The following is a 42,587-nucleotide window of genomic DNA, read 5'->3' as shown; positions in this document are numbered from 1 at the left end:
AGCCCAAACTCCGCTGGCCCAGGTGGAACTGGGCCCTCCCGGCCCGGGAATGTCGAGTTCCATCTCGACAAAGGGGTTAACCCAGACTCCGTTTGCTCAGGTGGAAACCGACCTTCCCGGTCACTGCTCAGCCAGTAAACACAAACTCATCGTTTTCAACCTTGGCCTTGATGGTCACGCCCGGTTCGAAGTCACCGGCCAATATGCGCTGGGCCAGCGGGTTCTCGATCCAGCGTTGTATCGCCCGCTTGAGCGGCCGTGCGCCATAGACAGGGTCGTAGCCAACCGATATCAACTTTTCCAGGGCTTCGTCTGTCAGCTCCAGGCTCAACTCCCGCTCTGCCAGGCGGTCGCCAAGGCGTTGCATCTGGATGCCCGCAATACCTGCAATCTGATCCCTGCCCAGAGGCTCGAACACCACCACTTCATCAATCCGGTTGATGAACTCGGGGCGGAAATGCTGCCCGATCGCGTCCATCACTGCCGCGTGCTGTCCTTCGGGATCGCCGACCAGCTCCTGAATCTGCGCGGAGCCCAGGTTGGAGGTCATGACGATTACCGTATTGCGGAAATCCACAGTGCGGCCCTGGCTATCTGTCAGACGACCGTCCTCGAGCACCTGCAGCAATACGTTGAACACATCCGGGTGAGCTTTCTCGACCTCGTCCAGCAGGATCACGGAATACGGCTTGCGGCGCACTGCCTCGGTCAGGTAGCCCCCTTCCTCATAACCGACATAGCCCGGAGGCGCACCAATCAGTCGAGCCACGGAATGCTTCTCCATGAATTCGGACATGTCGATACGCACCATTGCCTCGTCGGTGTCGAACAAGAACTCGGCCAGCGCCTTGCACAGTTCGGTCTTGCCCACGCCGGTTGGCCCGAGGAACATGAAGGAGCCACTGGGCCGGTTCGGATCACTCAGACCGGCGCGGGAGCGACGTACCGCGTTGGATACGGCGACAACAGCTTCATGCTGGCCGATCACCCGCTTGTGCAGGCCCTCTTCCATGCGCAGCAACTTGTCGCGCTCGCCTTCGAGCATCTTCGAGACTGGAATACCGGTCCACTTGGAGACGACCTCGGCAATCTCCTCTTCGGTCACCTTGCTGCGCAGCAACTGATTCTCGGTGGGTCCGTGCTGCTCGGCCATCTGCTGGCTGCGCTCCAGATCGGGAATCACGCCGTATTGCAGTTCCGCCATGCGCGCCAGCTCACCCTTGCGCCGTGCAGCCTCGAGTTCCTGCCGGGCCTGCTCGATTTTTTCCTGGATCTGCGCGGTGCCCTGTACATCGGCTTTTTCCGACTTCCAGATCTCTTCCAGATCGGCGTATTCACGCTCCAGCCGGGCAATATCTTCCTTGAGTTTTTCCAGGCGCTTGAGTGCGGCTTCGTCGTCCTCCTTCTTCAAGGCTTCACGTTCGACCTTGAGCTGAATCAGGCGGCGCTCGAGACGATCGAGTACCTCCGGCTTGGAATCGATTTCCATACGGATACGACTGGCCGCTTCGTCGACCAGATCAATTGCCTTGTCCGGCAACTGCCGGTCGGTAATATAGCGATGGCTCAACTTGGCCGCGGCGATGATCGCACTGTCAGTGATAGCCACCTTGTGGTGCACCTCATAGCGCTCTTTCAGCCCTCGCAGGATCGCAATGGTGTCCTCTTCGCTCGGCTCGTCCACCTGCACTTTCTGGAAGCGGCGCTCCAGTGCGGCATCCTTTTCTATATATTTGCGATATTCATCCAGCGTGGTGGCGCCCACACAGTGCAGTTCACCGCGGGCCAGGGCGGGTTTGAGCATATTGCCCGCATCCATGGAGCCCTCGGCCTTACCGGCGCCGACCATGGTGTGCAGCTCATCGATAAACAGGATTACCCGACCTTCCTGCTTGGACAACTCGTTGAGCACAGACTTGAGCCGCTCCTCGAATTCGCCACGGAACTTGGCACCGGCAATCAGCGAACCCATATCCAGGGACAGCAAACGTTTGTCGCGCAGACCGTCAGGCACCTCGCCATTGATGATGCGCTGCGCCAGACCTTCAACAATCGCGGTCTTGCCCACGCCGGGCTCACCGATCAGCACCGGGTTATTCTTGGTCCGGCGCTGCAGTACCTGGATGGTCCGGCGGATTTCGTCATCACGACCGATCACCGGATCAAGCTTGCCTTCTTCGGCCTTGGCGGTCAGGTCGACGGTGTACTTGTCCAACGCCTGGCGCGACTCTTCGGCGTTCGGGTCATTGACCGACTCACCACCGCGCAGGTTGCTGATTGCCGTTTCAAGCGCCTTTTTGGAAACGCCCTGATCCAGCAGAATCTTGCCCAGCGTGGTATTGCTTTCCATCGCCGCGAGCAGTACCAGTTCACTGGATATGAACTGGTCGTTGCGCTGCTGCGCCAGACGGTCGGCCTGATTGAACAGACGCGCCATATCCTGGGAAAGATTGATGTCACCGGTGGGATTGCTGACTGTCGCAAGCTTGTCGAGAGCATCGTCCAGCGCCACACGCAGGGCGTTGGTATCAAAACCTACCTGGCGTAGCAAAGGTTTGATTGAGCCTTGCTGCTGATCAAGCAGGGCAAGCATCAGGTGCACCGGCTCGATCTGAGGATTATCACGGCCGACGGCCAGTGACTGGGCATCGGAGAGTGCCATCTGTAATTTGCTGGTAAATCGGTCGATTCGCATAGTATGTCCGTCCTTTACTTAAAGCGGCCGGCGATGCCTGGCAGCGTCATTTATTGAGTATGGACTTTTAATATGGACAGTAAGCGACGTTTCAAGGTGTAAAAGCTTGACCGGAGTCAATTTTTTGTCATTAAGCGCAAAAACTTGCCGCTATGACGCGTTTTCCAGCCAGATCATGGATACGAACCGCCCCGTCTGACCGTCGCGCCGGTAGGAAAAGAACTGGGTAGGATCATTAACGGTACAGTGCTCAGCGCCGTAAATACGCTCCACACCACAGGCTTCAAGGCGCTGACGGGCCAATGTGTAGATGTCAGCCAGATAGTGTTCAGAACGCTCGGAGGGCTCGAAGGCCTGTATCGCACTGGCATCAGCAGTGCGGAATGCCTCGAACACTTCCGGCCCGACCTCGAATGCCCGTGGACCAATCGCGGGTCCAAGCCAGGCCATAAGGTTATCTGGAGCTTCACCCATCGCGCCAACGGTGTTCTCCAGAACACCAGCTAGCAATCCGCGCCAGCCTGCGTGGGCTGCTGCCACGCGCGTACCAGCCTGATTGCACAGTAGCACTGGCAAACAATCGGCCGTCATTATGCTGCAGGCCACCCCCGGCTGCCCGGTCCAGCTTGCATCGGCTTCCATGACCCGCCCGGCATCAGCTTCCACCACAAGCGTACCGTGCACCTGCTTCAACCAGGCAGGCGCACAACCCAGCGATCGCTGCAATTCTGCCCGGTTGGCCGCTACGTGAGCCGGATCATCACCTACGTGATCACCCAGATTGAAGCCTTTCCATGGCCCCTGGCTGCAACCGCCCCGGCGGGTGGTGATGCAGGTTCTTACCTGCTCCGGGGCTGGCCATTGGGCCTGAAGCGCAGTAAAGCTCATTCGGCAAGCTCACCATCTTCGCGCAGCAGTGCGAGCAAGTTCAGCATGTCTGCGGGCAAAGGCACTTCCCAGCTCATGGTTCGTCCATCGTCGGGATGCTGCAGCTCCAGGCGCCGTGCATGCAACGCCTGACGAGGAAAGCCACGCAGGGTTTCAATCAGCTCCGGAGTCGCGCCAGCTGGAATGCGCATGCGCCCGCCATATGTCTGATCGCCAATCAGTGGGAAATGGATATAACTCATATGCACGCGGATTTGGTGAGTACGCCCGGTCTCCAGCTTCACCCGCACATGGGTATGCGCTCGAAAGCGCGTGATGACACGGTAATGACTCACTGCCTGCTTGCCACCCACCATCACCGCCATCTTCTGCCGGTTGGTGCCATGCCTGGCAATGGGCTCGTCGACCTTACCGCCGGCGGTCATCACGCCTACCACTACAGCCTCGTATTCGCGCGTCACCGATCGCGCTTGCAGTTGCGCTACCAGGTCGGTCTGCGCTTCCAGTGTCTTGGCAACCACCATCAAACCGGTAGTGTCCTTGTCCAGGCGATGCACAATACCCGCACGCGGCACCTTGGCCAGTTCCGGTGCATGGTGCAGCAATGCGTTCAACAGCGTACCGTCCTGGTGCCCTGCAGCGGGATGAACCACCAACCCGGCTGGCTTGTTAATCACCATCAGCGCCTGATCTTCATAGATGACGTCCAGCGCGATGGCTTCAGGTTGCCAGTCGCCCTGCACTTCACGTTCAGCATCCAGGACCAGTTTTTCGCCGCCGTAGACGGTATCTCTGGGGCGCACACTGCGGCCATCCATGGTCAGACATCCATCCTTGATCCACGCCTGCAGCCGTGAGCGGGAGAAATCGGGAAACAGCTGGGCAGCCACCTGGTCAAGGCGCTGGCCGCCACTTTCGGGGGCAACTGACGCGGTCATGCTGATACGATCGGACATTCGGGACTCACTGGAGGGCGCACTGGGCGCTTTGACGGCGACGCAATCCTATTTTGGAATCAGCGATGCGCTGTGGTTAAATACGGCTTCTTTACAGGTACCAACCGGCTTGGCCGGCTACCTGAATACAGGATTCAACTATAACAGGACGGCTGTCGAGGCAACAGCGCACGGTCGTCCATCCGGGTATCACATATGTCGATGAAACACTTTCTGCTGGTCGGTCTGCTCGCGCTCATTTCAGCATGCGCATCCAACCAGGTACTGGACGAATCTCTCAGCGAATCAGAGCTCTACCTGCTGGCCCAACAGGATCTGGACGCCAATAGCTATGGCGCGGCAGTGGAAAAACTGCGCGCACTCGAGTCACGCTATCCTTTCGGCCGCTTTGCCCAGCAGGCGCAGCTGGAATTGATATACGCCTATTACGAGAACATGGAGCCGGAGGCAGCCAAGTCATCGGCGGACCGTTTCATCCGCCTGCATCCCCAGCATCCGAATGTGGATTACGCCTATTACATGCGAGGAATGACCTCCTTTACCCGTGACCGGGGCATATTCGAGCGCTTTCTCCCGCTGGACATGACCCGTCGTGATCCTGGCGCGGCGCGTGACTCCTTCAATGAGTTCGCTCAGTTGGTAAGCCGCTATCCGGACAGCCGTTATGCTCCAGACGCGCGCTTGCGGATGGTCTATCTGCGTAACCTGCTGGCTGCCTACGACGTCAATGTGGCGCATTACTACCTCAAGCGTCAGGCTAACGTAGCCGCCGCAAATCGGGGTCGGTACGTGGTTGAGAATTTCCAGCAGACCCCAGCCGTAGCCGATGGCCTGGCAGTCATGGTCGAGGCCTATCAACGCCTTGCCATGCCGGATCTGGCAGAGACCTCACTGCAAGTGCTGCGGGCCAACTACCCGGAACACCCCAGCCTTGATGGAGACAGCTTCCGCCACCACGTGGAGCCTGCCAAGCGTGAACGCGGCATGTTCACCACCATGGCTGGAGATCTGATGGGCAAGGTCATGACTCCGCCCTCACGCAACGCCGGCACGCAAATGGAGCGCGAGATGCAGCAGCAGTATCTGCAGGCACTCGACGCCCTGCCCCGTGAAATACGCGCGCCCGCACAAAGCGAGGAAGAAAAGCAGGGTCGCTCGATCTGGAGCCGCATCACATTCGGTCTGTTCGATTAAATAGAATCCCCTCTCCGGCCAGAGTCTGCTGATGCGGACCTGGCCACGATTCGTTATTGACCTGCGCAAGTCTCCGCACATCCTTCATACCCGCCTGAAACTTGAACAACCGGCCCATACTTTGGCGCCGGACATGCATGAGCTACACTAGTCCCTCATTTTGCTGGGGGCATGATCATGGGGCTGTTCAAACTGCTGGTGCTCGCGATTGTCGTCTTTGCCGGGCTGACTCTGTGGCGTCGTTTGCAGGCCAGGAACGCCGGACGCAGTACCCGCACACCAGGCATTAACACACCCGAGCCAATGGTCAGGTGCAAAGAGTGTCGGGTGCACATCCCGGCAGATAAGGCGCTACGCAGCAAAGACGACTGGTATTGCTGCGCCGAGCATCGCGACACCCATACCCATGAGTGATCAGGCAGACTCCCAAAGACCCCGGATATTACGACTTTACAACCTTTACCGGGTCGTTCTGGGCTTCTGTCTGGCATTGCTGACCAATACAGCTGCCCGCGATGGGCTTCTGCAATTAAGTAATCCACAGCTCTACGAAATTGCCAGCTGGATCTATCTTCTGGTCAATGTGTTGATCGCAGTATTGCTCCATCGGGGCCGCCGCGATCTGCATCTGTTCCTGGTATCAGTGCTGGACATCTTCCTGCTGGGTATCATTTTTTATGCCGCGGGGGGGCCGGGAAGCGGCTTTGGCAACCTGCTGCTCATTCCAGTGGCGATCGGCAATATCCTGCTGCATGGGCGTATTGGCCTGCTGTTGGCCGCACTGGCAAGCCTGGCAATCATTTACCTGACGTTCTATCTGACGCTGTCCTACCCCGGTGTCAGCCAGGGCTATTTGCAGGTCGGCGTACTGGGCTGCATCTACTTTGCCGTGGCGATGTTCGTGCAACGCCTCAGCCGACGCCTGCGTCAATCCGAAAGCCTGGCACAGCAGCAGGCGGCGAGTCTGGCGAGCCTGGAAAAAGTCAATCAACTGATCATCCACCGTATGCGTACCGGGATCATAGTGGTGGGCACGCACAACAAGGTGCTGCAGGCCAATGAAGCGGCTGCGCAGATGCTGGGCAAGCCAATCATTCGTGGCATGAACATAGAGGAACTGGCTATCGGTCTGGCGCAACGGCTGCGCCAATGGGAGGAGACACCGTCAATCAGAGCCATGCCTTTTCATAACCACAGCGGTGGCACTGAGATAATGGCCAACTTCAAACCACTGGCAACCGACAGCGAAGAGACGGTGCTGATATTCCTGGATGACAACACCCAGATAGCACAGCAGGCTCAGCAGCTGAAGCTCGCCTCGCTGGGTCGTCTTACCGCCAGCATCGCCCATGAGATTCGTAACCCACTGGGGGCTATCAGTCACGCCGCGCAGCTGCTTGGCGAGTCCGGGGAGCTCCCAGCCGCCGACCACCGGCTGACTGAAATCATCCAGCAGCACTCAAAGCGTATGAACAAAGTTATCGAGACGGTCCTGGAGCTTTCCCGCAGGCGACCAAGCGAGCCCCAACTGGTTGATCTGGGGCTGTGGCTTGAACAGTTCGTTGCCGATTTTTCAGCCGGGAGTCCGCAAGAAGACCGGCTGGAGCTCGACATTGCCGGACCAGGTATCCAGACCCGCGTAGACCCCTATCAGCTTAGCCAGGTACTGGATAACCTTTGCCGTAACGCCCTGCGTTACACCGATACCGCGAGCCCGTACAAAACCATCTGGCTGCGGCTTTACCTGCAGGCAGACTCGGAACTGCCGACGCTGGAGGTAATAGATCACGGTCCGGGCATTGCCGAGGAACATGTTCCGCATATTTTCGAGCCGTTCTACACCACCCACGCCAGCGGCACCGGACTGGGCCTGTATATCTCCAGAGAACTGTGCGAGAGCAATCAGGCTCGCCTGGAGTTTGAACCCATGTTGCCGCGCGGCTGCTGCATGCGAATAACCTTTGCGCATCCGAAGCGCCTCTTATAATCGATCACAAGCCCCAGAAATCAGGATTCAAACAATGGTGCAGACATCAAGCCCCCTGGTCCTTATCATCGATGACGAGCCGGACATACTCGAGCTACTGGATTTGACGCTGCAACGCATGCAGCTCGAAACCCGCAGTGCCACCACTATGGCGCAGGCCATGCAGCTGCTGGCGAGTACAAACTTTGATTTGTGTCTGACCGACATGCGCTTGCCTGATGGGGACGGGCTGACGGTCGTGCGGCATATCCAGCAGAATCATCCCCAGACCCCGGTAGCCATGATTACTGCTTACGGCAGCCTGGATACCGCCATCAGTGCGCTCAAGGCGGGCGCGTTTGACTTTTTGACCAAGCCTGTGGACCTGCAGCGCCTGCGTGAGCTGGTCAACAGTGCGCTGCGCCTCAACCAGACCCAGGCCCCCGCGCTGTCCGATGAAGCACCAGATCCGATTCTGGGCTGTTCCCCACCGATCGAGCAACTGCGCAAACGTATCACCAAGCTGGCCCGTAGCCAGGCACCGCTATACATCAGTGGCGAATCAGGCAGCGGCAAAGAGCTGGTGGCCCGGCGCATCCATGCGCTGAGCTCCCGCTCACAGGCGCCCTTCGTTCCGGTCAATTGTGGCGCCATTCCCTCCGAGCTGATGGAGAGCGAGTTTTTCGGCCACCGCAAGGGCAGCTTCACTGGCGCAGTCGCAGACAAGCCAGGGCTTTTTCAGGCTGCAGGAGGTGGCACTCTGTTTCTTGACGAAGTGGCAGACCTGCCCATGGCCATGCAGGTCAAACTACTGCGCGCAATCCAGGAGAAATCGGTCAGGCCTGTAGGCACCCAGCAGGAAGAGTCAGTCGATGTACGTTTGCTCTGTGCCACCCACAAGGACCTGGCTGCAGAAGTAGCCGAGGGCCGCTTTCGCCAGGACCTGTTCTATCGCATAAACGTGATCGAACTCAGCGTACCCCCGTTGCGCGAGAGGCGTGAAGATATTCCCCTACTGACCCAGCACATACTTGCCCGGCTCGCCAAACGGAACCAGATGCCGATTCCGCATATCGGCGCACCGACGATGGAGCGGCTGACCAGCTATCGCTTCCCGGGTAACGTGCGAGAACTGGAGAACATTCTCGAGCGCGCATTCACGCTGAGCGAGGGAGCGGTTATCGAAACGGACGACATCCATATTTCCGCCTGCCCTACCGCCGCATCGTCACAGGCCACGCCTTCACTGGGGGATATCGGCTCGCTGGAAGACTACCTCGACAATATTGAACGCAATGCGATCACCCAGGCACTTGAAGAAACACGCTGGAACAAGACCGCAGCGGCAAAACGCCTGGGCCTGACATTCCGCTCGCTGCGTTACCGCCTGAAAAAACTGGGTCTGGACGACTGATCTCAGCGTATGCCGATACGTCCCTCGATGCGGTAAGGTTCCGCAGACATCTCCGGCGTTTTACCGGTCATCAGATCGACAAGCAAACGACAGGACGCGGGCGCCAATACCAGACCATTACGGAAATGCCCCGTATTGAGCCAGAGGCCTTCGATGCCGGGTACCTCGCCAATAAACGGAATACCGTCCGGCGAACCTGGCCGCAAACCCGCCCACTGGACAACCGGCTGCATCTCGGCCAGAGCCGGCAGCAAGCCATGGGCAGAAGCACGTAGCGATTCCAGCGCCTGCGCAGTAGTGCTGGTGTCATAACCCGCATATTCCAATGTACTGCCTATCAGAATATGGCCATCACGGCGTGGAATGGCATAACGGCTCTCGTTCAACACCATGCTTGGCAACCAGCCAGGCGCAGCCTTGTAAAGCAACATTTGACCTTTCACCGGCTCGACTGCCAGCTCCATGCCCAGATCTCCAAGCCAGTCACCACTCCAGGCCCCTGCCGCCACCACGACTGCATCTGCTGCCTGTTCTCCGCGGGAATGGGCAACGCCTTTCACCTTGCCACCCTCAACCTTCAGACCGGTAGCCAGAGTGTCTTCCAACAAGGTGAATTCCGGAAACTGCAATAAGCGTTTTTTCAACGCCGCCATTAGTCGCGGATTGCGCACGTTGGCCAACTGCGGATGCCAAATGCCTCGGGTAAAGCCCGGAGCCAGGTCCGAAACCTGCTGGTAGATAAAGTCGCTGTCGACAGCCGTGAGAGGGCTACGTTGTTCGGTGGCCCAAGCCAGGGCTGCGTCCTGCTCGGCATGGTCAAGCCAGATAAGACCGCATTCGGTGTATTCGGGGTCGACACCTGTCCGCTGGTGCAGTTGCTGGCACAACCGGGAGTAATGCGCCTGAGACCACTCGGCCAGCGCGCTAATAGCCTGACTGTACCGCCAGGGATAAAGCGGCGTCACTATGCCACCCCCCGCCCATGAGGCCTCCTGGCCTGTACTCCCGCGCTCGAGCAGACATACCTGCCTACCGTTATCCAGAAGCTCCAGCGCCGTCAGGCAGCCCATCACCCCGCCGCCAATCACAACCACCTGCTGCATAGACCACTCCCCCGGTTTGCCAATGGACAAGAAGCTGGCAGCTTAAACCAGTGGGTGACTCACAGTCTTGACCCGGGACAGGGAATCTTTGACTGCAAGGTGTTGCAGAACCTGGTTCTGAGACTTTTTGACTATGGCGGTCTTGTGTTACTCGCGTCGATAAAACGGTACTATGACCGCTGATTTTTTAGTATGAGGCGGCATGTTAATGACAGCAAAAAACGTAGACGTATTGCTGGTCGGCGGTGGCGTCATGAGCGCCACACTGGGAATGTTGCTCAAACAGCTGGACCCGGCAATGACCATTACCCTGGTCGAGCGCCTGGACCACGTAGCCCACGAAAGCACGGATGGCTGGAACAATGCGGGTACCGGCCATGCCGGATACTGTGAGCTGAACTACACCCCAGAAGATCAGGATGGCAGTATAAGTATCAACCGGGCCCTGGATATCAACGCGTCCTTCGAGGTGACTCTGCAGTTCTGGTCATACCTTGTCGAACAGGGGCTCTTGCCTGCGCCATCAAGCTTTATCAACACAACCGCGCATCAGAGCTTCGTCTGGGGCGACAAAGATGTCGAGTATCTGCGCAAGCGCCATAAACTTCTCAGCGCTCATCACCTGTTCGCCGAAATGCAGTTTAGCGATAAGGCCGAGGAAATCAGCCAGTGGATGCCCTTGGTGATGCAAGAACGTGAGTCCGGCCAGACTTTTGCCGCCACCCGCGTTGAGCACGGGTCGGATGTCGATTTCGGCTCCCTTACTCGCAGCATGATCAGCCATCTCAAAGATACCGAGAACTTCGATCTGCTGCTCAAGCACTCTGTACAGAGTCTGAAAAAGAGCAAGCGTGGTCACTGGCGGGTGGAGCTGGAAGACGAAAATACCGGTGAAGAAAAAACCCTCAATGCCAAGTTCGTTTTCCTTGGCGCAGGCGGTGGCTCTCTACCCCTGCTGCAGAAGTCTCACATCGACGAAAGCCAGGGTTACGGCGGTTTTCCAGTCAGCGGCCAATGGCTGGTGTGCAGAAAGCCGGAAATCGTCAAACAGCACAGCTCCAAGGTGTATGGCAAGGCTCCGGTTGGCGCACCGCCGATGTCGGTCCCGCATCTGGATACCCGGATCATCAACGGTGAACCAGCACTGCTATTTGGCCCCTTCGCCGGCTTTACCACCAAGTTCCTCAAGAAGGGCTCGGTCTTTGATCTGTTCTCCTCGGTCAAACGCTACAACGTGGCGCCGATGATGGCGGTAGGCCGGGACAATATGGATCTGACCCGCTACCTGATAGCAGAGTCATTCCAGTCTCATGAGGACAGGGTCGAATCACTCCGCAACTTCTTCCCCCAAGCAAGCCAGGCTGACTGGAAGCTGCAGGATGCAGGTATGCGTGTGCAGATTATCAAGAAAGACGCCAAAGGCCATGGCAAGCTGGAATTCGGTACCGAGATAGTTGCAGCCAAGGATGGCACGCTGGCCGCTTTGCTGGGTGCTTCTCCGGGAGCCTCCACGGCCGTTCAGGCAATGATCAACGTACTCGAGCGCTGCTTCAAGGACCGCCTTGTCAGTCCCGAATGGCAAGCGCGCATGAAAGAACTGGTGCCCTCATATGGTCAATCACTGATCAATGACGCGGACCTGCTCAAACAGGTGCGTAACCGCACCTTGAGTACGCTGCAGCTGAAACGCTAAGCCCCCTTGCGCCGTCGCCATATGGCAGCGGCGCAAAGGTATGCACACACCTGCTGACTATTGGCGCGTCACTTCAAGATCGACTCCCTGAAGCGCCAGCTCATCGTAGGCACGATCAAGGTCCGCTTTGAGTTCCGGCGCAAAGCCTGACTCTTGCGACAAAATGAAACGCATTGGCTGTTCAGCCATCTGCACCGACGGCAACGGCGCAATCCCCAACTGCCGTGTCGCCGCATCAACCTGTACCTGGTAATCCAGAAGATAATCGCCCCTACCCTTGAGCAGCATCTGCACCGCACCGATGTGGGAAATGCTGGTCACCTGTTCAAGGCCCAGCTCAGGGTCACGCAATGTGTCTAGCAACGAGGTCACGTAGGTATAGTTGGTAATCAGGATCACGCGTTTTCCGGCAAGCGCACCAGGCAACTCGGGCTCAGACTCGCCTGGTCGATAATACAGATCGATTCCTACCTGACCCAAATCCCTGTCGGTCATTAACGTGTGCTCTTTCAGAGCCGGTTTATTGAGAATGCCTGGCCACAGATGGACTCCGCCACTTTCCAGGCCCCGCCAGATACGCGCAGCGGGCATGATACGAATGTCCGCGCGGTAGCCGGCCTGCTCGAGCAGCATGCGTGTCAGGACCACCGTCTTGCCAACAGCTTCGCCCGCCTCGTTCAGCTCACTGAAGCCCGGGAAGGACATGATGCCGACCCGGACCACAGGTTTTTCTTGCAGCTCACCCATTTCGACCTGGGCTCGTGCGTCACCAATACCTGCTCCCAGGACAAAAATGACGGCCAGCATTAACTTCATTGACCTTACCCCACCGCCCCCAACAAACAGCCCAGTAACAATCGTTGACTTGTACTGGCATCTCTATCGAAATGGTAACAAAGTGTGCCGTAAAAACAACGCCATTAATTTGCTACCCAATCAATTCAGGTAGACAAGGCACGCAATAAAAAGCCCCCGAAGTCAGAGACCCGGGGGCTTTCTCGATCCGTCGGCAATCAGTCGCCGTAAACTGGCAGTCGCTTGCAGATGGCCTTGACCTGATCACTGACGCGTTCAATCACGTTTTCGTCAGCGATATTCTCCAGCACATCACAGATCCAGCCCGCGAGCTCACGGCAGTCCGCTTCCTGGAAGCCACGCGTTGTCACAGCCGGCGTACCAATCCGCAAGCCAGAGGTTACAAAGGGCGAACGAGGATCGTTAGGCACCGCGTTCTTGTTCACCGTAATATGCGCACGCCCCAGCGCCGCATCTGCATCCTTACCGGTGATGTCCTGCTTGATCAGCGACAACAGGAACAAGTGGTTTTCAGTGCCACCGGAAATAACATCAAAACCGCGCCCAATGAACACGTCAGCCATGGCCTTGGCGTTCTTGATTACCTGTTGCTGGTACGTCTTGAATTCCGGGCTCATGGCCTCCTTGAAGCAGATCGCCTTGGCGGCAATCACGTGCATCAGCGGGCCGCCCTGGCCACCGGGGAATACGGCGGAATTGAACTTCTTTTCCAGCGCTTCGTTGGCACGCGCCAGAATCAGTCCGCCGCGCGGACCGCGCAGTGTCTTGTGCGTAGTAGTAGTCACCACGTCAGCGAAGGGCACCGGGTTGGGGTAAACGCCCGCGGCCACAAGACCAGCAATGTGTGCCATGTCGACGAACAGATAGGCACCCACCTTGTCGGCGATTTCACGGAAGCGCGGGAAATCAAGCACCTGGGAATACGCCGAGAAGCCGGCAATGATCATCTTCGGTTTGTGTTCAACCGCCAGTGCTTCAACTTCATCATAATCAATCAGGCCCGTATCGGTATTGATACCGTATTGCACTGCATTGTAATGCTTGCCGGAGAAGTTGACAGAGGCTCCATGGGTCAGGTGGCCCCCGTGGGCAAGACTCATGCCCAGTACAGTGTCGCCCGGCGTCAGCAATGCCTGGAACACGGCGCTATTGGCCTGAGACCCGGCATGGGGTTGGACGTTCGCGTAATCCGCACCAAACAGCTCCTTGGCACGATCGATGGCCAGTTGCTCGGCGATGTCGACATACTCGCAACCACCGTAATAACGCTTGCCGGGGTAGCCCTCTGCGTACTTGTTGGTCAGCACAGAACCCTGTGCCTGCATCACCGCGGGGCTGGTGTAGTTTTCGGAAGCAATCAGTTCGATGTGGTCTTCCTGACGCACGACTTCCTGCTGCATGGCAGCCCAGAGCTCGGGATCGAAGGTAGCGATATCGGTGGAACGGCTAAACATGGCACAGCCCCCTACAAGGAAGATCAAATAAGGGCGGCATTTTAACTCAAGGAGACAGCCGTGGCACATGAAAAGCGCTCAAGCACACAACAAAATCGTTTCAAGAGCGTTGTGAACGCATTTGCCCTAAGGCGGCCCATGCAAATACTGCGACTCCAGGTCTTTGGCTGGCATGGGTCGCCCGAGCAGAAAGCCCTGCGCTTCGTCACACTGAAAGCCCACCAGCAGTGACAGCTGTTCACGGGTTTCGACACCCTCAGCAATCACTCGCAGCTGCAGACTGCGGCCCATCGCCACAATGGCCTGGGCCAGCAATGTATCACGGCTGTCATCATGCATGGCCTGAATAAAAGAGCGGTCAATCTTCAGCGTGTCGATCGGAAAATCCTTGAGATAATTCAGTGAAGAGTAGCCTGTACCAAAGTCGTCCACCGCAATCGCCACGCCGAGCGCTTTCAACGCAGCGAGCGTCTGCATGGTTTCCTCCACATCCTGCAGCAGCACACTTTCTGTCAGTTCCAGCTCGATCGAGGACGGTTCAAGCCGGTAGCGCTCCAAAACCTCTCCCACCTGAGTCGCCAGGTGGCCGTCGGTGAACTGACGGGCGGACAGGTTGATGGATAGCCGAGGCAGGGGGCAACCGGCATCCCGCCAGGCAGCCATCTGGCGACAGGCACGATCCATCACCCAGTCGCCCAGCGCACCTATCAAACCGATTTCCTCGGCTATAGGCACGAATACAGCGGGTGAAATGGCCCCCCGCTCGGCGTGTGTCCAGCGCAACAGCGCCTCCGCACCCGTCAGCCGACCGCTCACACAGTCGAACTGGGGCTGATAGTAAAGTTGCAGCAAGTCATCCTGTAATGCGTGGCGCAGGTCACTTTCCAGACTGACCCGCTCCAGGGCACGGGCGTTCATGTCTGCCTGATAGAACTGGAAGGTGTCCTTGCCGATGGATTTGGCATGGTACATGGCGGTGTCTGCGTTCTTTAGCAGCGCATTGGGCTCAACCCCATCCTGCGGGTAGAGCGCCAGACCGATACTGGCGCTGATGAAAAACTCGCGCTCCTGCAATACAAAGGCAGGTGCCAGCACAGCAAGCACTTTCTCTGCCACGTGGATGGCAGCCGCCATGGCTTTTTCCCGATTCTCCTGACCAACCAGCAAGATGGTAAATTCGTCCCCACCCATGCGAGCTACCGTGTCGCTATCACGCACACAGTCGCTGAGGCGACGCGCCACTTCCCTGAGCATCTGGTCACCGGCAGCATGCCCCAACGTATCGTTGATCGGCTTAAAGCGGTCCAGATCCAGAAACAGCACCACAACCCATTCATCACGGCGTTCAGCGAGCTGCAGTGCCGTTCCTATCCGATCCTGGAACAGGGTACGGTTGGGCAAACCGGTCAGCGCGTCATAATAGGCAAGGGTTTCAATCCGAGCTTCGTTGGCCTTGCGCTCGCTGATATCGACGAAGAAACACACATAGCTGACCAGGTCGCCTTCATTGTCCTGCACGGCAGTTATGCCAGCCCATGATGGGAATTTTTCACCGCTCTTGCGACGCATCCATATCTCACCCTCCCAGCGCCCCTGCTCTCGCAAAATACCGAGCACTTCGGGATAGAACAGCTCTTCCTGAACGCGCCAAGCGAGCATCTCGGGAGTGTGATCAATAATCTGCTCTGCTGCGAAACCGGTTATCTGAATGAAGTTTTCATTGACCTGCACAACGTAGCCGGCCGGATCCATTACAAGGATGGCGCCGGTGGTATTCTCGAAAACCGTCGCCGCCATCCGCAGCCGGTTTTCCGTGCGCCGCTGCTCGGTTATGTCGCGGGCAATACCCAGTATCCCCAGAAAACGGCCTTCCCCGTCCCACATCAGGGATAGACGCACTTCTGTCGGGCATTTATGACCATCTGCCTTTATGCAATCCACGGTTGTCTGGCGATGGTATCCCTCGGCCCTCAATCTCTGGGCCTTCTCGGGGCTATCCAGGCGGGGTGCCAGTTCGCGCAGGACCGAGCTGATGAAGCGGTTGTATGAGTGCCCCGCGACCACCTGACTGAAACCGGTTTCGATCAGCTCCTCGGGCTTGTAGCCAAGCATGCGGGTAACCGACGGGCTGATGTAGTCAAGTCGAAAGCTGGTATCGGTTGCCCAGATGACATCGCTGATATTCTCGGCCAGCAACCGGTAACGCTGCTCGCTGGTGCGAAGCTGCTGGGTAGCCATCGTCTGTTCGTGTATGTCACGCACTACCCCGATAATCTGACGGACCTTGCCATCGGGCAGCCGGGAGAGAACTTTCACCCGCAAACTGTGCCAGCGCCAGCTGCCATCAATATGCCGCCAGCGCAATCGAGTTTCATGCACCGTATCGTCTGCCAGCACCTGCTGCAGATTCCGACTGACCTGCATCTGCTCAATATCGTCGGGATGCAGTAAACGATCCCGGTAATCAGCATCAAGCACCCGTTCATCTGATTCGTCGTAGCCAAGCAGCTGCGCCAGTGACCGATTGCTGTAAACGAACTTCTGCCGCTGCATGTCCTTGATGAACACTACATCCGGCACCGCCTTCACTACCCCGGCCCAGTAGCGCTCGCGCTCTATCATGGACAACTCTACCCGCCGCCGTGTGCTGATATCGCTCAGACTAACGGTAACTGCATGATAATCCTCGGCGTTTTCCGGCAAGCGCATTATCACCCAGGCATGCCGTACCTTGCCTGAGGGCACCAATATGGGCGTTTCGAATTCAAGACGCGGAGTCCGGTTGACGACTGCCAGAATGACCTTGTACCGCGCCGACTCCAAGCGAACCTTTTCCTCGCGCTGAAGGACGCTTTCCACGCCCTCGACCGAGCTCTGACCAGTCAGATCCAACGCTACCTGGTTGGCATCAACCACTTTCAAGTTGCCGAAAATTTCCGAGTGACGCTGGGGATTGGCGTCCAGCCAGGCGTCCAGACTCGCCTGATTGTAGATCCCCTCGCGAAGCAGCCAGCCCCGCAGCGCTGACAGGTCGAGTTGGCACAGCGCCATGCCGACACCCTGGAAAATATCCTGATAACGCCGCTCGCTATCCTCAACGTGGGCAAAGGTGGCCTGGTTGTGCGCGAGCAGGGCCTGGTTGACCCGGCGCATTCTCGCCACCGTCCAGACGACCACAAGCAGAACCAGAATGAACCCGATTACCAGCAAGACCTTCAACCGCACAACCTGCCCCATTCTCTGCAGGTAATAACCAGGCTCGATCAGACCTCGCACTTGCCAGAGCGTGCCCGCTACCGGAGCACTGACAACAACTTGGCTGCGCTCAGCAGCAGTCATCGCCATGTTGTCCAGATAGACTAGATGATCGCCCTCCTGCCGGGCCAGAACACGGGCGTGTCCGGCGTCCTCAAGCAGCCAGGAATAACCTTGTGCAGGCTGTGCAGAAACCAGGGAGGATATGTCTCGATCCTCAACCTCGAGCAACCAGAACTGACCGGCGCTCTTGCTCACGATTGACCAGTAAAGCACTCCTCGATCCAGATCCGAATCGAGCGCAAAAGAATAGCCGCTCATATTCAGACCCCGTACCGAAGGCATCCAGGGCGGTATTATGTCGCCTGCGGGATTACCCGGTGTTACCCGGGTAATCCCGCGCAAACCCGGTAGCAGCCTTGCCGCAGAATCTACAGCCAGAGCTGGGCTGTCTGAGTACATATTGTCCAGCAACTCCGACAGCGCAAGCGACTTGACCTCCAGATTAAGGCCTATCTGGCTGGCTGTCAGCCAAACCGACTCCTCAACCTGAATCTGGTGCTGATGACGCAGCAGACGAAAGTCCTGCCAGGCTTGCCAAACCATGAGTATCGCCAGCAGGACGCCAGCCACCGCCACCAGCAGGATGCCGGCATTGACCGGCAAGCCTTGAGCTGGGCCCGCGGTAACTGCGGGCTTGGATCCTTCGACGATATTTTTGTGATTATTCAAAAGGCCCAACTTTGTGCAACAGTGTGTTCGTCAATTATGCTATCACAGGCAGCAGACCCAGATGCAGTGCAAAGCGGCGCGCACGAGCGAGGCAAATTTGCCCTGAAAGCCCAGTTGGGCTAGCCTTGCGGGCAATTTCGCAGCCCCGAGAGGCTACTGCGAACCAGCACCGATCCACTTCTCAAATTCAGGTTTTGCGCACCATGGCTCAATACGTATACAGCATGCATAGGGTCGGCAAGGTCGTCCCGCCGAAAAACCGCATCCTCAAGGACATTTCCCTGTCCTTTTTCCCCGGCGCCAAGATCGGCGTCCTGGGTCTGAACGGCTCCGGTAAATCTACTCTCCTGCGCATCATGGCGGGCGTAGATACCGAAATCGAGGGCGAAGCTCGCCCAATGCCCGGCATCAAGATCGGCTATTTACCCCAGGAGCCGGAAGTTGATCCAGCGAAAACCGTTCGTGAAATAGTCGAGGAAGCGGTCAGCGAAATCAAGGATGCCCAGGCACGCCTGGACGAAGTTTATGCTGCCTACGCCGAGCCGGATGCGGATTTCGATGCGCTAGCAGCCGAGCAGGCAAAGCTGGAAGCGGTACTCCAGGCGGGTGACGGCCACAACCTTGACCGTCAACTGGAAGTCGCCGCCGACGCACTGCGTCTGCCACCATGGGATGCGAAAATCGAGCATCTATCCGGTGGCGAGAAACGCCGTGTTGCCCTGTGCCGGTTGTTGCTCTCCGCCCCTGACATGCTGCTGCTCGACGAGCCAACCAACCATCTGGATGCCGACTCCGTCGCCTGGCTGGAGCAGTTTCTGCACAATTTCTCCGGCACCGTAGTGGCGGTCACCCACGATCGCTACTTCCTCGACAACGTGGCTGGCTGGATCCTGGAGCTCGACCGCGGCCATGGCATTCCCTTTGAAGGCAACTACTCACAGTGGCTCGAATCCAAGGCAACCCGCCTGGCCCAGGAATCCAAGCAGGAGTCTTCCCACGCCAAGGCCATGAAGGCCGAGCTGGAGTGGGTACGTCAGGGGGCCAAGGGCCGTCAGGCAAAATCCAAGGCGCGCATGCAGCGCTTCGAGGAGCTGCAGTCGCAGGAATTCCAGAAACGCAGCGAAACCAACGAGATCTACATTCCCGCCGGTCCCCGACTGGGCGACAAGGTCATTGAATTCAACAGCGTGAGCAAGGGGTACGGTGATCGCGTTTTGATCGACGACCTGAGTTTTGCAGTACCCAAGGGTGCGATTATCGGTGTGATCGGTGGTAACGGCGCCGGCAAGTCCACCCTGTTCCGGATGATCACTGGGAAGGAGCAACCTGACAGCGGCAACATCGATATCGGTGAAACGGTCGAGATTGCCAGCGTTGACCAGAGTCGAGACGAACTGGATGGCAAGAAGACTGTCTGGGAGCAGGTCTCCGACGGCTTCGACATGATCAAGGTGGGTAACTATGAAGTGCCCTCCAGGGGTTATGTAGGGCGTTTCAATTTCAAGGGCGCCGATCAACAGAAGTTCGTCAAGGATCTGTCCGGTGGTGAGCGTGGACGCCTGCACATGGCGCTGACACTCAAGAAAGGCGCCAACGTGTTGTTACTCGACGAACCTTCCAACGATCTTGACGTAGAAACCCTGCGTGCACTGGAAGAGGCTCTGCTCGACTTCCCCGGCTCTGCCATAGTTATCTCTCACGATCGCTGGTTCCTCGATCGTATCGCCACACATATCCTCTCCTACGAGGATGAAGGGAAGGTCACCTTCTTCGAGGGTAACTACACCGAGTTCGAAGCCGACCGCAAGAAGCGTCTTGGCGAAGCTGCCGCCCAACCTCATCGGGTACGCTACAAGAAGCTGGCCTGAGCTCAGGCAGGCTGCCGGCTTTCTGCCGGCAGCCCCCCTCCTTTTGTTGCCAGGTGTTTACTGCGGCCAATGGCCCCGATTGCTCTGCTAGAGTCTTGGCATTCATAAAATCCAAGAGGCCGGCATGAGTCAGACCCTGAGCGAGTACATAAAGGAAATGCAGCAACGCGATGAGGATCAGCCGGAGTTTCATCAGGCAGTGGAAGAGGTTCTCACCAGTCTCTGGCCCATGCTGGAAGAAAATCCCGAATATTTCGATAACGGCATTATCGATCGCCTCATAGAGCCCGAGCGCACCATCATCTTCCGCGTTCCCTGGGTAGACGATGCGGGGAAAGTGCGGGTCAACCGTGGCTATCGGGTGCAGATGAACAGCGCTATCGGCCCATACAAGGGAGGGCTGCGTTTTCATCCTTCGGTGGACCTGGGAGTGTTGAAGTTTCTCGCCTTCGAGCAGGTTTTCAAGAATGCGCTTACCACTCTGCCGCTTGGCGGCGGCAAGGGCGGTGCAGACTTCGACCCAAAGGGTAGAAGCAACGGCGAGATCATGCGTTTCTGCCAGTCGTTCATGACTGAGCTATCACGCCATATCGGCGAGGACCTTGATGTCCCAGCTGGCGATATCGGCGTCGGCCCACGGGAGATAGGCTATCTCTATGGTCAGTATCGTCGCCTGAGCAATCGCAACACCTCCGCACTCTCTGGCAAGGGCCTGAGCTACGGCGGTAGCCTGTTGCGCACCGAAGCGACCGGCTACGGGGTCGTGTATTTCACGCAAAGGATGCTCAACACCAGGAGCATAGGCATCGAGGGGCAACGCATTGCAGTTTCCGGTGCAGGGAACGTCGCCCAACACGTCGTTTACAAACTGCTGCAGCTCGGCGGTATCGTTGTGTCAATGTCCGACTCCACCGGCACGTTGCACAGCCCCGACGGATTGACGGACGATCAATGGCAAGCGATCGTGGAGCTGAAAAACAGCAAGGGCGGTAGTTTCAAGGATCTGGACCAGCACAACGGCCTGCATTTTCTGGAGAAGCAAACTCCCTGGCACCTTGAATGCGATATTGCCATTCCCTGCGCTACGCAGAACGAGCTGAATGGCGACGATGCCCGCACACTACTCGACAACGGGTGCCAGTGCGTGACTGAAGGAGCAAACATGCCCTCGACCAATGAAGCCGTCGAGGCTTTCCAGCAGGCACGCATCCTGTTTGGCCCCGGCAAGGCAGCCAACGCCGGCGGAGTTGCCGTGAGCGGACTGGAAATGGCGCAGAATGCGATGCACCTGCACTGGAATGCGAAGAAAATAGATGAACGCCTGCAGGAAATAATGAGCTGCATTCATGAGTCATGCGTGGAATACGGCAAGCAACAGGATCATATCGACTACGTGAAAGGCGCCAATCTGGCGGGGTTTGCCAAGGTAGCTGAGGCAATGCTTGCGCAGGGAGTGATCTGACAATGCAAATTGCAGCTATAGTGGAGGGTACACGTATCATGCCAAGGCAACAGCCATGAGTGACGACCGCCGCCGTTTTACCCGCGTCCCCTTTGACGCACAAACCAGTCTGCGCCAGGACGGTGTAGATATCGATGTTCAATTGGTCGATTTGTCGCTGCACGGGCTACTGGTGCTCGAACCCAAGGACTGGGCGAGCCTCAGCAACACTGGCCAGTTCGATGCCGTCATCGAGCTGGCAGAAGGGAGCCAGATACGCATGGACGTGCACCTGGCCCACGCAGAGGAAGGCTTGCTGGGATTCGAGTGCGATTACATTGATCTGGACTCGATCAGCCATCTCAAACGCCTGGTTGCGCTCAATACGGGTGACGAAAAACTACTGGAGAGAGAGCTCGCCGGCCTGCTCTGACCCCTCTGTCAGTCGAAAATAGCCGATAACGCTTCATCAAGCCGCGTTACGGCTACCACCTGCATGCCCTTGGGACTCTCTTTCGGTGCATTCGCCTTGGGCACTATGGCGCGGGTGAAACCGTGCTTGGCCGCCTCCTTCAATCGTTCCTGCCCACTGGGCACCGGCCGAATCTCCCCTGACAAACCCAGCTCACCGAACACCATCAGATCCATGGGCAGCGGACGGTTACGCAGGCTCGACATGACCGCAGCCAGCAATGCCAGATCGACCGCAGTCTCCAGCACCTTGACGCCGCCCACCACATTAACGAAGACGTCCTGATCATAGGTAGCTACGCCGCCATGCCGATGCAGTACGGCTAGCAGCATGGCCAGCCGGTTCTGGTCCAGACCCAGGGTCACCCGCCGCGGGTTGCCCAGGTGAGAGGTGTCAACCAGGGCTTGAACTTCCACCAGCATGGGCCGGGAGCCTTCCCATGTGGACATCACCACGCTGCCGGGGATGGGCGTGTCGTAGCGCGAGAGAAAAATCGCCGAGGGATTTGAAACCTCCTTCAGGCCCTTGTCGGTCATTGCAAATACGCCCAGCTCGTTGACCGCCCCGAAACGGTTCTTGACCGCCCGCAGCATGCGCAGGCGCCCATCGGATTCGCCTTCGAAGTACAGTACCGTGTCTACCATGTGCTCGAGTACCCGCGGCCCCGCCAGGGAGCCCTCCTTGGTCACATGCCCCACCAGAAAGATCGCCGTCCCGCTCTGCTTGGCATAACGCACCAGAAGCGCCGCACTTTCCCGCACCTGGGCAACGCCCCCGGGGGCCGATTGCAACTGTTCGGTAAAGATCGTCTGGATGGAATCCACCACCATCACCCGGGGTTTCTCCACCCGCGCTGTGGCAATAATGCTTTCGATACAGGTTTCGGTCATTACCCGCAGACGTTCCTCTGGCAGACCCAGACGTCTGGCGCGCATAGCCACCTGCTGCTGCGACTCCTCACCGGTTACATACAAGGCTGGCATAGTCTCGGCGAGTTGACACAAGGTTTGTAACAGGATTGTCGATTTGCCGATACCCGGGTCGCCGCCTATGAGTACGACCGACCCCGACACCAGGCCACCCCCCAGCACGCGATCAAGCTCGGAGGATCCGCTGGGCTGCCGGGGCACTTCTTCAGTGGACACCTCTGCCAGCGTCCGCACCTGCGCAGCCTGCCCAGCCCAGTGGCCGCTCCGCCCGGTTGCTGGACCAGTTCCACCTGTTGGCGTGGTGTCCACCACCGTTTCCACCAGCGTATTCCACGCCTGACACTCACCACACTGCCCCGCCCACTTGGAAAATGTCGCGCCACACTCGGTGCAACCATATATGCGCTTGTTTTTTGCCATAGAGCTCCCCGGGGACGGAACAAAGATGCTATTTTCAAAACAGATGGGCGTGTCGTTAAGCCGTCCGGCCTGACAGGCCAATGGCCAGCATTGTTATCGACTATACTCTGCCCGTATGTGAACAAGAGACCATTGTATGCCGACCCAGATCGAAATTCCCAAACCCTGCAAAGCCTGCCAGGACAACGAGCCACTCTGCTTTGACTTCACCATGGCATTTCAACCTATAGTCGACACCCGCGACAATAGCGTGTTTGCCTATGAAGCCTTGATACGTGGCACTGATGGCGCGGGAGCAGCGAGCATGCTGTCCAAAGTCAATGAAGACAATCGTTATATCTTCGACCAGTCATGCCGGGTCAAGGCCGTAGAGCTCGCCTCGAGATTGCAGATTCCCTGCTATATAAGCATCAATTTTCTGCCCAACGCAGTGTATCAGGCCGCAACCTGCATTCGCGCCACCCTTGAAGCCGCACGACGCTACAACTTTCCGACCAATCGGTTGATATTCGAGATCACCGAGAACGAAAAGCTGGTCGACAAGGAACACCTTAAAAGTATCATCAAGGAATACAAGCGCCAGGGCTTCAAAACTGCGATTGATGACTTCGGCGCCGGTTATTCCGGCCTGAACCTGCTGGCCGAGTTCCAACCAGACATCATCAAGCTGGACATGGACATTGTCCGCGATATCGATCAGGACCCTGTCCGCCAGGCCATTGTGCGGGGGATTATCGGCGTCTGCGAGGCGCTGAGTATCGACGTTATCGCCGAAGGAATCGAGAGTCTGGAAGAACTGACCTTGCTCCAATCGATGGGTGTTTTCCTGTTTCAGGGTTTCCTGTTTGCCAAGCCCGGATTCGAGCATCTTCCCGAGATAAGCTGGCCGGCCAATGTCTGATACTGCCAAAAGCAAAAAATCCGGGAAGGACTCCGTCGCCAAGCTGAATGAGCAATTGCTTGAAGCGCAATTCGAATTACGCAAAGCAGGCAAGGGCCCCATCCTGCTACTGATCGGTGGGAATGACCATGCCGGCAAGGCAGAGATTATTCATACCTTCTATGCATGGCTGGATAATCGCTTTCTCAATACTCGGGCTTTTACCCTGCCCAGAGGGCTGGAAAAACAGATGCCGCGCTTCTGGCGCTATTGCCGGACGCTTCCGCTGGACGGCGAGATCGGCTTTTATCTGGGCTCCTGGTATCACCAGCCATTGAGGGAGCTTTGCACGGGCCAGATCTCCGAGGAGCAGTTTGCCGAGCAGATGCAGGATATCCTGCGCTTCGAGCAGTTGCTGGTGCATGAGGGTGCGAGCGTGCTCAAAGTCTGGCTGGAGTATGACGATACAAAACCCGGCACCAGTGATTCACCGCCCACCACAACGGTGGCGATGCGTGAGTGGAGCGATCTTGAACCTGCAGAGTTCCAGAAAGTGCATAGCGCCGCAGAACTGATGATCGACCTGACATCCACCGAGGGCGCTTCCTGGAGCCGCGTATGCAGCAACAATGCAGAGCAACGGGACCTGTTTATTGGCCAACTGGTTCTTGATGCCATCCAGTCAAAATTGCAGGGTGAGAAACAGAGCGCTCGGCCCCATAGCTGGATTTCTTCCAGCCACGCCCGACTGGACGAACTGGATTACAGCCCTGCGCTGACCAAGGACGAGTACAGCATTCAGCTCGAGTATTATCAGGACCTGCTGCGTCAGCTGGTGAGACACCCCGACTTTTCCGGCCGCAGCCTGATGCTGGTATTCGAAGGCACGGATGCGGCGGGTAAAGGCGGCACCATACGACGCATAACAGAGTGCCTAGACCCACGCTTTCTGCGCGTGCATGGCACCCGAGCCCCGACTGATGAAGAAAGACAACAGCCTTATCTGATGCGTTTCTGGCGGCGCATTCCCGCCCCCGGGACCATTGTTGTATTTGATCGCAGCTACTATGGCAGGGTACTGGTCGAGAGAGTCGAAGGTTTTTGCAGTGCGGCACAGTGGCAGCGCGGCTACGGCGAGATCAATGATTTCGAGCACCAGTTGCGCCAGAGCGGCACCCTGGTTATCAAGTTCTGGCTGGCGATCACCCCCGAAGAACAGCTCGATCGGTTCAAGGCCCGTGAGAACTCGCCGCTCAAACGCTACAAGCTGACCGACGAAGACTGGCGCAATCGCAAGCAATGGTCCGCCTACCGCGAAGCAGTGCACGATATGCTGGAGTTCACCAGCCCCGCTGAAACACCCTGGCACCTGATATCCAGCGAAAACAAACGCCACGGCCGAATACAGGCATTGAAAATTGTTTGCGAAAGCCTGCAACACGAGCTCAAATAGATGCTGCTACCGCTCCAGGGAAGCACTACACAGGAATAGTTGCCATGCGTTTACTACATGAGTTCAAAGCGTTTGCAATGCGGGGAAATGTTGTCGAGATGGCGATTGGTATCATAATCGGCGCCGCCTTTGGCAAGGTCGTTTCGTCTTTTGTCGCCAACGTGGCAATGCCGCCGCTGGGCCTGCTGATCGGCGGGGTCGATTTTGCCGATCTGGCCATTGTATTAAGGCACGCCCAGGGTGAACTGCCAGCGGTAACGCTAGGCTACGGATTGTTTATCCAGAGCATCGTCGATTTTCTGATCGTCGCAGCGGCCATCTTTGTTGCCATCAAGGTGATGAATAACCTCAAACGCGAAGAGGTGGAAGAACCTGCCCCGCCACCCGTGGAAACACTGAGCAAGCAGGAAATACTGCTCGGTGAGATTCGCGATCTGCTCCAGCAGCAACGCCGGGAGCCATAGCAGTACCGAGGACGCCAACTGGGGTATACTGGGCCCCAGTTGTTTGTTCCTCTTCATTTAAAGCGGCATCCCCATGCAAACTTGCACCACCGCGTTTGGCTCACTGGAGCTAGAGCGCTACCCCGTCACCGAAAATCCTACCCTTCAGGCATTCGATACTGCAGATGTGTATCTATTGCAGACGCTTGCTGAACAGCCTGGGGCAGACCTGCCGGTGCTGGTCATCAACGATCATTTTGGAACCCTGGCATGCGCCCTGGCAAAAGCCAACCCAGCTCTGAAACCCCATAGCTGGAGTGACTCCGAGCTGGCCAGGCTGGCACTGGAAGCCAATCTGGCGCACAACCAGCTGGAGCCCGACGCGGTGGTTTTCATCGACAGTCAGCAGGCGCCGCAGGGACCCTACAAGCAGGTTCTGATCAGAGTGCCGAAAAGTCTGGCACTGATGGAAGATCAATTGTCCCGCCTGCGCGAACACCTGACCGATGATGCGACCGTGACTGCCGGCGCCATGCTCAAGCATCTGCCCCATGCGGCGGGTGACTTGCTGGCAAAACATATTGGCCCTTATCAGGCGTCGCTGGCGTGGAAAAAAGCCCGGCTTCTGACCGCCACGTTCGATGCGAATCTGGCGCCAGCCAAAGTTGATCTGACGACCGAGTATTCCCTGCCGGGTGTGTCAGTGGAGCTCACCAACCTGCCCGGCGTATTCTCCAGGGATAAACTGGATAACGGCACACGGCTCCTGCTCGAAAGCCTGCCGACCGCTGTAGGCGATCAACGCATCGTCGATCTGGGTTGCGGGAATGGCGCGCTAGGTATCAAGGCCGCTCAGCTCAACCCCGAAGCCCAGCTGGTGTTCATTGATGAGTCCCACGCGGCAGTTGCCTCGGCAAGGCTCAATTTTGCTCGCGCATTCCCCGAGCGGCAGGCCGAGTTTCTGGTCAGTGATGGACTCAAGGATATGCCACCCGCTAGTGTGAAGCTGGTGCTGTGCAATCCGCCCTTCCATCAGCAACAGGCGGTAGGTGACGAGGCGGCCAAGCGACTGTTTACTCAAAGCAGTGAAGCACTGGATGCCGAGGGCAGCCTGATGGTGGTAGGCAACAGGCACCTGGGATATCATGTGAAGTTGCGGGCCAATTTCGACAAGGTCGAGCAGTTGGCTGCCAACCCCAAGTTTGTTGTGCTCAAGGCCAGCCGATAACACCTAACCCGCTGGAGGTTGACCCTTCTGGCGGCGGCAACGTTCGGAACAGTATTTGACGTCGTCCCAGCAGCGTTGCCATTTCTTGCGCCAACTGAAAGGCAGCCCGCATTGCACGCAGACCTTGCTCGGCAGGTCTGCCTTTTTCCTCACAGGGCGTCGCCCTGATCCAATCGCTTGAGCAATGTCTCGCCCCAATCCCACAGCGCCTGCTGGTTCTTTTCTGTCATGCGGTCCAGGGTGCCATAGATCATTTTCATCCGGTGGTTGCCCTTGAATTGATCGCGGTGGCGCATAAGGAAGTGCCAGTACAGGGAGTTGAAAGGACAGGCCTTTTCACCGGTCTTCTCGGTGACCTTGTAGCTGCAACCCTGACAATGGTTGGACATACGCTTGATGTACTGGCCACTGGAGCAATAGGGTTTGGAGCCCAGATAGCCACCGTCCGCATGCATAACCATACCCAGCGTATTGGGCAACTCGACCCAGTCAAAGGCATCCATGTACACAGCCAGATACCAGTCGCATATCTGTTTTGGCTGGATGCCTGCCAATAGCGCAAAATTGCCGGTCACCATCAGGCGCTGGATATGGTGAGCGTAAGCATGCTCCAGAGTCTGGCCTATGGCTTGTTGCATGCAACGCATGCGCGTTTTACCGGTCCAGTAGAACTCCGGCAGATTCCGGGTGTTGCCCAGCGTATTCTTCTCGGCGTAATCGGGCATCAGTAACCAATAAATACCGCGCACATATTCGCGCCAGCCGATTATCTGCCGAATAAACCCTTCAGCCGCGTTCAGCGGTATATCGCCAGCCTGATAGGCTGCCTGTACGTCGAGACATACCCTGCGGGGATCCAGCAGACCAATATTCATCGCTGCGGCGATGCGCGCATGGAACAGAAACGGCTCGTGATCCGCCATCGCGTCCTGAAAATCGCCAAAGCGCGGCATGCCCTGTTCGAGAAAAGCGTCCCAGAGACTTTCTGCTTCCTTGGCTGTAACTGGATAATCAAAATACTCCAGCACCCCATAATGGTCTGCAAAGTGTTCGGCGACCAACGCCTCCACTTCGCAGGTTATCTTGTCCCGGGGGAAGTGCGGCTGGACCGGTATACGAACGTCTGCGGGCAACGCCTTGCGATTGTCCGAATCAAAATTCCAACTGCCTCCTTCGGGGCCCCCATCGGCATCCAGTAAAAACTGATGCTCTTTACGCATTTCGCGATAGAAAAACTCCATGCGCAGCTGCTTGCGGTCCCCAGCCCAATCTGCAAAACGGGCATGGCTGCACAGAAACCGGTCATCCTCAAGCACTTGCAACTCGGACCAGGTCTCTTTCAGGGCATTAAACGCATCCAACAACCGCCATTCGCCGGGCTCGCAGAGCAAAATGGATGCGGGCTGGAGACGCTTGCGCGCGCGTTCCAACTCCCCTGGCAGGGAACCCGTGTTGTCCTTGTCATCAAGTTTGATGTAATCAACGCAGAACCCTCGCGCTTCCAACTCCACGGCAAAATGCCGCATGGCAGACAGGATCAAGAGAATCTTCTTGGGATGGTGGGGCACATAGCACCCCTCCTCCCGAACCTCCGCCATGAGGATGCGATCAATTTCGGGATCTGCATCACGCAGGGTGACGAGGTCATGGCTGAGCTGATCACCCAGCACCAGAATCAGATTACGCGTCATGTGTGCAAGGGATACGTAAGACGCATGGGGGGCGCCTTGGGTGCGTTACTCTGCCCCGCAGGGCCTATTTCGTCGTAGACATTGTGGTGAATCAGATCAATGGTCTCCAGCGGTATCTCGACAAGCGTTCTGCGCGCTTCCTCGAAGGAGCGGAATGTCCAGGGCCGTTTGTCACCGGGCTCTTTTTTGAGAATCTCCTGGCGACTTTCCAACACCGCCTCGACAAGGTAAATGGAACCCTCATGGGAGAGTACATTCAGTTCAATAATCTGACCTTCACTGGCCATTTTGTGCAGTTCGTCGAGCGTCATCAAATCACTCCGGGGCAGGCATTTGAAAAACTATACCGTTGCCCCGGATGATGCTCCATTCGCAGGTGTTACATATTGTCCTTTTTCACTGACAGGGTGCCTTCGGCCTTGGCGATCTTGTCCAACAGGCCCATGCCAAATGCCGACACAACGAAGGTCATGTGAATGATCACGTACCACATCATCTTGTCGTTGGGGATGTTCTGCGCGTTCATGAAAACCTTGAGCAGGTGAATCGAAGAAATGGCCACGATCGAGGCGGCCACTTTCATCTTCAGCGAGCTCGAGTCCATTTTTCCCAACCAGCTCAGCTTTTCCTGACCTTCCTTGATATCCAGCTGGGAAACAAAGTTCTCGTAGCCGGAGATCATCACCATGACCAGCAAACCGCCCACCAGGGCCATGTCGACCAGCGACAACACCACCAGAATCAGGTCCGCCTCGGCAATGGCAAACAGATTGGGAAGCAGATGCACCACCTCCTGAAAAAACTTGACTGCAAGGGCAAAGAGGGCAAGCGACAGACCCAGATAAATTGGTGCCAGAATCCAGCGGGCAGCATACAAGACGGTTTCCAGTGCACGTTCCATATTCGTTGATACCTTTCTCAGTCAGGTTGCCCGCGTGTCGGGCAAGTTGTTCACAAATACTGTGGATAACTCTGTGGGTAGCCGGATATAAGTAGTGCGCAAGCCCGAGTAGAGCGGCTATCCGTGGCAGAGTACAAAAAACAGCCAGAATAATTGACTAGTAAATTCAAACACCTGTTGGCCACCATTTCATGCAGGCTACAGCTGGACAAAGACCATTTTTACTGAAGCACCTCCCCCTTGATGCACCTCACGGTTTTGAGGTATTGACAATTTCGGAATCCGTCTGCGACTTGAATATACTCCACACGATCTGTGGATAACTCTGTTAGTAAACATGGGAAACAATGCTGCGCGGCATGCCTGGGCTGGCATGCGCGCGATTGTTCATCGAGTGATCAAGTTCGACTGGCTGGTTTCGACACCTCAGCCTCGTTGGAACCGGACTCATCGTCACGCTGTAACTCTGCAATCTCTCGCAGCCGACCAACCACTCGTGCGTTGATGGTACCTTCAGGATAATGGCCTGAATCATCGGCTATGCCGGTTTCCTCGCCCGCCAGCAAACCCATAGCCTGGTCTACCTGACTGACCGCGTAGATATTGAACATGCCTGCCTCCACCGCATCAAGCACGCTCTGATCGAGCATCAGGTTAGGGATGTTGGCCCGCGGGATGATAGCACCCTGTGTGCCGGTCAATCCTCGTGCCAGGCACAGACGAAAGAATCCTTCGATCTTTTCGTTAACACCGCCCACAGCCTGCACCTCGCCAAACTGGTTTATCGACCCGGTAATGGCAAACCCCTGCTTCAAGGGCGTTCGCGACAGAGCGGACATCAGTGCACACACCTCTCCCAGGGAGGCACTGTCGCCATCCACGTAACCGTAGGACTGCTCCAGGGCAATACTGGCAGAGATTTCCAGGGGAAAATGCTGAGCGTAACGACTACCCAGATATCCGGTCAGAATCATCACACCCTTGGAGTGAATGGGCTGCCCGAGCTCCACCTCTCGCTCGATATCGACAATGCCACTGCCGCCGGGGTAAACGGTGGCACTGATTCGCGCTGGCACACCGAATACGGAATCTCCCACCTCCAGCACGGTGAGGCCGTTGCACTTGCCGACCTCGGCACCATCAGTATCAATCAGAATGACGCCGGAGAGCATATCCTCACGGATTCGCGCGCTGACGCGCCCGGTACGGGCTTCCTTGGCTTGCAGGGCTCTTTCGATATGCGCAGTGTCGATGAGCGGATCGCCTGCCAGTTGCCGGGTAAAATCAGCTTCTGCAACCAACTGGAAAATATCGCTGATACGCGCAGACAGCCGCTTCTGGTGCTCTGCCAGACGCGCGCTATGGGTCATGACTCGCGCGACAGCCGCGGCAGTAAGCGGCGCGATCCCCTCTTCCGAGGTCCGCGTCTTGAGCAGCTGAGCCATACTTTCGATACTTTCCGGGGTTCGGGGCAGATCCTCATCAAAGTCCACCAGAACGCGAAACATTTCCTGAAAATCCGGATCCAGGTCCTGCAGTGTGTAGTAGAGATGACGCGAGCCAATGATGATGACCTTGACGGCCAGCGGGATGACCTCGGGCGTCAGCGTCACAGTGGTCAACCGCCCCATATCGGCCCAGGGTGATTCCATCTTCAGTTGCCGTGACTGCAGAGCGCGCTTGAGAGCGTCCCAGACAAAAGGCTCACCCAGCAGCTTTTCCGCCTCGAGCACCAGGTAGCCGCCATTGGCCCTGTGCAATGCGCCGGGGCGAATATGCCGATAGCTGGTAATCAGGGCGCCCTGCTCGGAGCTGTATTCGATGCGCCCGAAGAGGTTGTCGTATGACGGATGGGGCTCATGCACCACCGGAGCGCCACCTGTATCGGCATGACCTACGATCAGGCTGGGGCAGTACTGTTCGGTAAGCAGCTGCTTTTTATAGGCCTCGGGGCGGGGTTCGAGTGCACGCTCGTCAACCAGCAGCTCGACAACGGTTTTCAAGAGGTTCTGGCGGACCAGGTTCAGGTAATCACAGACCGCCTCGTTGCCACTGTATTGCTCCAGCAGCGGCTCGAGGATCGGCTTGATCGCATCGGTGATGGTCTGCTCATTGAGCTCGCGTAGTTGATTACTGGATTCACGCTTCCATTGCGGCAAGCTTGAAAGTGCTTCGTTCAGCACCTCCTCAAGGGTGGCTATGTCCACATGAAAACGCTCGCGGACGTCCTCGGGGAGCTGCGCAAACTCGGCTTCGTCCAGTGCCTTGCCATCTTTCATCGGGGTGAAGGCGATATTCTGGGCGTCGCGATACACCGCAATATTCTTTTCCAGCGCCTTGCGTTCAACCGAATCGATCGCACGGTCATAGCGTTGATTAAAGCCCCGATCAATCGCGCTTTTTTTCTGCTGGAACGCCGGGTGCTCGAATACCGCCGGGAAAGTAGCCAACAGATTATCTATCAGCTTGTTTATATCTTCGAGCAGCCCGCTGGCTGTGCCAGGCGAAAGATTCAACGCCCAGGGCTCGCGAGGCTCGTCGAAATTATTTACGTACAGGCAGTCCTGGGGCGTTATCTGACGCTTGGCTTCAGCCTTCAGATAACGCATTACGTAGGAAAAGCGCCCTGTACCAGGCTCACCCATAACGAATACGTTGTAGCCCGAGCGGTGCATTGCTACCCCAAACTGCAGAGCCTCTACCGCACGATCCTGCCCGAGAATACCCAGAAAAGGCTCCAGGTCGTCAGTGGTAGTGAACCCCAGACTGTCCAGGTCGATTGGTGCGGTAAGCTGAGCGGGCAGCAGGCGAAGAGCATCGGCGTTGTTGGTCATCAAGCGTCCTTCGGGGTGGTTTGCATGCGAAGCGGCATTGTTGCCCTGTCAGCTTCCGCTGACAAGGGCAAAGCAGCGTTTGACTTGACGACCGAAGGTCCAATCGCGTTCTATTAGAGTAAATACTCAAAGACAATAACAAGGTGGCGCAAGCATGCCCTTCACTGTGCAGGAATACATTGAAAGCGATGCGACTGGTCTTGCAGAGCAGATCGCGACAGAAACCACCTCCGCCGGGGAGCTGCTGGATATCGCGCTGGAGCAGTATCATCGCCTCAACCCAAAACTCAACGCCGTCTGCCAGCCGATGTTCGAGCTCGCGCGTGACCGCACACAGCAGCAACTGACAGGGCCGCTTGCTGGGGTTCCCATCCTGATAAAGGATGCTATCCAGGACTATGCCGGGCTACCAACCGGTAACGGCAGCAAGGTTTTCAGCCGGATCCCGGCAACGCGACATTCACACATTGTGCAGCGTCTGCTCAATGCCGGCGCGGTGATTATCGGCAAAACCAACACCCCCGAACTGGCCCTCAAGGGCGTTACTGACCCCCAGGCCTTTGGCCACACCCGCAATCCATGGGATTTCACGCGCACCCCTGGCGGTTCCAGTGGCGGCTCGGCAGCGGCGGTTGCTGCCGGTATGGTGCCACTGGCTGGCGCCAATGATGGTGGTGGTTCGATCCGTATTCCCGCTGCCTGTTGCGGCCTGCTCGGGTTAAGACCCAGCCGCGGACGCGTCTCGGTGGGGCCCGCCCATGGCGAGATTTGGGAGGGTGCCTCAAGTGATCTTGTTGTGTGTCGCAGCGTACGCGATGCTGCCTTGTCCATGGACATTCTGGCGGGCCCGAATCAGGGGGATCCTTTTGTAATCACCTCACCTCAGACCTCTTTCCGCGATCTGGCTGCGCGTGACCCTGGGGTATTGCGTATCGGCTACACCACTCGATCGCCAGTAGATACGCCCGTTCACCCCGAAGCGGTGCGCGCCGTCGAAAATGCCGTAAAGACGCTGCAGTCATTGGGCCATGAAGTGGTCGAGGCGGAGCCCGATTACAACGGACAGGCCCTGGCCCGGTGCTACCTGAACATGTATTTCGGCCAGGTCGCCGCGACCCTGGATCAAGCGCGGGAAACGGGTGCACGGGATGAAGACTTTGAGTTACTGACCCGCGCCCTGGCCGCATTCGGACGCGGGATGACCAGCGCGAGCTATATCAACAGCCACCGTCAGTGGAATCAGTTCAGCCAGGCTCTCGGGACCTTTTATCAGCAACATGATCTGTATCTCACACCGACTATTGCCCATCCGCCAATACGCCACGAACAGGCCGAGCTTCCGGCGGGCCAGACTCGAGCCCTGCGCTGGTTGCTGGCTAGCGGCTTGTTGCCCATCCTGGCTCGCTGGGGAGCGATGGATAACATGGTGGAGGATATGGCTCGAAAGAACCTGACCTATGTACCCTTTACCCAGCTTGCCAACCTGACAGGCACGCCGGCAATCAGCGTACCACTGCACTGGACCGCCGAGGGACTGCCCCTGGGCGTCCAGTTCTGCGGACCCAGCGCCAGCGAGCCTCTATTGTTGCAGCTGGCCAACCAGTTGGAGCAAGCGCAGCCGTGGGCGCACAGGCGCCCTGAAATGAGCAGGATCAACCAATAGATCAGGAACCTTAATAATTTGGTACCGGACCAAGGGACTTTACCAACTCCCTGACCAGCGGCTTCATGAAGAAGCTGCTTTCCGGCATCAGGTCCACTCGCACATCACGGTTACGCAGCTCTTCAGCCACCACGGGGCCCACTGCAGCGACCTTCAATTGCCGCAACCCGTTGATCAGCGCCTGCTCACCGCATTGCCGTCGGCCTATCTGAAAGAGTCTGCGCACCTGGGTAGCGCTGGTAAAGGCAACCGCATCAAGCTGGCCATCCAGAATCGCTGCCACCAGCTCCTCCACCCGCGCGTCTTCCACATCGTCCGCATAAATATAGGGAGCCACGCTACTGGCGATGGCTCCGGCCTCACGCAGAAAATCAATCAGGGGCAGGTTGGGCTCGGTGCCATACAACTGCACCGCTACGCGCCGGCCTTGCAGATTTTCCTGTTGCAATGTGCGGATGACCCCCTCGGTCGTCGGCTCCAGAGCAACGAGATCAGCCTTCAGGCCGACACTACGCAGCGCAGTGCCAGGCTTGGGTCCGCGGGTAAGTTTGCGTACCTGCCCCAGCCTGGCAATGAAATCCTCACGCAAGCTGCCCCCCGCGCGCTCCGCCGTACCGAGCAAGCGCCGCAACCCCTCGCCGGTAAGCAGAATAAGATCATCCCATGGCTCGTCCACAAAGCCTTGTAGCCAGCCAGCTATAGCGTCCTGGTCGGGTGCGTCGTGAATGGATACCAGCGGACAACGCAGCACCCTGGCACCCCGGATTACCAGCATGTCAGCGAACAAATCCAGCTCACGACTTTCCGGTAACGCAATATGCCGCCCGGCCAGAGGCTGCGTCTCGACGATTTCGTTCATGTCCACTCCACCTGCAAAAGCACTATTGTGCCTACTTCTCCCACCCTCGACGATGAATGATTTCATCCAGGGTGCGACTGATAGCGGTGCAGTTGCGGACCATCTCGATTTTCTCCCAGGTGGAACGCTCGCCCTCATACAGTAGCCGATCCATTGCTTCACGCGAGGGCGCAGCGAGCAGTCGAACGGGATGGTCCCAGCGGTTACGCAGGAATATATTGATATCGGCCGTGTACTCCTGACGCAACACCCCGTAGGCCAGATGCTGCATCAGGTTGATCACCGGCGATTTGATACGGATATTGTCCCGGCCGAACTTCATGGCTTCAGCCGTGGTGCTTTTAATCAGGTTGGCCTGGTAATTGATAATCGCCCGCAAGGCAGTGGGCGGCGCGTCTGGATCAGGGGTTATCGCGAGCGCAGCAGGGTTGGTCATGCTCGATATAAAGTGATTCACACCGAATAGACGCGCCAGACGCTTGGCTGGCAGATCATCCGCAAAGGAGCCATCAATCCACTTCATATCCGGCAGATAGGGAACGGTTTCACCGTGGGCGTTTCGGCACATCAGCGTGACAGGGGGATAGATACCATAGATCGCGCAGGAGGCCATCACCGCGGAACGGATAAGCACGTTCGGTGAGGTCACCGTGTTAAGCAGCCGAGGGGCCTGCCGCCGCTCCAACCCGGTCACGGTGATGTTCAGTTTGCGGCCTGTCAGCTCGAACGCCTCCTGAAAGGTCAGATCAGGAATAATCTTGGCCAGATACTGGGTCAGGTTCTCGGCGTCCATCTTGGGTCGTGGGTTGCCAAAGAACGACAATGCAGGCCGAATGGCAGAGGTTTCCTCTATCTCGTGATGCAGACTGTCCAGACTCAGGCGGTGCTCGAGTTCCTCATCCACGTGGGTACAGGCAGTCGCAGCCAGGATGGAGCCGGCACTTGAGCCGGAGATGATTTCCGGTAGCAGTCCCTGATCAAACAGGGCTTTCAGCACGCCCGCGTGGAAAAAACCGAGAACCGCACCGCCACTGAGCATCAACGCCGATCGACCAAAGCAGTGGCTGGCCCGCAAAAAGAAATCCTGCTTCTCTTCCAGAGAAATGATGCTGTCGTCCACCTCATCGAGATCCTTCAGGGCACCACAGGTTTCCTCGATGAATTCGGTTATCAGATCCTTGGTGCCGAACTTGGCCTTGTTATACATCGACGGCTTGCCCATGCCGCCAATATTGCCGTGTATGCCCTCGTTCAGATCAAACAGCAGATCGTGATATTCGCCCTTGCTGCGTAATTCGCGCAGGCGATCCAGACGCTGACGAATGCCCAGATAATCATAGCTGTCGGAGGCGTCCGTCTGTTTCCAGTCCTCCATGCCGTTTTGTGCATCCCAGGCAGCGGCCAACCCCGCCCATTGTTCATAGGTCTCCGCCTGCTCCATTTCTCGCAGCAGGGTTTTGCTACGGACTTTTTCAAATAGTTTCATTGCAACCTCCGGTATGGCTGGCGCCTCTGGCGAGGCGCTCACCGATTGATGTTTCAGCTACCGTCCTGCTTTCTCTGCTCCGTCTGGCTGCTCGATGGCTCTACCACCAAAGCCTGTGCGGCTTTCGAAGACGCGGCACTGCTGGTTGGCACCGCCTCAAGACGCTTTTTCACTGGTGGCTCGACAGCTGGATCAGCCGTTTGAGCAATGGGGTTGGGGGCGGCCTTCTTGCGCGTTGCCTTGGGCTTTCCGGATGCTGGCGTCTTGGCTGCAGGTTTGGTGGCAGCCTTGGTAGCGGATTTGGCTTTGACCTTGGGCAGGCCATCTGCTTTTGCCGGGGTCGCCAGTTGGTTTTTTTCTGCTGCTTTGGCTGCCTGCACCTGACTGGCGGCTGCTTCATAGGCCCTCGCTTCAAGTGCCTCGGTGGCCTGCAGATATTCCTCGGTGGACTCCTTCATGCATTGAATATAGAAGTCCATGTCAGGCACCACGCCCCGATCAGCGACCACGCCCAGATTAAGTCGCTCATAGATGCCGGTCATGCCATGACTTATCGCCATACCATCACAGACGGGCACGAGCGGGAAAACCTCGCGAATTGCCGCACCAGCAAAGTAACGGGTGGTATTCCCGGGTATACCTGGCACATTGGTGATCACGGTATTGATCAGCGGTACTGCGCTGGTCACGTGCGTCTTGTTCTGCACCCAGGCGCCCAGGGCACGCATGGCCGGCGGCATCATGTCACCGGCTGAATTACTCAATTCGCAGAGTATTTCCTTGGCGATCGGAATGCCCCTGGCCGTGCGCGCCTGAACAGCCTGCAGGCGTTCCACCGGATCAGCCATATTGGTCCCGATGGCGATATACATCGCCGATATGAGATTGCCTCCCTCAACCTTCGAGTCCTCTGGACGAATCGACACAGGGCACATGGATACCAGGGAGTCCTTTTCGGGCAACTGGTTATGCTTGGCGAGGTAACGGCGCATCCCGCCCGCGATGATTGCCAGCAATACGTCGTTCAGGCTTGCACCCTTGTGCAACTGACGCATCCGCTTGAGCTCCGGAATGATCCAGGTATAGGCACCATAGGAACGGTGCGGTGATACGGCGGTATTGAAGATGGTCTTGGGCACCCGACGCTGCTCTGGCAGACCCTCCTTGCGAAACCGATTCGCCAGCTCAAGACTCTTGCGGGAGAAGTTGAATCCTGCCTTCATGCTGCGAAATGTCTGGCCGACCATGCGCGGTGCTGTTCGAGCCCACATCTCCATGCGGGTCGGGGCACGCTCGGCAACTTCAACCCGATCGCGGCGGCCGTATTCATGCGCGGAGGTTTCTTCCATCAACGCGGTACTGAGCTCCAGGCTGGACTTGCCGTCAACGTAGGCATGATGAAAACGGATCAGCACTGCAAAGCTGTTCGGCGGCACACCCTCGACGTTGTTCACGCCTTCTATGATGTACACCTCCCATGGCGCACGTTCCATGTCGACACTACGGGACATCGTACGCGCGGTAAAAATGCACAGCTGCCGCCAGTCACCGGGCTGGGGCAGACCCACATGCCGCACGTGATATTCAAGGTCAAAATTCTCGTCCTCCAGCCAGTAGGGATCATCCAGCTGAAAGGGCGCCTGCTCGAGCCGCCGGCGGAAGTAGGAGGTTGTATTCAGGCGGTCGGAAATGTACTGCAGAATTTCCTTGTGGCGCACGATACCGTCTGGCGCAGTGCTCTGATCGCAGAGCCAGAGGCTGCCAATCATCATTGGCTGGTTAGGAGCTTCGAAGTAGTAGAAATGCGAATCCATGGGTGTAAGTTGCTTCATTGCAATGGTCCTCGTGCGCCAAGATGGGTGTAAAAGTTTCATGGTCAATTTCCATGATTGACTCTTTCAACCGGCAGTGTATTGACTCCAATCAAAGATACACGCCAATAAATGCAAGGCATATGACAAACGGCAGTTCTAATAGAACAATCTAACCATGAGACACATCCGAACAATGCAATTATATGACCATGTAGTCACTTTTCCGATAAAAAGATTAGCTCAGGGAGTTGTCAAAGGTCGGAATAGTAAAAAGAAGGGCTCTGGCACGGGACTTTGCAACTGCAAAAAATATTCAGTTCAGACGAGATTGGAAAGGCAAAAAGGGGCATGGGAACGCTATGCAAACGCACCAGGGGGAAGCACGCAGTGACTGACTAACTGCCCTGCAACAGTGCAGGCTGGAGCGTGCAGGTCTCAGACCTGCACGCTCTCGGCATCAGGAGTTGATTGTTGTCTGGCGTGACCCACGGAACAGAATAACCAGTAGCGTCACCGCAGTAAGTGGCATGACGTAGTAGAGCATCGCGCTCGACAGACCGGGTACACCACCAGCGCCCCCGTCAGTGGTCACAACATGTACGTTGTAGACGATGTAGTACGCCATGAACAACAGGCCTTCCCAGCGATTGATGCGCAGACCGCTGATGAAGATCGGCAGACATGCAAGCGCAACCGCGAACATGACCAGCATATCGAAGCGCAGTACGGCTTCAGACACAGCGATGCCTGCCGGCGCGAGCATCGAAGAAACCCCAAGCACCGCCAGCAAGTTGAAAATATTACTGCCCACCACGTTGCCTACGGCAATATCACGCTGACCCCGGATGCTTGCAATAACCGAGGTCGCCACCTCGGGCAGAGAGGTGCCAGCCGCGACAATGGTCAACGCTACCACACGCTCGGAAACGCCCAGACTGGTAGCCATGGCTACCGCGCCACCTACCAGCCAGCGCGCTCCCAGCACCAGCATGACCAGTCCACCGAGCACCAGCAGAATATTGATCAGCGCCGAGCCACTCTGCTCTGGACCTGGCACACCCAACTCGCTGGCGTCATCTGGCCGGTTGGCACGGCGGCTGCTGATAATCAGAAACAGTGTATAGGCCACAATCAACACAAACAGCAGGATGCCATCGAAGCGCCCGAGAGAACCGTCCAGTGCGAGCAGTATTACCAGCAGACTGGCGCCGACCATGATCGGCACGTCAAGCCTGATCAACTGGCGTGAAACCACCAGCGGCGCGATCAAGGCAGACAGACCGAGAATGAACAGCACGTTGAAAATATTGCTACCCAACACGTTACCCAGCGCGATATCGCCCTGCCCGCTTAGTGACGCGCCCGTCGAAACTGCCAGTTCGGGTGCACTGGTACCAAAGGCGACTACCGTCAAGCCAATGACCAGCGGAGAAATACGAAAACCGGCTGCCAGACGCGAAGCGCCTTTTACCAGCACTTCGGCACCAGCAACCAGCAACACCAGTCCGATTACAAACAATACAATTACCATCAAGGTCATGATTGCAGCCCCTCCTGCAGGGCGATCGCCAGCGATTGCGGGCGCATCAATCTAGCACGCGCCACGTCTCGCGCCAGAGGCGGTACAAAAGATTACGTGGGGCGCTTTGGCCGGAATCTCGGGGCCGGTTATTACTCCCTATTGATCCTGTGATTCCGGGCAGACGCAGCGGTCCAGCTCAGGCAAGCTATGCTGAAACCAAAACTAGCAGGGAGTCCCATTTCATGACCGCCAGCAACCAGACTTTTGTCGTTGACCAGGCCAACCTCGACCAGTGCACCACGCTGGAAATGCCACAGGTGAATGCGGATCAACTCGTCGAGGGAGAAGCGCTATTGACGGTCGACCACTTCGCCTTTACTGCCAACAACATTACATACGCCGCCCTGGGCAAGCGATTCAAATACTGGGATTTCTTTCCGGCAGAAGCACCCTGGGGGCAGATACCGGTGTGGGGTTTCGCGGATGTCGCAGCGTCCAAGCACCCTGAAATCAAAACCGGCAGCCGGGTGTATGGGTACCTGCCCATGGCCAATCAGCTGGTAGTCAAGCCAGGCAAAGTCAGCAAGAGCAGCTTCGTGGATACCTCCGAACATCGTCAGCATCTTGCTCTGGCCTATAACCAGTATCTTTTCACCGATAGCGATCCGGCCTATCGGCCCGAACATGAAGCGTTGCAGATGCTGCTTCGCCCACTCTTGATCACCTCATTTCTATTGGATGACTTTCTGGCAACCAAGGACTTTTTCGGCGCCGACCAGATCATTCTCACCAGCGCTTCGAGCAAGACCGCTTTAGGACTGGCATTCATGCTCTCGCACCAGCGCAAGACCCGCGGCAAGCCGCTGACAATTACCGCTTTGACTTCAGCGGGTAACCTGTCCTTTGTCGAAAGCCTGGGATATTACGACCGCGTTGTCAGCTACGACGACATTGATCAACTGGACAGCAACCAGAGCACGGTCTCCGTCGACTTTGCCGGAAACGGCGAGGTGTTAACCGCACTGCACAAGCACTTCAAAGACAGGATGCTGTTCAGCTCGCTGGTCGGCGCAGCTCACTGGGATCAACGCGGTGGGGACAAGGATCTGCCAGGGGCCAAACCTGAGGTTTTCTTTGCGCCGGGCTATTGGGAAGTTCGCGGCAAGGAGCTGGGCAATGCGGCATTGATGCAACGCTTCGCTGAACTCTGGGCACCGCTGGTAGCATCAGTCGAAAGCTGGATGAAGATCACCACTGTCGAAGGGCAGGAAGCCGTTCGCAAGGCTTACCTGGACACACTGCACGGCAATATTCAGCCAGATCAGGGCCTGATCCTCAAGCCATGAGGCCTTAGAGGCAAGTCCGTTACGGCGGGCTTGCCAGATTGGACGTCAGGAAAACCTTGATATTCTTCTGCTGCCGCACGTAGGAAGGGGGATTCCCGTACCAACGTTTGTAGATTCGTGTGAATTGCGCCAGATCGGCAAATCCCGCCTCCTGAGCCACCTCCGTCAACGACATACCAGTATCCATGAGCCGAACCACCCTCAGATGCTTGAGCCAGTTCTTGTACTCGCGAAATGATAAACCGACGTTCTGCGTGAACACCCGGGACATGCGTGTATAACTGACCCCATTGCGCTCGGCCAGCTGTCTGAGACTGATGGCAGGATCCGAGCGTATCAACGCGGTCAGTTCTGCAGCAGAGGGCTTGGCACTCCCCACCGCAGACCCCGGCGCCAACAATTTGTGCATATGCGCCGATACCGCCAGGGTCTGATCCACATCTGCCCGCCCTTCATACAGTGCCATTAATTCCGCGTTCACAGCGTCCATCAAGCCCCGGTACACAGGCCTGAACCCGCTTGGCGGGAGCGTATTGACCAGGTAAGCGTAAAGGGGCGACTCGGGCATAATATAAAAACCCACCAGACCCGCACCCTCAGCGATTATCTTGCGCCGCAACAATGGCCCCGCCAGCAGAGCTCGGGCCTCCACACGCTGATTGCCAAAATCCACACTGAAGGGCTCTGCATAAGCGCTGATAAAGAGTACGCAGCAGTGAGTCTCCACCCACACAGGGCGGTCCAGCGGGTTGCAATAGAAAAACACCTGCTGCGAAAAAATATACAGCCGGTTTTCCTCAGCGGTACCGCGGCCACGATTGTGGTGGGATTGCACGTAATTCACGTCCCCTGCCATCCCTGAAATCTCCATAACTGATCGAGGTATCCTGCCAAAAAGCCAGCAAATGGGCCAATACAAATGACCATTCAAAGTAGAGTTCTATCCCCTGGCTCCCTACTTCTTTTCAAACCAACAATGGATCCTCCCCTCCACAAAAGTCATCCTCCCCCACCCACAAAAGTCATTCTTCCCCCCACAGAAAAGCCATCCTCGCCACCCATAAACGTCATCCTCGCGAACGCGGGGATCCATGTTGACCGGTACTAACCGGGCACATGGGTTACAGATCAAACCGGGCACATAGGTAACAGGTGATAGCGTATTGGCCTC

At 57.1% G+C, this 42,587-nt stretch carries 32 protein-coding genes; 14 read left to right on the top strand and 18 right to left on the bottom strand.

Annotated elements, in window-relative coordinates; all coding sequences use genetic code 11:
- Positions 1-127: 127 nt before the first annotated feature.
- From clpB to rluD, 3 genes are all read right to left on the bottom strand, one after another.
- Entirely contained in the window at positions 128-2,695 is a 2,568-nt protein-coding gene (gene clpB, locus FZF01_RS11070) for an ATP-dependent chaperone ClpB (RefSeq protein WP_150278246.1), read from the bottom strand.
- Between the two features lie 150 nt (positions 2,696-2,845).
- A complete protein-coding gene (gene pgeF / locus FZF01_RS11065; protein WP_150278245.1) occupies positions 2,846-3,583 on the bottom strand; it encodes a peptidoglycan editing factor PgeF in 738 nt (245 codons plus the stop codon).
- Positions 3,580-4,539: a 23S rRNA pseudouridine(1911/1915/1917) synthase RluD gene (rluD, locus tag FZF01_RS11060; protein ID WP_150278244.1), complete on the bottom strand. Its 960-nt coding sequence runs from the start codon at positions 4,537-4,539 to the stop codon at positions 3,580-3,582. The genes pgeF and rluD overlap by 4 nt, the downstream gene beginning before the upstream one ends.
- A 195-nt stretch (positions 4,540-4,734) precedes the next feature.
- On the opposite strand from rluD, the gene FZF01_RS11055 reads away from it, so the two are divergent.
- From FZF01_RS11055 to FZF01_RS11040, 4 genes are all read left to right on the top strand, one after another.
- Positions 4,735-5,733: an outer membrane protein assembly factor BamD gene (locus FZF01_RS11055; protein ID WP_150278243.1), complete on the top strand. Its 999-nt coding sequence runs from the start codon at positions 4,735-4,737 to the stop codon at positions 5,731-5,733.
- 177 nt (positions 5,734-5,910) lie between these two features.
- Positions 5,911-6,147: a PP0621 family protein gene (locus tag FZF01_RS11050; RefSeq protein WP_150278242.1), complete on the top strand. Its 237-nt coding sequence runs from the start codon at positions 5,911-5,913 to the stop codon at positions 6,145-6,147.
- Positions 6,140-7,720, top strand: coding sequence for a two-component system sensor histidine kinase NtrB (locus FZF01_RS11045; RefSeq protein ID WP_150278241.1), 1,581 nt, complete (start codon positions 6,140-6,142; stop codon positions 7,718-7,720). Before FZF01_RS11050 ends, FZF01_RS11045 begins: the two co-directional genes overlap by 8 nt.
- A 34-nt stretch (positions 7,721-7,754) precedes the next feature.
- Positions 7,755-9,113, top strand: a complete 1,359-nt coding sequence (locus tag FZF01_RS11040) for a sigma-54-dependent transcriptional regulator (protein ID WP_150278240.1) — start codon at positions 7,755-7,757, stop codon at positions 9,111-9,113.
- A 2-nt stretch (positions 9,114-9,115) separates the two neighbouring features.
- Here the strand turns inward: FZF01_RS11040 and thiO are convergent, their stop codons facing one another.
- Entirely contained in the window at positions 9,116-10,216 is a 1,101-nt protein-coding gene (gene thiO / locus FZF01_RS11035) for a glycine oxidase ThiO (protein ID WP_150278239.1), read from the bottom strand.
- Positions 10,217-10,424: 208 nt separating this feature from the next.
- Between thiO and mqo the strand changes: the two genes are divergently transcribed.
- On the top strand, positions 10,425-11,909 hold the full coding sequence (gene mqo, locus FZF01_RS11030; protein WP_150278238.1) for a malate dehydrogenase (quinone): 1,485 nt from the start codon (positions 10,425-10,427) through the stop codon (positions 11,907-11,909).
- 57 nt (positions 11,910-11,966) lie between these two features.
- Here the strand turns inward: mqo and FZF01_RS11025 are convergent, their stop codons facing one another.
- The 3 genes from FZF01_RS11025 to FZF01_RS11015 all read right to left on the bottom strand — a co-directional run bounded on the left by FZF01_RS11025 (position 11,967) and on the right by FZF01_RS11015 (position 18,166).
- Positions 11,967-12,725 carry a substrate-binding periplasmic protein gene (locus FZF01_RS11025; RefSeq protein WP_150278237.1) on the bottom strand — a complete coding sequence of 253 codons (759 nt, stop codon included), beginning with the start codon at positions 12,723-12,725 and terminating at the stop codon, positions 11,967-11,969.
- A 197-nt stretch (positions 12,726-12,922) separates the two neighbouring features.
- Entirely contained in the window at positions 12,923-14,179 is a 1,257-nt protein-coding gene (glyA, locus tag FZF01_RS11020) for a serine hydroxymethyltransferase (RefSeq protein ID WP_150278236.1), read from the bottom strand.
- 126 nt (positions 14,180-14,305) lie between these two features.
- On the bottom strand, positions 14,306-18,166 hold the full coding sequence (locus FZF01_RS11015) for a bifunctional diguanylate cyclase/phosphodiesterase (protein ID WP_150278235.1): 3,861 nt from the start codon (positions 18,164-18,166) through the stop codon (positions 14,306-14,308).
- Between the two features lie 203 nt (positions 18,167-18,369).
- On the opposite strand from FZF01_RS11015, the gene ettA reads away from it, so the two are divergent.
- From ettA to FZF01_RS11000, 3 genes are all read left to right on the top strand, one after another.
- Entirely contained in the window at positions 18,370-20,034 is a 1,665-nt protein-coding gene (ettA, locus tag FZF01_RS11010; RefSeq protein ID WP_150278234.1) for an energy-dependent translational throttle protein EttA, read from the top strand.
- Between the two features lie 124 nt (positions 20,035-20,158).
- Complete coding sequence (gdhA, locus tag FZF01_RS11005; protein ID WP_150278233.1) at positions 20,159-21,496, top strand: NADP-specific glutamate dehydrogenase; 1,338 nt, start codon at positions 20,159-20,161, stop codon at positions 21,494-21,496.
- 55 nt (positions 21,497-21,551) lie between these two features.
- Positions 21,552-21,908, top strand: a complete 357-nt coding sequence (locus FZF01_RS11000) for a PilZ domain-containing protein (protein ID WP_150278232.1) — start codon at positions 21,552-21,554, stop codon at positions 21,906-21,908.
- An 8-nt stretch (positions 21,909-21,916) separates the two neighbouring features.
- Here FZF01_RS11000 and radA read toward each other — a convergent pair whose 3' ends face one another.
- Positions 21,917-23,296, bottom strand: a complete 1,380-nt coding sequence (gene radA, locus FZF01_RS10995; RefSeq protein WP_150278231.1) for a DNA repair protein RadA — start codon at positions 23,294-23,296, stop codon at positions 21,917-21,919.
- A 136-nt stretch (positions 23,297-23,432) separates the two neighbouring features.
- Here radA and FZF01_RS10990 point away from each other — a divergent pair, with 136 nt between their 5' ends.
- From FZF01_RS10990 to FZF01_RS10975, 4 genes are all read left to right on the top strand, one after another.
- Complete coding sequence (locus FZF01_RS10990) at positions 23,433-24,197, top strand: EAL domain-containing protein (RefSeq protein WP_223825484.1); 765 nt, start codon at positions 23,433-23,435, stop codon at positions 24,195-24,197.
- Positions 24,190-25,629: a hypothetical protein gene (locus FZF01_RS10985; RefSeq protein WP_150278230.1), complete on the top strand. Its 1,440-nt coding sequence runs from the start codon at positions 24,190-24,192 to the stop codon at positions 25,627-25,629. The genes FZF01_RS10990 and FZF01_RS10985 overlap by 8 nt, the downstream gene beginning before the upstream one ends.
- 44 nt (positions 25,630-25,673) lie before the next feature.
- Positions 25,674-26,093 (top strand): large-conductance mechanosensitive channel protein MscL, encoded by a 420-nt coding sequence (gene mscL / locus FZF01_RS10980; RefSeq protein ID WP_150278229.1) that lies wholly within the window; start codon positions 25,674-25,676, stop codon positions 26,091-26,093.
- Between the two features lie 73 nt (positions 26,094-26,166).
- Complete coding sequence (locus FZF01_RS10975) at positions 26,167-27,300, top strand: methyltransferase (protein ID WP_150278228.1); 1,134 nt, start codon at positions 26,167-26,169, stop codon at positions 27,298-27,300.
- A 3-nt stretch (positions 27,301-27,303) separates the two neighbouring features.
- Here the strand turns inward: FZF01_RS10975 and FZF01_RS10970 are convergent, their stop codons facing one another.
- The 5 genes from FZF01_RS10970 to FZF01_RS10950 all read right to left on the bottom strand — a co-directional run bounded on the left by FZF01_RS10970 (position 27,304) and on the right by FZF01_RS10950 (position 32,726).
- A complete protein-coding gene (locus FZF01_RS10970) occupies positions 27,304-27,453 on the bottom strand; it encodes a DUF2256 domain-containing protein (protein WP_150278227.1) in 150 nt (49 codons plus the stop codon).
- On the bottom strand, positions 27,450-28,991 hold the full coding sequence (locus FZF01_RS10965; protein WP_150278226.1) for a cryptochrome/photolyase family protein: 1,542 nt from the start codon (positions 28,989-28,991) through the stop codon (positions 27,450-27,452). Before FZF01_RS10965 ends, FZF01_RS10970 begins: the two co-directional genes overlap by 4 nt.
- Positions 28,988-29,302: a DUF6482 family protein gene (locus FZF01_RS10960; protein ID WP_150278225.1), complete on the bottom strand. Its 315-nt coding sequence runs from the start codon at positions 29,300-29,302 to the stop codon at positions 28,988-28,990. The genes FZF01_RS10965 and FZF01_RS10960 overlap by 4 nt, the downstream gene beginning before the upstream one ends.
- A gap of 68 nt (positions 29,303-29,370) precedes the next feature.
- Entirely contained in the window at positions 29,371-29,892 is a 522-nt protein-coding gene (locus FZF01_RS10955) for a TIGR00645 family protein (protein ID WP_150278224.1), read from the bottom strand.
- Positions 29,893-30,290: 398 nt separating this feature from the next.
- A complete protein-coding gene (locus FZF01_RS10950) occupies positions 30,291-32,726 on the bottom strand; it encodes a Lon protease family protein (RefSeq protein WP_150278223.1) in 2,436 nt (811 codons plus the stop codon).
- A gap of 154 nt (positions 32,727-32,880) precedes the next feature.
- Between FZF01_RS10950 and FZF01_RS10945 the strand changes: the two genes are divergently transcribed.
- On the top strand, positions 32,881-34,389 hold the full coding sequence (locus tag FZF01_RS10945) for an amidase (protein WP_150278222.1): 1,509 nt from the start codon (positions 32,881-32,883) through the stop codon (positions 34,387-34,389).
- A gap of 10 nt (positions 34,390-34,399) precedes the next feature.
- Here FZF01_RS10945 and FZF01_RS10940 read toward each other — a convergent pair whose 3' ends face one another.
- The 4 genes from FZF01_RS10940 to FZF01_RS10925 form a co-directional block, all read right to left on the bottom strand.
- Complete coding sequence (locus tag FZF01_RS10940; RefSeq protein ID WP_150278221.1) at positions 34,400-35,248, bottom strand: uroporphyrinogen-III synthase; 849 nt, start codon at positions 35,246-35,248, stop codon at positions 34,400-34,402.
- Positions 35,249-35,279: 31 nt separating this feature from the next.
- The gene (locus FZF01_RS10935; RefSeq protein ID WP_150278220.1) at positions 35,280-36,734 is read right to left on the bottom strand and encodes a DUF3336 domain-containing protein; all 1,455 of its coding nucleotides are present in this window, start codon (positions 36,732-36,734) and stop codon (positions 35,280-35,282) included.
- A gap of 53 nt (positions 36,735-36,787) precedes the next feature.
- Positions 36,788-38,566: a wax ester/triacylglycerol synthase family O-acyltransferase gene (locus tag FZF01_RS10930; protein ID WP_188434407.1), complete on the bottom strand. Its 1,779-nt coding sequence runs from the start codon at positions 38,564-38,566 to the stop codon at positions 36,788-36,790.
- A 439-nt stretch (positions 38,567-39,005) separates the two neighbouring features.
- Complete coding sequence (locus FZF01_RS10925; RefSeq protein ID WP_150278218.1) at positions 39,006-40,088, bottom strand: calcium/sodium antiporter; 1,083 nt, start codon at positions 40,086-40,088, stop codon at positions 39,006-39,008.
- A gap of 224 nt (positions 40,089-40,312) precedes the next feature.
- Between FZF01_RS10925 and FZF01_RS10920 the strand changes: the two genes are divergently transcribed.
- Complete coding sequence (locus tag FZF01_RS10920) at positions 40,313-41,416, top strand: DUF2855 family protein (protein WP_150278217.1); 1,104 nt, start codon at positions 40,313-40,315, stop codon at positions 41,414-41,416.
- 19 nt (positions 41,417-41,435) lie between these two features.
- Here FZF01_RS10920 and FZF01_RS10915 read toward each other — a convergent pair whose 3' ends face one another.
- Positions 41,436-42,272: a helix-turn-helix domain-containing protein gene (locus tag FZF01_RS10915; protein ID WP_188434408.1), complete on the bottom strand. Its 837-nt coding sequence runs from the start codon at positions 42,270-42,272 to the stop codon at positions 41,436-41,438.
- Positions 42,273-42,587: the final 315 nt, after the last annotated feature.

The sequence above is a fragment of the Halopseudomonas salina genome, assembly GCF_008641105.1.
This window is presented reverse-complemented; position numbering and strand designations above follow the sequence as displayed.

Coding starts and splice junctions, on each gene's coding strand:
- clpB (WP_150278246.1), bottom strand. CDS start 2,695: ATGCGAATCGACCGATTTACCAGCAAATTACAGATGGCACTCTCCGAT.
- pgeF (WP_150278245.1), bottom strand. CDS start 3,583: ATGAGCTTTACTGCGCTTCAGGCCCAATGGCCAGCCCCGGAGCAGGTA.
- rluD (WP_150278244.1), bottom strand. CDS start 4,539: ATGTCCGATCGTATCAGCATGACCGCGTCAGTTGCCCCCGAAAGTGGC.
- FZF01_RS11055 (WP_150278243.1), top strand. CDS start 4,735: ATGTCGATGAAACACTTTCTGCTGGTCGGTCTGCTCGCGCTCATTTCA.
- FZF01_RS11050 (WP_150278242.1), top strand. CDS start 5,911: ATGGGGCTGTTCAAACTGCTGGTGCTCGCGATTGTCGTCTTTGCCGGG.
- FZF01_RS11045 (WP_150278241.1), top strand. CDS start 6,140: ATGAGTGATCAGGCAGACTCCCAAAGACCCCGGATATTACGACTTTAC.
- FZF01_RS11040 (WP_150278240.1), top strand. CDS start 7,755: ATGGTGCAGACATCAAGCCCCCTGGTCCTTATCATCGATGACGAGCCG.
- thiO (WP_150278239.1), bottom strand. CDS start 10,216: ATGCAGCAGGTGGTTGTGATTGGCGGCGGGGTGATGGGCTGCCTGACG.
- mqo (WP_150278238.1), top strand. CDS start 10,425: ATGACAGCAAAAAACGTAGACGTATTGCTGGTCGGCGGTGGCGTCATG.
- FZF01_RS11025 (WP_150278237.1), bottom strand. CDS start 12,725: ATGAAGTTAATGCTGGCCGTCATTTTTGTCCTGGGAGCAGGTATTGGT.
- glyA (WP_150278236.1), bottom strand. CDS start 14,179: ATGTTTAGCCGTTCCACCGATATCGCTACCTTCGATCCCGAGCTCTGG.
- ettA (WP_150278234.1), top strand. CDS start 18,370: ATGGCTCAATACGTATACAGCATGCATAGGGTCGGCAAGGTCGTCCCG.
- gdhA (WP_150278233.1), top strand. CDS start 20,159: ATGAGTCAGACCCTGAGCGAGTACATAAAGGAAATGCAGCAACGCGAT.
- FZF01_RS11000 (WP_150278232.1), top strand. CDS start 21,552: ATGAGTGACGACCGCCGCCGTTTTACCCGCGTCCCCTTTGACGCACAA.
- radA (WP_150278231.1), bottom strand. CDS start 23,296: ATGGCAAAAAACAAGCGCATATATGGTTGCACCGAGTGTGGCGCGACA.
- FZF01_RS10990 (WP_223825484.1), top strand. CDS start 23,433: ATGCCGACCCAGATCGAAATTCCCAAACCCTGCAAAGCCTGCCAGGAC.
- FZF01_RS10985 (WP_150278230.1), top strand. CDS start 24,190: ATGTCTGATACTGCCAAAAGCAAAAAATCCGGGAAGGACTCCGTCGCC.
- mscL (WP_150278229.1), top strand. CDS start 25,674: ATGCGTTTACTACATGAGTTCAAAGCGTTTGCAATGCGGGGAAATGTT.
- FZF01_RS10975 (WP_150278228.1), top strand. CDS start 26,167: ATGCAAACTTGCACCACCGCGTTTGGCTCACTGGAGCTAGAGCGCTAC.
- FZF01_RS10965 (WP_150278226.1), bottom strand. CDS start 28,991: ATGACGCGTAATCTGATTCTGGTGCTGGGTGATCAGCTCAGCCATGAC.
- FZF01_RS10960 (WP_150278225.1), bottom strand. CDS start 29,302: ATGACGCTCGACGAACTGCACAAAATGGCCAGTGAAGGTCAGATTATT.
- FZF01_RS10955 (WP_150278224.1), bottom strand. CDS start 29,892: ATGGAACGTGCACTGGAAACCGTCTTGTATGCTGCCCGCTGGATTCTG.
- FZF01_RS10950 (WP_150278223.1), bottom strand. CDS start 32,726: ATGACCAACAACGCCGATGCTCTTCGCCTGCTGCCCGCTCAGCTTACC.
- FZF01_RS10945 (WP_150278222.1), top strand. CDS start 32,881: ATGCCCTTCACTGTGCAGGAATACATTGAAAGCGATGCGACTGGTCTT.
- FZF01_RS10940 (WP_150278221.1), bottom strand. CDS start 35,248: ATGAACGAAATCGTCGAGACGCAGCCTCTGGCCGGGCGGCATATTGCG.
- FZF01_RS10935 (WP_150278220.1), bottom strand. CDS start 36,734: ATGAAACTATTTGAAAAAGTCCGTAGCAAAACCCTGCTGCGAGAAATG.
- FZF01_RS10930 (WP_188434407.1), bottom strand. CDS start 38,566: ATGAAGCAACTTACACCCATGGATTCGCATTTCTACTACTTCGAAGCT.
- FZF01_RS10925 (WP_150278218.1), bottom strand. CDS start 40,088: ATGACCTTGATGGTAATTGTATTGTTTGTAATCGGACTGGTGTTGCTG.
- FZF01_RS10920 (WP_150278217.1), top strand. CDS start 40,313: ATGACCGCCAGCAACCAGACTTTTGTCGTTGACCAGGCCAACCTCGAC.
- FZF01_RS10915 (WP_188434408.1), bottom strand. CDS start 42,272: ATGGCAGGGGACGTGAATTACGTGCAATCCCACCACAATCGTGGCCGC.